The 57,410-nt window shown below is 65.3% G+C and carries 49 protein-coding genes (2 of these 49 running past the window's edge); 14 read left to right on the top strand and 35 right to left on the bottom strand.

What is annotated here, in order from left to right; translation table 11 throughout:
- Together JOE41_RS15565 and JOE41_RS15560 are read right to left on the bottom strand one after the other, a co-directional pair.
- Positions 1-1,575, bottom strand: the 5' portion of a protein-coding gene (locus JOE41_RS15565) for a gamma-glutamyltransferase family protein (RefSeq protein ID WP_209752860.1). 255 nt of this gene lie to the left of the window's left edge; the window shows 1,575 of its 1,830 coding nt (coding positions 1-1,575); its start codon is at positions 1,573-1,575; the stop codon falls past the left edge of the window.
- Between the two features lie 63 nt (positions 1,576-1,638).
- Positions 1,639-4,203, bottom strand: a complete 2,565-nt coding sequence (locus tag JOE41_RS15560) for a Tex-like N-terminal domain-containing protein (RefSeq protein WP_374068723.1) — start codon at positions 4,201-4,203, stop codon at positions 1,639-1,641.
- A 142-nt stretch (positions 4,204-4,345) separates the two neighbouring features.
- Here JOE41_RS15560 and JOE41_RS15555 point away from each other — a divergent pair, with 142 nt between their 5' ends.
- Positions 4,346-4,642, top strand: coding sequence for a hypothetical protein (locus tag JOE41_RS15555; RefSeq protein WP_011690759.1), 297 nt, complete (start codon positions 4,346-4,348; stop codon positions 4,640-4,642).
- Between the two features lie 45 nt (positions 4,643-4,687).
- Here JOE41_RS15555 and JOE41_RS15550 read toward each other — a convergent pair whose 3' ends face one another.
- From JOE41_RS15550 to JOE41_RS15540, 3 genes are read right to left on the bottom strand one after another with little or no spacing between them, the layout of a single operon-like run.
- Positions 4,688-5,077 carry a hypothetical protein gene (locus tag JOE41_RS15550; protein WP_209752859.1) on the bottom strand — a complete coding sequence of 130 codons (390 nt, stop codon included), beginning with the start codon at positions 5,075-5,077 and terminating at the stop codon, positions 4,688-4,690.
- A gap of 32 nt (positions 5,078-5,109) precedes the next feature.
- Positions 5,110-5,640 carry a nucleoside deaminase gene (locus tag JOE41_RS15545; RefSeq protein WP_209752858.1) on the bottom strand — a complete coding sequence of 177 codons (531 nt, stop codon included), beginning with the start codon at positions 5,638-5,640 and terminating at the stop codon, positions 5,110-5,112.
- Positions 5,630-6,235 carry a heme-binding protein gene (locus JOE41_RS15540; RefSeq protein ID WP_209752857.1) on the bottom strand — a complete coding sequence of 202 codons (606 nt, stop codon included), beginning with the start codon at positions 6,233-6,235 and terminating at the stop codon, positions 5,630-5,632. The genes JOE41_RS15545 and JOE41_RS15540 overlap by 11 nt, the downstream gene beginning before the upstream one ends.
- 196 nt (positions 6,236-6,431) lie before the next feature.
- On the opposite strand from JOE41_RS15540, the gene JOE41_RS15535 reads away from it, so the two are divergent.
- Entirely contained in the window at positions 6,432-10,142 is a 3,711-nt protein-coding gene (locus JOE41_RS15535; protein ID WP_209752856.1) for a bifunctional RecB family nuclease/DEAD/DEAH box helicase, read from the top strand.
- 33 nt (positions 10,143-10,175) lie between these two features.
- Here the strand turns inward: JOE41_RS15535 and JOE41_RS15530 are convergent, their stop codons facing one another.
- From JOE41_RS15530 to JOE41_RS15480, 11 genes are all read right to left on the bottom strand, one after another.
- On the bottom strand, positions 10,176-11,015 hold the full coding sequence (locus tag JOE41_RS15530) for a triose-phosphate isomerase family protein (RefSeq protein WP_209752855.1): 840 nt from the start codon (positions 11,013-11,015) through the stop codon (positions 10,176-10,178).
- A 50-nt stretch (positions 11,016-11,065) separates the two neighbouring features.
- Positions 11,066-12,415, bottom strand: coding sequence for an MFS transporter (locus tag JOE41_RS15525; RefSeq protein WP_011690753.1), 1,350 nt, complete (start codon positions 12,413-12,415; stop codon positions 11,066-11,068).
- Positions 12,416-12,600: 185 nt separating this feature from the next.
- A complete protein-coding gene (locus JOE41_RS15520; protein ID WP_209752854.1) occupies positions 12,601-13,368 on the bottom strand; it encodes an SDR family NAD(P)-dependent oxidoreductase in 768 nt (255 codons plus the stop codon).
- Between the two features lie 93 nt (positions 13,369-13,461).
- Positions 13,462-14,463: a 3-hydroxyacyl-CoA dehydrogenase family protein gene (locus tag JOE41_RS15515; RefSeq protein ID WP_209752853.1), complete on the bottom strand. Its 1,002-nt coding sequence runs from the start codon at positions 14,461-14,463 to the stop codon at positions 13,462-13,464.
- A gap of 2 nt (positions 14,464-14,465) precedes the next feature.
- Positions 14,466-14,957, bottom strand: coding sequence for a ribose-5-phosphate isomerase (locus JOE41_RS15510; RefSeq protein ID WP_011690750.1), 492 nt, complete (start codon positions 14,955-14,957; stop codon positions 14,466-14,468).
- Positions 14,954-16,765 carry a dihydroxyacetone kinase subunit DhaL gene (gene dhaL / locus JOE41_RS15505; protein ID WP_245200728.1) on the bottom strand — a complete coding sequence of 604 codons (1,812 nt, stop codon included), beginning with the start codon at positions 16,763-16,765 and terminating at the stop codon, positions 14,954-14,956. Before dhaL ends, JOE41_RS15510 begins: the two co-directional genes overlap by 4 nt.
- Positions 16,766-16,861: 96 nt before the next feature.
- Positions 16,862-17,866, bottom strand: coding sequence for a sugar phosphate isomerase/epimerase (locus JOE41_RS15500; protein ID WP_011690748.1), 1,005 nt, complete (start codon positions 17,864-17,866; stop codon positions 16,862-16,864).
- A 163-nt stretch (positions 17,867-18,029) separates the two neighbouring features.
- Entirely contained in the window at positions 18,030-18,737 is a 708-nt protein-coding gene (locus JOE41_RS15495) for a GntR family transcriptional regulator (protein ID WP_209752851.1), read from the bottom strand.
- Positions 18,738-18,914: 177 nt separating this feature from the next.
- Positions 18,915-19,994, bottom strand: coding sequence for an alkene reductase (locus JOE41_RS15490; protein ID WP_209752850.1), 1,080 nt, complete (start codon positions 19,992-19,994; stop codon positions 18,915-18,917).
- Positions 19,995-20,076: 82 nt separating this feature from the next.
- Complete coding sequence (locus JOE41_RS15485; RefSeq protein WP_209752849.1) at positions 20,077-21,132, bottom strand: 2,3-butanediol dehydrogenase; 1,056 nt, start codon at positions 21,130-21,132, stop codon at positions 20,077-20,079.
- A gap of 133 nt (positions 21,133-21,265) precedes the next feature.
- Entirely contained in the window at positions 21,266-23,056 is a 1,791-nt protein-coding gene (locus JOE41_RS15480; RefSeq protein WP_209752848.1) for an NAD(P)/FAD-dependent oxidoreductase, read from the bottom strand.
- 193 nt (positions 23,057-23,249) lie between these two features.
- Between JOE41_RS15480 and JOE41_RS15475 the strand changes: the two genes are divergently transcribed.
- Positions 23,250-24,536, top strand: coding sequence for a helix-turn-helix domain-containing protein (locus JOE41_RS15475; protein ID WP_209752847.1), 1,287 nt, complete (start codon positions 23,250-23,252; stop codon positions 24,534-24,536).
- Positions 24,537-24,573: 37 nt separating this feature from the next.
- Here the strand turns inward: JOE41_RS15475 and JOE41_RS15470 are convergent, their stop codons facing one another.
- Both JOE41_RS15470 and JOE41_RS15465 read right to left on the bottom strand, forming a co-directional pair.
- Positions 24,574-25,242 carry a PKD domain-containing protein gene (locus JOE41_RS15470; protein ID WP_245200727.1) on the bottom strand — a complete coding sequence of 223 codons (669 nt, stop codon included), beginning with the start codon at positions 25,240-25,242 and terminating at the stop codon, positions 24,574-24,576.
- 275 nt (positions 25,243-25,517) lie between these two features.
- Positions 25,518-26,177: a DUF6318 family protein gene (locus tag JOE41_RS15465; protein ID WP_209752845.1), complete on the bottom strand. Its 660-nt coding sequence runs from the start codon at positions 26,175-26,177 to the stop codon at positions 25,518-25,520.
- A gap of 288 nt (positions 26,178-26,465) precedes the next feature.
- Between JOE41_RS15465 and bioB the strand changes: the two genes are divergently transcribed.
- From bioB to JOE41_RS15450, 3 genes are all read left to right on the top strand, one after another.
- A complete protein-coding gene (gene bioB / locus JOE41_RS15460; protein ID WP_209752844.1) occupies positions 26,466-27,560 on the top strand; it encodes a biotin synthase BioB in 1,095 nt (364 codons plus the stop codon).
- A gap of 276 nt (positions 27,561-27,836) precedes the next feature.
- Entirely contained in the window at positions 27,837-28,271 is a 435-nt protein-coding gene (locus JOE41_RS15455; protein WP_043430355.1) for a pyridoxamine 5'-phosphate oxidase family protein, read from the top strand.
- 61 nt (positions 28,272-28,332) lie between these two features.
- Positions 28,333-28,752, top strand: a complete 420-nt coding sequence (locus JOE41_RS15450; RefSeq protein WP_011690737.1) for a very short patch repair endonuclease — start codon at positions 28,333-28,335, stop codon at positions 28,750-28,752.
- Between the two features lie 12 nt (positions 28,753-28,764).
- Here the strand turns inward: JOE41_RS15450 and JOE41_RS15445 are convergent, their stop codons facing one another.
- Positions 28,765-30,093 carry a glycosyl hydrolase gene (locus JOE41_RS15445; RefSeq protein WP_245201166.1) on the bottom strand — a complete coding sequence of 443 codons (1,329 nt, stop codon included), beginning with the start codon at positions 30,091-30,093 and terminating at the stop codon, positions 28,765-28,767.
- 125 nt (positions 30,094-30,218) lie between these two features.
- On the opposite strand from JOE41_RS15445, the gene JOE41_RS15440 reads away from it, so the two are divergent.
- The gene (locus tag JOE41_RS15440) at positions 30,219-30,620 is read left to right on the top strand and encodes an Hpt domain-containing protein (protein WP_011690735.1); all 402 of its coding nucleotides are present in this window, start codon (positions 30,219-30,221) and stop codon (positions 30,618-30,620) included.
- A 36-nt stretch (positions 30,621-30,656) separates the two neighbouring features.
- On the opposite strand, the gene JOE41_RS15435 is transcribed toward JOE41_RS15440, so the two are convergent.
- Entirely contained in the window at positions 30,657-30,959 is a 303-nt protein-coding gene (locus JOE41_RS15435; protein ID WP_209752843.1) for a helix-turn-helix domain-containing protein, read from the bottom strand.
- Between the two features lie 66 nt (positions 30,960-31,025).
- Here JOE41_RS15435 and map point away from each other — a divergent pair, with 66 nt between their 5' ends.
- Positions 31,026-31,808, top strand: a complete 783-nt coding sequence (gene map / locus JOE41_RS15430; RefSeq protein ID WP_011690733.1) for a type I methionyl aminopeptidase — start codon at positions 31,026-31,028, stop codon at positions 31,806-31,808.
- A gap of 26 nt (positions 31,809-31,834) precedes the next feature.
- Here map and JOE41_RS15425 read toward each other — a convergent pair whose 3' ends face one another.
- Positions 31,835-32,590, bottom strand: a complete 756-nt coding sequence (locus tag JOE41_RS15425; protein ID WP_209752842.1) for a response regulator transcription factor — start codon at positions 32,588-32,590, stop codon at positions 31,835-31,837.
- 101 nt (positions 32,591-32,691) lie between these two features.
- Between JOE41_RS15425 and JOE41_RS15420 the strand changes: the two genes are divergently transcribed.
- On the top strand, positions 32,692-34,359 hold the full coding sequence (locus tag JOE41_RS15420) for an ATP-binding protein (protein ID WP_209752841.1): 1,668 nt from the start codon (positions 32,692-32,694) through the stop codon (positions 34,357-34,359).
- A 12-nt stretch (positions 34,360-34,371) separates the two neighbouring features.
- Here the strand turns inward: JOE41_RS15420 and JOE41_RS15415 are convergent, their stop codons facing one another.
- The 3 genes from JOE41_RS15415 to JOE41_RS15405 all read right to left on the bottom strand — a co-directional run bounded on the left by JOE41_RS15415 (position 34,372) and on the right by JOE41_RS15405 (position 38,941).
- Complete coding sequence (locus JOE41_RS15415) at positions 34,372-35,007, bottom strand: TetR/AcrR family transcriptional regulator (RefSeq protein WP_011690730.1); 636 nt, start codon at positions 35,005-35,007, stop codon at positions 34,372-34,374.
- A gap of 405 nt (positions 35,008-35,412) precedes the next feature.
- Positions 35,413-36,669 (bottom strand): McrC family protein, encoded by a 1,257-nt coding sequence (locus tag JOE41_RS15410; protein WP_209753647.1) that lies wholly within the window; start codon positions 36,667-36,669, stop codon positions 35,413-35,415.
- A gap of 40 nt (positions 36,670-36,709) precedes the next feature.
- Complete coding sequence (locus JOE41_RS15405; RefSeq protein WP_011690727.1) at positions 36,710-38,941, bottom strand: McrB family protein; 2,232 nt, start codon at positions 38,939-38,941, stop codon at positions 36,710-36,712.
- Between the two features lie 146 nt (positions 38,942-39,087).
- On the opposite strand from JOE41_RS15405, the gene JOE41_RS15400 reads away from it, so the two are divergent.
- Entirely contained in the window at positions 39,088-39,348 is a 261-nt protein-coding gene (locus tag JOE41_RS15400) for a PspC domain-containing protein (RefSeq protein WP_011690726.1), read from the top strand.
- Between the two features lie 80 nt (positions 39,349-39,428).
- Here the strand turns inward: JOE41_RS15400 and JOE41_RS15395 are convergent, their stop codons facing one another.
- The 4 genes from JOE41_RS15395 to JOE41_RS15380 form a co-directional block, all read right to left on the bottom strand.
- Positions 39,429-39,671 (bottom strand): membrane protein, encoded by a 243-nt coding sequence (locus JOE41_RS15395; protein WP_011690725.1) that lies wholly within the window; start codon positions 39,669-39,671, stop codon positions 39,429-39,431.
- 134 nt (positions 39,672-39,805) lie between these two features.
- Entirely contained in the window at positions 39,806-40,222 is a 417-nt protein-coding gene (locus JOE41_RS15390; protein WP_209753646.1) for a thioesterase family protein, read from the bottom strand.
- Positions 40,223-40,275: 53 nt separating this feature from the next.
- The gene (locus JOE41_RS15385) at positions 40,276-42,318 is read right to left on the bottom strand and encodes an ABC transporter ATP-binding protein (protein ID WP_011690723.1); all 2,043 of its coding nucleotides are present in this window, start codon (positions 42,316-42,318) and stop codon (positions 40,276-40,278) included.
- Positions 42,315-44,048, bottom strand: coding sequence for an ABC transporter ATP-binding protein (locus JOE41_RS15380; protein WP_209752840.1), 1,734 nt, complete (start codon positions 44,046-44,048; stop codon positions 42,315-42,317). The genes JOE41_RS15385 and JOE41_RS15380 overlap by 4 nt, the downstream gene beginning before the upstream one ends.
- A 425-nt stretch (positions 44,049-44,473) precedes the next feature.
- On the opposite strand from JOE41_RS15380, the gene JOE41_RS15375 reads away from it, so the two are divergent.
- The gene (locus JOE41_RS15375; protein WP_209752839.1) at positions 44,474-45,265 is read left to right on the top strand and encodes a hypothetical protein; all 792 of its coding nucleotides are present in this window, start codon (positions 44,474-44,476) and stop codon (positions 45,263-45,265) included.
- An 80-nt stretch (positions 45,266-45,345) separates the two neighbouring features.
- Entirely contained in the window at positions 45,346-46,245 is a 900-nt protein-coding gene (locus tag JOE41_RS15370) for a class F sortase (RefSeq protein WP_209752838.1), read from the top strand.
- 66 nt (positions 46,246-46,311) lie between these two features.
- On the opposite strand, the gene JOE41_RS15365 is transcribed toward JOE41_RS15370, so the two are convergent.
- From JOE41_RS15365 to JOE41_RS15340, 6 genes are all read right to left on the bottom strand, one after another.
- Positions 46,312-48,348: an MFS transporter gene (locus tag JOE41_RS15365; RefSeq protein WP_209753645.1), complete on the bottom strand. Its 2,037-nt coding sequence runs from the start codon at positions 48,346-48,348 to the stop codon at positions 46,312-46,314.
- 108 nt (positions 48,349-48,456) lie between these two features.
- Positions 48,457-48,936, bottom strand: coding sequence for a MarR family winged helix-turn-helix transcriptional regulator (locus JOE41_RS15360; protein ID WP_209752837.1), 480 nt, complete (start codon positions 48,934-48,936; stop codon positions 48,457-48,459).
- Between the two features lie 200 nt (positions 48,937-49,136).
- The gene (locus JOE41_RS15355) at positions 49,137-50,795 is read right to left on the bottom strand and encodes a thiamine pyrophosphate-binding protein (protein ID WP_011690717.1); all 1,659 of its coding nucleotides are present in this window, start codon (positions 50,793-50,795) and stop codon (positions 49,137-49,139) included.
- Positions 50,792-51,880, bottom strand: coding sequence for an agmatinase (gene speB / locus JOE41_RS15350; protein ID WP_209752836.1), 1,089 nt, complete (start codon positions 51,878-51,880; stop codon positions 50,792-50,794). Before speB ends, JOE41_RS15355 begins: the two co-directional genes overlap by 4 nt.
- A 127-nt stretch (positions 51,881-52,007) precedes the next feature.
- On the bottom strand, positions 52,008-52,349 hold the full coding sequence (locus JOE41_RS15345; protein WP_011690715.1) for a P-II family nitrogen regulator: 342 nt from the start codon (positions 52,347-52,349) through the stop codon (positions 52,008-52,010).
- Positions 52,346-53,770 (bottom strand): ammonium transporter, encoded by a 1,425-nt coding sequence (locus JOE41_RS15340; protein WP_209752835.1) that lies wholly within the window; start codon positions 53,768-53,770, stop codon positions 52,346-52,348. The genes JOE41_RS15345 and JOE41_RS15340 overlap by 4 nt, the downstream gene beginning before the upstream one ends.
- A 354-nt stretch (positions 53,771-54,124) precedes the next feature.
- Between JOE41_RS15340 and JOE41_RS15335 the strand changes: the two genes are divergently transcribed.
- Positions 54,125-56,101 carry an amino acid transporter gene (locus JOE41_RS15335; protein ID WP_011690713.1) on the top strand — a complete coding sequence of 659 codons (1,977 nt, stop codon included), beginning with the start codon at positions 54,125-54,127 and terminating at the stop codon, positions 56,099-56,101.
- 29 nt (positions 56,102-56,130) lie between these two features.
- Here JOE41_RS15335 and JOE41_RS15330 read toward each other — a convergent pair whose 3' ends face one another.
- Positions 56,131-56,706 carry a helix-turn-helix domain-containing protein gene (locus JOE41_RS15330; RefSeq protein WP_011690712.1) on the bottom strand — a complete coding sequence of 192 codons (576 nt, stop codon included), beginning with the start codon at positions 56,704-56,706 and terminating at the stop codon, positions 56,131-56,133.
- 297 nt (positions 56,707-57,003) lie between these two features.
- Here JOE41_RS15330 and JOE41_RS15325 point away from each other — a divergent pair, with 297 nt between their 5' ends.
- Positions 57,004-57,410: the 5' end (the start) of a sodium:solute symporter gene (locus JOE41_RS15325; RefSeq protein ID WP_011690711.1), read on the top strand. 1,117 nt of this gene lie beyond the right edge of the window; the window shows 407 of its 1,524 coding nt (coding positions 1-407); it begins with the start codon at positions 57,004-57,006; its stop codon lies off the right edge, out of view.

Here is a 57,410-nt window from a genome sequence, read left to right as displayed (position 1 = left end):
GATGGCCTGTTGCGGAGTGTAGCCGCCCACTATGGTCCGCAGCAGGTACGGGAGCTGCCACTGGTCCTGCTGGTCGCCGCCGGGCGAGCCCAGCGCTGTTACAGCCGTGCCGTTGCGCAGCACAAGGGTGGGCGTCAGGGTGGTGCGGGGACGCTTCCCGGGGGTCAGCGTGGACGGTGTTCCAGGTTCGAGCCAGGTCATCTGCAGCCGGGTTCCCAGGCAGAAACCCAGCTCGGGGATCGCCGGGGAAGACTGCAGCCAGCCGCCGGAAGGAGTCGCCGAGATCATGTTGCCCCACCGGTCCACCACGTCGATGTGGCACGTGTCGCCGCGCGTCTCGCCGGTTGCCAGTACCGTCGGTTCACCCACGCCGGCGCCAGCAGTCCCGCGAAGGGCCGGCCCGTCGTCGTTCGCGCGCGCCGGCGGCACGTACTCGGTCCGCAACGGCGGGACAAACGGTTCGTATCCCGGAACCCGGCCCGGCCGGAACTCATGCGATGCCCGCTCCATGATCATTTGCCGTCGCTCGGCGGCGTAGCCGGCGGACAGCAGGTGGTCGAGCGGCACGTCAGTGTCGCCGTAGTAGGCCTCCCGGTCGGCGAGCGCCAATTTCTGGGCTTCCAGGATGGTGTGCACGCCCAGTTCGGTGGACGGATCAAGGTACTCGTCCGCGAAACCGTCAAGGATCGCAAGGGTCTGCAGGAGCGCCGGACCCTGGCCCCACGGACCCGTCTTGGCGATGGTGTGTCCCCTGAACTCAACAGTGGCTGCGGCTTCGTAGCCCGCTTCGAATCCCCCGACGTCATCCATTGCCAGCACTCCGCGGTGGTCAGTCCCGGACGAATGGCGGTGCGGCGTCTGCACGGACTGCACCATGGCCTCCGCTACAAAGCCCCCGCGCCATTCCCGGCGTGCAGCGTCGATACGCGCCTCCCGCGTGGACCCCGCGGCTCCCGCCTCCACCAGCCGTTCAAGGGTGCGCGCGTACGCCGGATTCCGGACCAGTTCCCCCTCAGAGGGGATTCTGCCCCCGGGCATCCACAGCTCGGCCGAAGTGGGCCAGTGCTCTGTGAACAGCTCCGAAACTGACGCGATGGTTGCGCCGACCCTTCCCAGCATCGGGTGGCCATCGCGCGCATATCCGACCGCATACTCGAGCACCGCCTGCAACTCCCACGTTCCGTGGTCGCGCAGCAGGAGGAGCCAGGCGTCGACGGCGGCAGGCACTGCCGCCGCCAGGGCTCCTGAACCCGGTACCAGCTCCAGGCCTTCCGAGCGATAATGCCCGGGCGTCGCTCCGGCGGGGGCCGGCCCCTGACCCATCAGGACCACCGGTTTGCCTGGTTCCCCGGCCGTGACAAACACTCCGGTCATGTCCCCGCCCGGACCGTTCAGGTGCGGCTCGACCACGTGGAGGACAAACGCCCCGGCGGTGGCGGCGTCGAACGCGTTTCCGCCTCGTTCCAGCACGGACTGGGCGGTTGCGGTGGCGAGCCAGTGCGTGGAGGCACTCATTCCGAAGGTTCCCCGGAGGGTGGGGCGCGTGGTGAACGGATCGGGCCGGGTGAAAGTCATGGGGACCACTGTAACCACAGCCGGGCGCGGTGTGACGGATTAGCAGCGGCGCCGGGTTGGCGGTTACTTGCCCAGGCCGGCCTTCCGCAGTGCCTCAGCCATGGCGGTGTTGACCGGTGCGGGCTTGGGCGGGGGCGTCCGCTTGGCTTCGGAACGGCCGTTCCGCGGCTGGTTTCCGTCACTCCCCGCCTGGCGGCCCTCACTCCCCTGCCGGGGTGCGGCGGGTGCCTGCCGGGATGCGCCGCTCCCCTGCCGCCCGGAAGCAGCGGGCCGGGCGCCAGAACCAGCGGGCCGGGCGCCGGCGGCAGCCGTGCGGCCACCGACAGGTGCCGGTTCGTCGTCGAGCCTCAGCGTCAGCGAAATTCGCTTCCGCTCCGGGTCGGCCTCAAGAACCTTCACCCGCACCACCTGGCCGGACTTCACCACTTCGCGCGGATCGGAGACGAAGCGGTTAGCCAGCGCGGAAACGTGCACCAGTCCGTCCTGGTGCACCCCGACATCCACGAACGCCCCGAATGCGGCCACGTTGGTGACGGTTCCCTCCAGGATCATCCCGGGACGGAGGTCTGAGATCTTCTCGATCCCTTCCGAGAACTTGGCGGCCGCAAACGCCGGCCGCGGGTCACGGCCGGGCTTTTCCAGCTCGGAAATGATGTCCTGCACCGTGGGAAGTCCGAAGGCGCCCTCCACGAAATCCTGCGGGTTGAGCGACGCGAGGCTGCCCGCACCGGAACCGCTCAGACCTGCCTTCCCGGCAGTTGACTTTCCGCCTGCTGCGGCGAGGATCTTCCGCGCCACCGGGTAGGCCTCCGGGTGCACGCTGGACGCGTCCAGCGGCTCTGCTCCGCCGGTGATCCGCAGGAAGCCCGCGCACTGTTCGAACGCCTTGGCACCCAGCCGGGGCACTTTCTTCAGCTCGCTGCGCTTGGCGAATGGTCCGTGCTCGTTCCGGTACGCCACGATGTTCTCGCTCAGCAGGGGTCCGACGCCGGCCACCCGGCTCAGCAGGGCGGGCGACGCCGTGTTCACGTCCACGCCGACGGCGTTCACGCAGTCCTCCACCACGGCGTCCAGGCTGCGGTCCAGCTTCGCGGCCGTGACGTCGTGCTGGTACTGTCCGACGCCGATCGACTTCGGCTCGATCTTAACCAGCTCGGCGAGCGGATCCTGCAGGCGCCGGGCGATGGACACCGCGCCGCGCAGGGAGACGTCCATGCCGGGTAGCTCGGCCGCGGCAAGCGCCGACGCTGAATACACCGAGGCGCCGGCTTCGGATACCACGAGCTTTTCCGGCGCCCGGTTTCCGGCGCCGGCCTGCGCCGGAGCCGACTCCGCGGACAGCTTCTTAATCAGCTCGAGGGCAAGCTTGTCGGTCTCGCGTGAGGCCGTCCCGTTGCCGATCGCCACCAGTTCGACGGCGTGCTGCCGCGCCAGCCGCACGAGCGTTGCCATGGCCTCATCCCACTTCCGCGCCGGGGCGTGCGGGTACACGGTGTCAGTGGCAACTACCTTGCCCGTCCCGTCCACCACGGCCACCTTCACGCCGGTGCGCAGGCCCGGGTCGAGTCCGAGGGTGGCACGGTTGCCCGCGGGGGCCGCCAGCAGCACGTCGCGGAGGTTGGCGGCGAAAACCCGCACCGCCTCGTCCTCGGCTGCGGCGAACATCCGCCCGCGCAGATCGGCGGTCAGCCGGGCCAGCACCCGCGACCGCCACGCCACCTGCGCGGTCTGCAGCAGCCACTCATCGGCGGGCCGGCCGCGGTCCGCAACCCCGAGGAACCTGGCCACGGCGGATTCGTACCGTCCGCGGGCGGCGGCCAGGGCGTCGTCGTCGTTCGGTTCAGCCTCGGCGAGGTCCAGCTCCAGCACCCCGTCTTTTTCCCCGCGGAGCAGCGCCAGGACGCGGTGCGACGGCATCCCGGACGGCACCTGCGAAAACTCGAAGTAGTCCTTGAACTTCTGTCCTTCGACCTCCTGGCCCTTCTTCACGCGGGACACCATGCGGCCCTGCGTCCAGAGCCGTTCGCGCAGAGTCGCGGCCAGGTCAGGGTCCTGCGCCACGCGCTCCACCAGTATGGACCGGGCGCCGGCGAGTGCTGCCGCGGCGTCGTCGATGGAATGTTCAACGTTCAGGTACTTGGCGGCCTCGCGCTCAGGGTCCAGTTCCGGCCGCTTAAGCAGTATGTCGGCGAGCGGCTCGAGGCCCGCCTCACGGGCGATCTGCGCTTTGGTGCGGCGCTTGGTTTTGAAGGGAAGGTAAATGTCTTCCAGGCGGGATTTGGTATCGGCGCCGACGACGGCGGCCTGCAGTTCCGGTGTCAGCTTGCCTTGCGCGGCTATCGCCTCAAGGACCGTCCGACGGCGGTCCTCCAGTTCGCGGAGGTACCGGAGCCGCTCCTCGAGCTCGCGGAGCTGGGTGTCGTCCAAGGTCCCGGTGGCTTCCTTGCGGTACCGGGCGATGAACGGAACGGTCGAACCGCCGTCGAGGAGGTCCACCGCAGCTTTCACCTGCCACGCCTTGACGCCGAGTTCGTCAGCGATCTGGGCCGCGATGTGGTCTGCCATGGAGTCAGCAGTCTTGGCGGGGGACGGGGAAGGACGCTGCGGGATGTGGTTCACCCAGAACATTTTGCCTTACCGGAACCGACACTGTGCGGCAGCGTCATCCCGGACCTGCTCCGAACCGGCCAAAACTGGGGCTATCCACAAGGGGAAAGAAGTGATGTAGTGGCAGTTGGGGGAGCCCGGCGATCTACGGAGGCGGTCCACGATGCAGGAGTTGCTCATCATCCTTCAGGGCGGCTTTAAGGAGGACAACGTCACGGTTTTCGTCAACGGCAAACAGGCGAGGCGCGACACCGAGCTCTCCACCAATCCGCTGCTTGGCATAGCGGAGGAGGTCGCGATCGAGCTACCGGCGCGCGGGGCCACCATCGGCGTTGACGTCACCAGCCGGGGCCTGTCCGGGGGCGTGAAACTCAGTGGCAAACCCAAGAGCCTCCTGGTGTCCATCGAAAACGGCAAACTGCTGGTGCGTGAAGGCACCGGCCGGGAGGCCTTCCTATAAACGAGGGCTGCCGTGGCTGCAGTCCCTCGACAGCGAAGGTGTCGATCAGCGGGCGGCCCGCCCGGTCAGCAAAACCGCCTGCCCCCGCGCCCTCGCGGCGAGGAAGTTCCGCCGGTGCAGCGCGACCGCCAGGAGAATCAGCGGCACGTGAATGGCCGGGAGGTTCCTCGCGAACCACTTGGGCAAGTAGATATCCGTCACCGAGCCGGTCTCGTCGCCAAGCTTCCTGGCCACGGCGGTCAGCGGGCAGTGGAACCCGTAGGCGGCAAAAATGAGCGTCTCACCGGCCACAACGGACGCAGCCACCCCGGCACGCCTGTCCGTGCGCCCGCGGATTCCCGCGTACAAGAGGTAGACCATGCAGGCTTCGATCAGGAACCAGGCCAGCGTGTGAAACGATTTCACTGCCATCAGGGCCATGCGGTCTCGGTCCATGTCTCCGCCTCTTACCGGAATTCCGTCTCGCCCTATTTCCCCGGAACGCGGGCAGCGTCCGCGGGCGCGTCCTCGGCGATGTCCTCGGCCCACAGTTCCGGGTAGTCGCGTTGGAACGTGAGCATCATGTCCACGCAGCGCTGGTCGTCCAACACCAGCACTTCAACACCCCGCGAGCGCAGGAGCTCGAATTCGCCAGGGAACGTCCTGGCCTCCCCCACCACCACCCGCGGAATCTTGAACTGGATGATCGTCCCGGTGCACATCGCGCACGGCGCCAGGGTGGTGTACAGCGTCGTGTCGCGGTAACTCTTCTGGCGCCCGGCAGCACGGAGCGCGGCCATCTCGCCATGGGCGATGGGATCTCCATGCTGTACCCGCTCGTTGTGGCCGCTGGCGATCAGCTCGTTCCCCCTCGCGAGGGCGGCCCCGATGGGGATGCCGCCTTCACTGAGGCTCTGCTGCGCTGCCCGGACAGCTGCTTCGAAGGCTGCCTCATCGTAGGTGGCACCGGCTGAGGCGGCTGCCCCGGTGGCGGTGTGGTCACCTGGTTTATTGCTCATGCGGCCCTCCCCTGTGGCCGGCAAGTCCCGCCGACTCCTCGATATCCTGGACCACTTCATTTTTCCTGAGGAACCAGGGTTTGAACGGCGGGTCGAAGCGTGCGAACCGCGGCGCTCCGACTGGCTTGAGGCCGGCTTGAGCCAGGGCTTCCTGCAGGACACTGTTCCGCTTCTCGAACGCAGCTTCGGTCCCCCTGCCGGAAAATCCCAGAACGGCGGCCACCGAGCCGGGCACGGCCCGGATTTCCACTTGTGGATTATTCGGAACGGGAGCTGTTGCTGCTGTGATGCTGGCGGGAAGAACGAACGCAACAACGAATTCACTGTCGCCGAGGGCACCGCTCTGGACCACCGGCGTCGTCATTGCCAGTTTCCGCGATGGTGCAGGACTTTGCAGGACCGGGGCGGTCATGGACACGGACTCGCGTGCGGTGTTGTTGCCGCTGATGTATCCGAAAAGAAGCCGAAAAGCGGCGTTACCGGCGCTGTCAAAGGGCGCCTTCACCTTCACTTCGGCGACAGCGTGCGCAGGGTAACGGCGCACTTCAAAATCCGGAAACCGTTGGACGACGTCAAAAGGCTGCTGTTCAGTCATGTTCCTCAGACCTTACGCCGACCGTGCCTGCCCGGGCCAGAGGCTGGCGGCAGCGGCCGAGCCGATCGGGCACAGCCCAAGCCAAATTGTCGGGGCGCTTTGATAGCTTGGCAATAGGACATCAACGGCAAGCCAGCGGCAACACACAACAATCGTCACCAACAACCGGCACCAACATCTACGGCAATGAGGCGCAGTGTTTCTTCTTGAACCGGAAGTACCGGACCTGGCGCAGGACCTCGTCTACTCCGCGAGCGATCTGGTGATCGCTGCAACGTGTGAGTATCAGTTGCTGCGCAAACTGGACGAAAAACTGGGCCGCTCCCCCAAAGCCGAGTTCGAGCCCGACGAGATGCTGGCGCGCACAGCGAAACTCGGGGACGTTCACGAGCACAAAGTCCTGGACAATTTCCTTGACGAATTCGGGCCGTGGGATCCCGTCACCGGCCGCGGCGTGTACGACGTCGCGGCAGCCACCGCCATGGACCGCGCCACCCTGCAGGCCAAGCATGCCGAATCCATCGACGCGCTGCGGGCCGGGGCGGACGTTGTTTTCCAGGCCGCCTTCTTCGACGGCCTCTTCCACGGCCGTTCCGACTTCCTGGTCAAACAGGACGACGGCAGATACGCCGTGTACGACACCAAACTGGCGCGCCATGCCAAAGTGACGGCGCTGCTCCAGCTTGCCGCTTACGGAGACCAGCTGCTTCACGCCGGAATCGAACCTGCCCCCGCCGTCACCCTGATCCTGGGTGCCACAGAAGAAACGGCCGGCGGCGGCTTCGACTATGTCCGGAGCAGCCACAAGCTGGCGGACATCCTCCCCGTCTTCCGCGAGCGGCGGGACAGGTTCCTGGCCCTCACGGCCGGCCATCGGAACCAGCCCGACACCGTCGGCTGGGGCACGCCCGGTGTTGTTGCCTGCGGCCGCTGCGACTACTGCCAGGAACAGGTCAAAGCTACGGACGATCTCCTCCTGGTGGCGCGGATGAACTCGGCGCAGCGAAAAAAACTACACGAGCAGGGGATTTTCACCGTCAAGCAGTTGGCCGACGCAACGTTGCCCGGCGCCAGCGCCTCCCTGTTGCGGATGCAGGACCAGGCCCGGATGCAGAGCAACGCGGGGACGGCAGAGGGGTCCGTCAGCTACGTCAAGGACGGCGAACAGCACAGCATCAGCTACCGGGTCATCCCGGAACACACCCTGGCAGAACTGCCCCCGCCGAGCCCCGGAGACATCTTCTTCGACTTCGAAGGGGATCCGCTGTGGCAGGACAGCGCCACCGGGATATGGGGCCTGGAGTATTTGTTCGGGGTTATTGAAGCCCCCACGGAACCGGGCCGCCGGACCGTGTTTAAACCGTTTTGGGCGCACAACCGCGCTGCTGAAAAGCAGGCCTTCCTCGATTTCCTGGACTACGTGGAGAACAGGCGGCGCCGGTACCCTGACATGCACGTGTACCACTACGCCGCCTACGAAAAGACCGCCCTCCGCAAACTCTCTGTCATGCATGTCGCGGGAGAGGACACCGTGGACACGTGGCTGCGGGACGGGCTCCTCGTGGACCTGTACCAGACCGTGCGGAACAGCATCCGGATCTCCGAGAACTCGTACAGCATCAAGAAACTCGAGCCGCTCTACATGGGCAGCAACCTCCGCTCCGGTGACGTGAAGGACGCGGGGGCCTCGGTGGTGGCGTATGCAGATTACTGCGAGGCGCGTGACGCCGGTCTTGCCGATGACGCAGCGGCCATCCTTGCCGGCATCTCGGACTATAACGAATACGACTGTCTCTCCACGCTGGAGCTCCGCGACTGGCTGCTGCGGTTGGCCGCCGAGCGCGGAATCGGCGCAGCGCCTGAAGCACAGCCGGGCGCCTTCGGCGGGGGCGGACGCGGCAGCACAACGGAAAGCGGGACGGCCGGAAATTTGGGACCTGGAGGAAATTTAGGCAGGGCGGCACCTGATTCCAGCGACGGCGCCGCGCTCCGGCGTTCCGAACTCGCCATCAGGGCTTTCCTGGACCGGGCGGCGGAATTCCGCACCTCCGGTAAGGAGTTCGGCAGCCCGGAGGCCGACGTTCAAGCGGTCGCCATGGTGGAGGCGGCCGTCAGCTACCACCGCCGTGAGCGCAAGGCCTTTTGGTGGGCCCACTTTGACCGCTGCGAGAGCGGACCTGACACCCACCAGCAGGACCGCAATGTCTTCCTCGTCGAGGAGGCCCGCATCCTCGACGACTGGCACAAGGTAGGCACCAGGCTCCCCGAGCGCAGGGTACAGCTGACCGGCACAGTCAGCGCCGGCTCGGACCTCCGGGAAGGCAGCAAATGGTTCCGGATGTATGACCGTCCATTGCCCGCGGGGCTCGAGGGCACCGGCAGCGACGGCTCGGGCCGTAACGGGTGGTTCGGGACCGAGGTCCTGGAGCTCGGCCACGAGGACGGCAGGGATACCGTGGTGATCCGGGACCGGCTGCACCGGAAGATCGAACCGCATAACAGCATGCCCATCGCGCTCACCGAGGACCAGCCTGTTGCCACCAAGAGCCTGGAGGAGGCGCTGGCCCTGCTGGCTGACCAGGTCGCCGCCGGCCTTCCCGACGCTTCCGCGGAGCCTCCGGGAGAGCCTGTCTTCCGGAAGCACCCGGCATTGGACCTGGTGCGCCGGGTTCCGCCGCGGCTGGTGACAAGCGGACCCCTCCCCGAGCCTGCGGGCGGCGCGGACCGCTTCATCGACGCGATCACGGCAGCCGTCGCGGCCCTCGACCACTCGTACCTCGCGGTCCAGGGACCGCCAGGCACCGGCAAGACGCACGTCGGTTCACATGTCATTGCGCGGCTCGTGGCCCGGGGCTGGAAGGTGGGCGTCGTCGCCCAGTCGCACGCGGTGGTGGAGAACCTCCTCTGCACCGCCGTGGAAAAAGCGGGAGTGGACCCACGGAGGGTTGCCAAGGACGTCAAGCACGACGGTTCCCTGCCGTGGGACCACCGGGCTGCCGCCGACGTGGACCGGCTGCTCAGTTCTCCGGGCGGCGCCCTGGTGGGTGGCACGGCCTGGACCATGACAGGCTCCACCGTTCCTGCCGGGTCCCTGGATCTTCTGGTGATCGACGAGGCCGGGCAGTTCTCCCTCGCCAACACACTGGCTGTCGCCCAGGCAAGCCCGCGGCTGCTGTTGCTCGGCGATCCGCAGCAGCTTCCCCAGGTCAGCCAGGGCACCCACCCGGAGCCGGTCAACGAGTCCGCCCTGGGCTGGATCTCTGCGGGGCATGCCACACTTCCGCCGGAGCTCGGCTATTTCCTGGCGGACACGTGGCGCATGGCGTCGCCGCTGTGCGCTGCCGTTTCGGAGCTTTCCTACGAGGGCAGGCTGCAATCCGCCGGCGCCGCCGACCTGCGGTTCCTGGCGGGCGTCCCTGCCGGAATCGAAACCGTGTTGGTTGCGCACAGCGGGAACATCACGTCGTCCCCGGAGGAAGCCGCTGAAGTGGTGCACCAGGTCGGCAGGCACCTGGGCCTGACCTGGCACGATGAAACCGGGGACCGCCCGCTGGGGCCGGAGGACATCCTGGTGGTTGCGGCCTACAACGCGCAGGTGAACCTGATCAGGGACGCCCTCGACGCCGCCGGCCACCTGGCGGTCCGCGTGGGCACCGTGGACAAGTTCCAGGGCCAGGAGGCTGCTGTGGTGATTGTATCCATGGCCTGTTCGGCAGTGGCCGAGGCTCCGCGGGGCATGGAATTCCTGCTCTCCCGGAACCGGATCAACGTGGCGGTGTCCCGCGGCAAATGGCGCGCCGTAGTGGTGCGGGCACCGGAACTGACCAACTACCTGCCCGCACATCCCGAAGGCCTCGAACAGCTGGGCGGATTCATCGGGCTCTGCCAGCGGTCAGTGACAGGGTAGGGACCATCAGCAGTGTCTCCCCCAGCCAGTGCATCACCCAGCCAACGCCTCGTCCAGAACCGCGCCGAAGTTCCCGGCGTCGTGTGCGAAGCGGCCCAGGAACAAACCGGAAACGCCGCCCAATTCGGGCAGCAGACCCGGCTTGGCTGAGCCGCCGTAGATGACCGGAAGCTCCCGCAACCCGTGCCCGGCGAGCAGGCCGCGGAGGTGATTGACGACGTCGGACACATAACCGGGATCCGCCGGTTCGGCGGCGCCGATGGCCCAGACAGGCTCGTAAGCGATGATGAGGCGCGAGGCCAGTTCCCAGTCGCCCCCAACGGCAGCCTCGATCTGCCCTTGTACAAAGGCTGCGGCGTTCCGGGCAGCAATGGCGGCGTCGGCGTCGGACGCGTCCCCCACGGAGGCCTCGCCGACGCACAGCAGGGGCGTCAGCCCGGCGTCGTCCGCGGCCCGGACCTTGAGCGCCACCATGGAATCGGTTTCGCCGAGGTGCGCGCGGCGTTCGGCGTGGCCGATCTCCACCAGACGCACACCGAGCTCGGCGAGCATGGACGGGGCCACCTCGCCGGTCCACGGGCCCTCGGCCCAGCCGCAGTTCTGCGCGCCGAGCAGCATTGGCGAACCCGTAAGAAGAGCGGCGGCCGCCGGCAGCACCGGGAAGGACGGGATCACAAACGGGACAACCCGCCCGGCCGCGAGGGCCGGACGGGAGTCCACTTCGTGCCGCAGGCGCTCCAGCCAGTCCCGGGTGTCCCGGTACCCCAGGTACATCTTGGTGCTGACGCCGACATAGATGACGGAGTCACTGACACAGTCAATAACGCTGTCATTGACGGTGTCCGTGGCGTGGCTGGCTGAAGCGTGCTGCATCTGTGTTGCTTTCTTGCTGGTGTATTTTCTGCTGGCGACAGAATCCGGATTTACTTCTCGAGAAGTTCGTCCGCCTTGTTCTGGAACCTCTTGGTCGCGAACATCATCGCGGCCGCCAGGAAAGGCAGGACGCCGAGGGCGTAGACGCCCATGGTTCCGGTGTCGGACGCCGTGACCTGGTTGACCGTGGTGCGCAGGATCGGGGCCACGAAGCCGCCCAGGTTGCCCAGCGAGTTGATCAGGCCAATGCCCGCCGCGGCGGCCGTTCCGGTGAGGAACGCCGTCGGGTAGGACCACGCGATGGGCCCGATCGACAGGAAGCTGCACACCGCCAGGGTGATGAAGATGATGCCCAATGCCGGGATATGGTTGGCGCCGGCCCACGCCGAGCCGAAGATGCAAAGCCCGGTGGAGATGAACAGCCCCGTGCCCCACACCCGGCGGCGGACGATGGTGTTGGCTGCCTTGCCGATGAAGTAGCAGGCGAAGATGCCGAAGAACCACGGGATGGCCGCCAGCAGGCCCACGGCGAAGCCGACTTTCTGGCCGGTCAGCTGCGCAACCTGCTGCGGCAGGTAGAACGTCACGCCGTATACCGCCACCTGGAGACAGAAGTAGATGACCGTGAAGTACCAGACCTTGCGGTTCTTCATGGCGGCGAGCACACCACGGGGGCCGGTTTCTTCCTTGACGGTGTCCTCCAGCGCCATGACGTCCAGCAGCGCCTTCTTTTCGCCGGGGTTCAGGAACTTAGCGTCCTGCGGGCTGTTGATCAGGAAGAAGTACGCGGCAACGCCGGCCAGGACTGCGAGCATGCCTTCGACGAAGAACATGACCTGCCAGCCGGCCACGCCGGGAACCTGGTCGCCGATGTTGATCAGCCAGCCGGACAGCGGTGCGCCCATCATCTGGGAGAACGGCTGGGCGAGGTAGAAGATGGCGAACATCTTGACGCGGACCTTGTTGGGGAACCACGCGGCGAGGAACATGATGACGCCCGGGAACAGGCCGGCCTCGGTGACACCCAGCAGGAAGCGCAGGATGATGAACGAGGTCTCGCCCTGGACGAAGGCGAAGCACGCGGAGACGATGCCCCAGGTGATGGCGATGCGGGCCAGCCACACCTTGGCGCCGAACTTGGTCAGGAGCAGGTTGCTGGGGATTTCGAACAGTGCGTAGCCGATGAAGAAGATGCCGGCGCCCAGGGCGTAGGCCCCGGCGGTGACTCCGCGGTCCACTCCGAGCGCTGCTTCAGCGAAGCCAACGTTGGTGCGGTCCAGGAAAGCCACCACATACAGGATGACCAGCATCGGCATCAGCCGGAACGAGGCCTTGGAAATCGCGGACTTAAGGACCGGCGAATCCAGGAGCTCCTTGGTTGAAGTTGCTGTTAAGGACATCAAAACTCCTCTTTGAGTAAATCAGTTGCGAACGAAGCTTGGTACTTCGGGTCCTAGCGGGAGAAGGCGATGATCATGATCCCGGCGATGCAGGCCAGGATGCCCACTGCTAGGTAGATCTGTCGTCCGCGGCTCCAGGACCTAAGCCCCGTCGCCGGTTTGTGCTGTGCCATGGGTGGCCTTCCCTAGTGCATGTAAAGTCCGCCATCCACATTCAGCGTCTGGCCGGAGATGTATCCGGCGTCCTCGCTGATGAGGAAGGCGATGGCTGCTGCGATGTCGCGTGTCGATCCGACCCGGTTGACCACAAGGTCCTTGGTGAGTTCGTCCTTGCGTTCCTGGCTGAGCGTGCCGCCCATGATGTCGGTGTCGATGGGGCCCGGGGAGATGGCGTTGACGGTGATGTCGTACTCCCCCAGTTCGCGGGCGGTGGAGCGGGTCAGCCCGATCACGCCGGCCTTTGCCACCGAGTACGGCGTTTTGGAGAACGTGCCGCCGCCCCGCTGTGCGGAAACGGAGGAGATGTTGACGATGCGCCCGATCCGGTTCTTGACCATGGATTCGGCCACGCGGCGGGTGGCGTAATGGACGCCGTTGAGGTTGATGTTCAGCACGCGGTCCCACTCGGCAGCGTCCAGCTCCAGGTACGGCACCGGTGAACTGACGCCGGCCACGTTGGCTAGGGCCACGATCTGCGGCAGCTCTGCTTCGATCTCGTCGATTGCATTGCGGACGGAAGTTTCATCGGCAACGTTGGCTCCAACCCCGAAGGCCCGGACACCATACTGGGCGGCCAGTTCCTTCGCTGCGGCCTTGCACAGGGCGTCGTCCAGGTCGATGATGCCGATGTTCCAGCCCTGCGCGGCGAGGTAGTTGACGGTGGCCCGGCCGATGCCGCGCTCGGAGACGGCTCCGGTGACGATTGCTGTGCGTTCTGCGGGGAAAATGCTCATGCTTGCTCCTGGCTGAAGGGCGGATGGAAAGCTCCTGCCCGGCGATGGTGCCGGCGACAGGGCTCGTTCTTGTTGCTCGGCTTCTGGAACGGCCTAGTGGATCGGGGCGGGGCCGAGGTCTTCGAGAAGCTGCTGCATGGCCACGTAGGCCTTGTTGCGGTAGGCGATCAGCTCGGGGGTGCGTTCCGCCGGAACGTTGAGGAAGCCGGCGCCGGTCTTGGTGCCCAGCTTCCCGGCCTCCACCAGGTCCGTGAGGATCTTGGGGGTGGCGAACCGCTCCGGGAAGTCGGTCTGGAGCGACTTGTAGCAGAAGTTGTAGACGTCCAGCCCGGCCATGTCCGCAATGGCAAACGGGCCGAAGAACGGCAGCCGGAAGCCAAAGGTGGTGCGGACCAGCGTGTCCACGTCGTCCGCAGTCGCGATGCCCTGCTCCACCAGCTGCGCTGCTTCATGGAAGAGCGCGTACTGCAGGCGGTTGAGTACAAAGCCGGTGACGTCCTTGACGACGGCGGTCTGCTTGCCGGCAGCGTGCACCAGGTCGCGGACTGCGCCCACCGTGGTTGCGGAGGTGCCGGCGTGAGGGATGATCTCCACGCCGGGGATGAACGGTGACGGGTTCGAGAAGTGCACGCCGAGGAACCGTTCCGGGTTGGTAACCGGTTCGGACAGATCGGCGATGGAGATGGTGGAGGTGTTGGAACCGATGATGGCGTCCGGCCTGGCCGCTGCGCTGATGCGGGCCAGCGTCTGGTGCTTGATCGCGATGATTTCGGGGACGGCCTCCTCGATGAAGTCCGCGTCAGCCACGGCCTCCTCGATGTCCCTGGCTGCCCAGAGGTTCTGCTTCAGGATCTCTGTGGAACCGGCCGGGAACAGTCCGTCGGCCACAAACTGGTCCGATTCGGCGAGGAGGCGGTCGTAGTTGCTCTGCGCCACTTCGGCGGACACATCCGCCAGTGCCACGCGGGCACCGCCGAGCGCCAGGACCTGGGCGATCCCGCCGCCCATGTAGCCGGAGCCGACGACGGCGATCTTCCGGGCGCTGTTGGCCGTGCCGGCGGCTGCGGTGGTGGGGGTGCTTGCTGTTTCGGTCATGATCAGACTGCCTTCGTGTAGTCGGGCTCGTAGGAGCAGATAGCGTCCACCTTGGCGGCGGAGGATGAGGTCTCGTCGAAACGGTAGTCGAGCCATTCGCCCACCAGTTTCTTGGCCAGTTCCAGGCCGATCACGCGCTGGCCCATGGTGAGGACCTGGGCGTTGTTGCTCAGGACCGAGCGTTCCACGGAGTAGCCGTCGTGGGCGGTGACGGCGCGGATCCCGGGGACCTTGTTGGCCGCGATGGCCACGCCCAGCCCGGTGCCGCAGATCAGCAGGGCGCGGTCTGCCTCGCCTTCGGCCACTTTGCGGGCGGCGTCAACGGCGACGTGCGGGTATGCGGTCGAGTCGTTGGCGCCGACTCCCACATCCACCACGGACGCGACGCGGCTGTCCGCTTCGAGCAGCGCCTTCAGCGCTTCCTTGTATTCGACGCCCGCTTCATCGTTGCCGATGACAATGCGCCATCCTGCAGTGCTCTGGTCTGCGCTCATGATTGTGCTCCATTTCCGGCCGCGGAGGCGGCCAGCGGTGAATCCGTAAGTGGTGAATCTGTCAGTGGTGAACCCGTCAGTGGTGAACCCGTCAGTTCAGAATCGAGATAGTTCGAGATCCGGGCGGCGATCAGTCCAAAGGACACCGCGCCGGGATCGGGATGGCCCAGGCTCTTTTCCGCGAGCGGCCGCGCCCTGCCCTTGAGAGGCCGGAGCGACGCGGTGGCCTCAGCGGCCTCCTGCGCAGCAGCCGCTGCTGAGGCGAGCGCCGCGCGTACCGGGGTGCCGCCGTCGAACGCGGTGAGGAAGGTGTCCCGGAAGGGCAGCAGCGCGTCCACCATCGTCTTGTCCCCCGGTTCCGCCTTGCCAAGTTCGGTGATGGCGTCCACGAAGGCGGTGACGGCAGCCGCCGCGTCCTCCCCGCCATAGGAGTCCTTGTTGCCGAGGGCCAGCCCGGCGGCGATCACGGCGGATCCCCACAGCGCCCCGGAGGTTCCGCCTGCACGTTCGCTCCATGCTTCGCCCGCGGCCGTGAGGACACGTTCCGCTGACGCCCCGGATGCCGAGGTTTCCTCTGCTGCCGCTGCTGCTGCTGCGTCCACGCCACGGCGCATGCCGATACCGTGGTCGCCGTCGCCCGCGATGGCGTCCAGGTTCCCCAGTTCCTCTTCATGCTCGACGACGACGCCCTGCACCTGGGCGAGCACGGCGGCGGCCAGCCGGCCCAACTCAGCTGCTGCCGCCGTCGTGTTCTCCGCTTCACCGGCCACGGCGTCTTCCGGTCCGGCCAGCTCACGTCGGGCCCGCGGAGCCAGGTTGCCCTTGCGGAAGGCGGGGGTATCGGCCGGAGCTGCCCAGAACTGCTCCAGTTCGTCGTCCAGCCACAGCAGCGTCAGGGAGAGCCCGGACATGTCCAGGCTGGTGACCAGCTCGCCGCATTCCGGTTCCACCACCGTCAGGCCGGCGGCGGTGAGGAGCTTTTCGATCTTCCCGAAAAGCAGGAACAGCTCGTCGTACTTGACCGTGCCCAGGCCGTTGACGATGGCCACCACACGGTTCCCGGCGTCGTCGGGCTTGTCCTCCAGGAGCCTGGAGACCAGCAGTTCGGCGAGTTCGGAGGCGGTGGGCATGGGGTGTTCGGAGATGCCCGGCTCGCCGTGGATGCCGAGGCCCAGCGACATCTGCCCGGCGGGCACGTGGAACAGCGGCGCGTCCGCTCCCGGCAGCGTGCAGCCGTCAAATGCCACGCCCAGGGAACGGGTGCGGTAGTTGGTCCGGATGGCCAAACGTTCGACGGCGTCGAGGTCCAGTCCTGCTTCCGCCGCGGCACCGGCAATCTTGAAGACCGTCAGGTCCCCGGCAATGCCGCGGCGCTTCTCGATCTGGTCCAGCGGAGCGCTGGCGATGTCGTCCGTGACCAGGACGGTGCGGGTTTCGATGCCCTCGGCGTTAAGCCGCAGCTGGGCCTGGCCGAAGTGGAGCACGTCGCCGGCGTAGTTGCCGTAGCTCAGCAGCACGCCGCCGCCCGCGTTGGCGGCCTTGGCCACCCGGTAGACCTGGCCGGCTGCCGGGGAAGCGAACATGTTGCCACAGGCGGAGCCCGTGGCGAGGCCCGGTCCCACGAGCCCTGCGAAGGCCGGGTAGTGGCCGGATCCGCCGCCCACCACCAGGGCCACTTGGCCGGCGGGCACCTCGGTGGAGCGGACCACGCCGCCGTCCACCCGGGCGACGTACCCGCGGTTGGCTGCCACAAAGCCGTCCAGTGCCTCATCCGCGAAATCAGCGGGGTTGTCGAAGATCTGGGTCATGGTTTCCTCATCGAATCCGTGTTGGAGAAGTAAAGCCGGGGTCTGAAATGGTGCGGCCGCCCCCGAATGCATGCCGGCCGCACCAAGCGCCGTGGATCAGACGCTGCTGAGTTCCGAGGCGGCGGGCAGCTGCCTCCCCTGCGCCACCTGGCTCTGCCCGAGTGCGTAGCCGTCAGTCTTGGGGAGGACGTGGCGGCGGAGGTAGTCCTGGTTGCTGGCCGTCACGCTGAGGCCGTCGCCGCCGTAGTGCTCGGTGCAGAGAATGCCCTGAAAACCTACGGACAGTGCGAGCTTGAAGGCCTCGCGGTAGTTGATGAGGCCGCTTTCCATCGGTGCCGGCATGGTGACATACATGTCGCGGGCCGTGTCCTCGTCCCGGATGTAGTTCTTCATGTGCCAGTAGTTGGAGTACGGCAGGGTCTTGGCCACCATCTCGCGCCAGTCCTCGATGGGACGGTGCAGCCGGATCAGGTTGCCGAGGTCCGGGTTGAGGCCAACGTTTGAGAGGCCGATGTCCTGGACGAGCTGCACGGAGGAATCCGCGGTGCCCAGGTAGGTGTCCTCGTACATTTCGAGCGAGAGCAGGACGCCGACTTCGGCTGCGTGCCGGCCGAGCTCGCGGAGACGGGCGACGGCGTTGCCCCAGACTTCTTTGTCTCCCGACGGGTCTTTGTAGCCTTCGACCGTCCAGAACCAGAGCTGTTTCTGCTGTTCGGCCGTGATGGCCTGGTGGAGGCCGAAGGAGACGACTTCGCATCCCAGTTCGGCGGCGGCGTCGATGGTGCGGTGGCTGTAGGCCAGGTTGGCTTCCCAGTTGCGTTCTTCGATGACGCTGCGGCGGATCGCGGAGATGACAGGGATGCCGATGCCTACGTTGGCTGCAGTCTGTTTGAATTCGGCGAGGCGCTCTGTGCTGAGGTCGCCGGGGCGGACCCAGCTGTCCGTGAGGTCAGCATGTGCGAAACCGGCTTCCTTGACCTCGGTGAGGACCTCGGCCCAAGCCGCGGCGTCGGCGTCGTTGATGTGGGTTCCCTGGGCGTCGGTGCCCGGGAACTGAAGCAGGGCCGCAGTAATGGGCCAGTTCTCGGCTGTGTAGGCCATGGTGTTCACTCCTTTGTGCGAATCCTGTTTCCTATAGGATCTACTATCCATGGAGAGTTGTCAAGATCACACTCGGGGTGGTGGTAGCCCAACTAGCTAGCGGTAGACGTCGTGAAAAGGCGCCGTCACGACGTTAACTGCCAGTCACTTCGGTGGGGCGGGCTTAGCTTTCCGGTGCGTCGGCGATGGCGCGGCCGCGGACTCTCCTGACGTGCTCGGCCATGGCCGCGGCAGCGGTTTCAGGGTCGCCCGAGGCCATCGCATCCAGGACGGCCTCGTGTTCCGCGATGGCGTTCTCCGCATCCGTGATGCCCACGCCGCCGAACAGCCGGAAGCGCTGAACCTGGCCGCCCAGGGCGGCATAGGCTGCCACCATGAACTGGTTTCCGGTTTGCTCGGCGATGAGCCGGTGGAAACGTTCGTCGGCTTCAAGGTAGTCGCGGTATTCTGCGAATGAGGGTCCCCGCGGCGCGGTCTTCAAGTCGGTCACCGCCTCTTCCAGCTGGGCGAGGCGCTCCGGAGTAAGCCGGCCGCAGGCAAGTCGGGCATTCACCGGCTCTATGGCGAGGCGGGCTTCCATGAGTTCGGCGAAGTCTTCGCGGGTGAACACCGGCGCCACCCGGTAACCCTTGAGCGCCACCCGGCGGACCATGCCCGTGTGTTCCAGCCGGGCAAGAGCTTCGCGGACCGGTGTGGGAGAAACGTCCAGGTCCCGGGCCGTGCCGTCGATGCTGACGGTGGCACCCGGTTCGAGCCGGCCATCCATCAGCGATTCCAGCAGTTCCTCATAGACGTGGTCGGCCAGCACCTGGCGGCTCACAGGCTTGCCCCTGCGGCTGCCGGGACTGTTGATCTGGGACGGACGCTGCATGATCAGATCCTATAGGGTTGGCAGCCAGCGGCGGATTTGCCCGGTCACAATCGTGGTTTGGCCGCCACGGACCGGAGCCCGGAGCACTGCCGGTTAAACGCACAACAGGCGGGCGCAATCGAGTTGCGCCCGCCTGCCTGCGGAGCTCGAGGGGCTCCAAATACAGAAGTGGAAGTGCTAGTTCTGCGACTCCTCGTAGAACGGGTAGTCCGTGTAGCCCTCTGCGCCGTCGGCATAGAACGTTGCCTGGTTCGGTTCGTTGACCGGCAGGTCTTCGCGCCAGCGACGGACGAGGTCCGGGTTGGCGATGGCCGGACGGCCCACCACAACGGCGTCTGCGTGGCCGTCGGCCACCAGCGAGATGGCTTCCTCACGGGTGGTGATGACGCCAAACCCGGTGTTGACGAGGAAGGTGCCGTTGAAACGCGCACGCAGCTCCTGGACCAGCTCGCTGGTGGGTTCATTGTGCAGGATGCTCAAATAGGCCAGGTTCAGCGGCGCGATCGCATCCACGAGCAGGCCATAAGTTTCGCGGACATCTGCGGCGTCCGTTTCGAGAGCGCCCTGGACGTTGTGTGCGGGTGAGATCCGGATGCCCACGCGGTCCGCGCCGACGGCCTCAACCACAGCCTTCACAACCTCGATGACGAAGCGCGCCCGGTTCTCCGGTGAGCCGCCGTACATGTCCTCGCGCTGGTTCGACGACGGCGCGAGGAATTCGTGCAGCAGGTACCCGTTGGCGGAGTGCAGCTCCACGCCGTCGAACCCTGCCTCGATCGCGTTCAGCGATCCCTGGACAATTTCCTGGCGGACGCCGGGCAGTTCGTCGGTGGTCAGGGCATGCGGGACGGGGTGCGCCTGCTTGCCCTTGTAGGTGCGGGTCTCGGCCTCCACGGCGATGGCGCTGGGCGCGACCACCGGGCGGCCGCCGTTAATGTCCTCGTGCGAAACCCGGCCGCCGTGCATGATCTGGGCAAAGATCCGGCCCCCTTCGGCATGAACGGCGTCCGTCACCTTCTTCCAGCCGGCAACCTGTTCCGGGGTGACAATGCCGGGCTGCCCGGGGTACGAGCGTCCGGCAGGGCTGGGGTATGTGCCCTCGCTGACGATCAAGCCAAGCGACGCGCGCTGGCGGTAGTGCTCCACAACGACAGGCGCAGGTACCCCCGCCTCGCCTGAGCGCAGACGGGTCAGCGGGGCCATGATCAGGCGGTTGGGCAGTTCAAGCTCACCGAGGGTCAACGGGGAAAACAGCATGCGCGATTCCTTTCACAGCGGATGGGGTCCACTGGTGCCAACTGCGAGGCGCATGCAACTATTCCGGTTGAGACCCGGATCACTACGGATGCACGATGATCTTCACCGCCGTGTCGTTGTGGTGGATCAGGGTGTCGAATCCCTTGTCCACAAGGTCATCCAGGGCGATCCGTCCCGTGATGAATGGTTTGAGGTCCACTTTGCCTTCCTGGACAAGCTTGATGGCGGCCGCGTGGTCCCTGCGGTAGGCGATCGTTCCGCGAAGGTCGATTTCCTTGAGGACGATCTTCTGCATGTCCACGGTGGCCGGGCGTCCCCAGATGGACACGTTGACCACTACTCCGGCGGGCTTGACGACGTCGAGCATCGTGTCCAGGACGGCGTTCACTCCGGCACATTCGAACGCGGCGTCCGCACCTGCTCCCCCGGTCAGTTCCAGCACCCGCGCCTTGACGTCGACTGCGCTGGGGTCGAGGACATGGTCCGCGACGCCGGAAGACGTGGCTTTCTCCTTGCGCGCGGCGGACAGTTCAGTCACCACGGTGGTGACGCCCAGCCCTTTCAGGACTGCGGCCGTGAGCAGTCCTATGGGACCCGCACCGCCGACGACGGCGACGTCCCCGGCTTTCACGTCGCTCCGGCCGACGGCGTGATAGGCCACAGCGAGCGGTTCGATGAGCGCGGCTTCGTCGAGTGGAATGTCACCAACGGGATGGACCCAGCGTGAGTCGACCACGATCTTTTCGCTGAGCCCTCCTCCGCCGCCGGCCAGCCCGACGAAACCCAGCTTGGTGCACAGGTTGTAGTTGCCGGCCTGGCACGGACCGCATTCGTCACAGACAAAGTAGGGCTCTACCACCACGCTGTCGCCGACGGAGAGCCCGGTAACGCCCTCGCCCACTTCCTCAACAGTGCCAGAGAACTCGTGTCCCAGGGTGACCGGGGCCTCCTCATGTGACAGCGTGTGGGGCTGTCCGGGCGGCGGGGTAAAGATGGGCCCTTCCAGGAATTCGTGGAGGTCCGTGCCGCAGATCCCGCACCAGGCGATTGCAATCTTCACGGCACCCGGGCGCAGCTCCGGCTCCGGAATGTCTTCGATCCGAAGATCCTCGCGGGCGTGGAATCGTGCTGCTTTCATGGTTTTTTTCCTTCGCTTACGGGCCGTGGATGCACCCGGTCGGGCGCATCCACGGCATGTCGTTGGAGTGTCACAGCAGGTGGCCGTCACCCCAGTGTGGTGCGCGGGAGTGTGATTGTCACGGCCATCCTGGTCAGCGCTTGTGGTGGGTGGGCTGGAGCTCGTAGACCGGCGTGGGCAGTCCCTCCATGCGGGCCTTGAGCTGCAGGGCAAGGTAGTTGGAGTAGTGACGGCTCTGGTGCAGGTTGCCGCCGTGAATCCAGAGGTTCTCCACGTTCGTGGGCTTCCACATGTTCCGCAGCTCCCCCTCCCACGGTCCCGGATCCTTGGGCGTGTCCGAGCCGAAGCCCCAGCATTTGCCGACGGCGTCCGCCACCTCAGGCGAGACCAGGTCGGCCAGCCAGCCGTTCATGGACCCGTAGCCGGTGGCATAGATGATGACATCGGCCTCCAGCTCGGCTCCGCTGTCCATGACCACCGCGTTGCCGGTGATCTTTGCGACCTGGCCGTTGGCGAGCTTGACCCGTCCGTCAATGATCAGCTGGGAGGCACCGACGTCGATGTAGTAGCCGGAACCGCGCCTCAGGTACTTGAGGAACAGGCCTGAACCGTCCACCCCGAAGTCCAGTTCAAATCCTGCGGCCTCAAGCTGGGAGTAGAACCCGGCATCGCGCCTGGCCATTTCTTCGTAGACGGGGATTTGAGCCTCCGGCAGGATCCGGTACGGCAGGGAGGCGAACAAGAGGTCGGCCTTCTCGGTGGTGACACCGTTGGCCAGGGCCTTCTCGGAGTAGAGATCCCCGAGCGCCAGGTCCATGAGCGACTCGCTCCGGGCTATGTGCGTGGAAGACCGCTGGACCATGGTGACTTCCGCTCCGTGTTCCCAAAGATCGGCGCAGATATCGTGGGCCGAGTTGTTGGACCCGATCACCACAGCCTTCTTACCTGTCCAGTCACCGCCGCCCGGGTGCTTGGACGAGTGGTACTGCTCCCCCAAAAAGGACTCGGCGCCGTCGAACGCTGGAACGCTTGGGTAGCCTGAGACGCCCAGTGCGAAAACGAGCTGCTTGGGCCGCAAGGTGACAGGTTCGCCGTCGCGCATTACCTGCACGATCCACTCCTGGGACGCTTCATCGAAGCGGGCGTTGGTGCACTCTGTCTTGGACCAGTAATTGAGCTCCATAATCCGCGTGTAGTGTTCCAGCCAGTCACCGATCTTGTCCTTGGCGGCGAAGACGGGCCAGTCGTCGGGGAACTTCATGTATGGCAGGTGGTCGTACCAGACGGGATCGTGAAGGTGGAGTGACTTGTAGCGGTTCCGCCACGAGTCACCGGGCTTCTCGTTCTTCTCGATGATGATCGTGGGGACCCCGAGCCGCCGCAGCCGCGCACCCAGTCCGATTCCGCCCTGCCCGCCGCCGATAATCACTGTGTAGGGCTGGTCCTGGTATCCCAGGCGGGCTTCCTGTTCCTCCTTGAGTTCCAGCCACGACTTGCGGCCCTTACTAATCTCGTGGGCTACGCCCTTCTCCCGGTTGGGGCCCTTTTTCTCTTCGAATCCCTTGAGTTCCTTCATGGTGGTGAGCAGCGTCCAGCATTTGCCGTTGCGGAGGCGCAGGTGGGCATAGCCTCGGGCTTGGGCGGTTTCGAAGTCCACCCAGGCCTCGGTGTTCGCAGCGTCGCCGGTGGCATCCTCGGCGAGGGTCCAGTTGTCGGGTTGAACATCGCTGAGCGTCGCGTCCAGCATGCGCTTGATGGCGTCCTTGCCCTCGAGCGTCTTGAGGTTCCAGGTGAAGGATACGAAGTCGCGCCAGTAGGGTTCGTCTTCGAATAGCTGCAGTGCGGCATTGGTGTCCTTGCTGCGCAGCGCCTCTTCGAACTGCGCCAGCCAGGCCTCCACGATGCCGTTTGGTGTCTCAGGCATGATTCCTCTTCTCGTTGCTACGGTGGGCCGCTCCCGGTTCGCCTCGCGATGACCGTCCGTGACCCGCATCACAAGTAAAAGACGCCGGGGGTTACAATCGAGTGACACGGCGCCCTCCTGGGGAGAAGCTTCCGGCGACAAGCCGTCAGCGCGCGGCCCGGGAACGATTCGATGACGAGTTGGGAGATGGCGGATGCGGACCGGCACCGGTGCTTTCACGCATCTTCGCGACTTGAGATTTTCCGCACCGGCGGAGTACGCGCGCACGCTGCGCAAAGCCCACGAAGCCACGATTTCAGGCAGCCCCGACCCCTCGATTTCACCGGCCATCATAAGGTCCTGGCAGCGGTCGCTAGCGCTGGGCATCGACCCTGATCAGCACAGGCCGGTCCACCGGCACGAAGTGTCCGAGGCGCGGTCGCTCAGCGCCGGGCACCGCCTGGCCACAGTGATCCCGGCCTTGTCCCAGTTGCTGGCCGACGAGTCCGCCGCTGGCCGCCACCTGCTGATCGTCACTGACCAACAGGGTGAAGTGCTGTGGCGGGTGGGCAGCCGGCAAGCGCTGCGGCTGGCCGATTCCTTGGAGTTTGTGGAGGGCGCCGACTGGTCTGAATCCGGAGTTGGGACCAACGCCATCAGCGAGGCCCTCGTGACCGGCGCACCTGCTCAGCTGTTCTCTGCCGAACACCTGGTGCGCACGCATCACGACTGGGCCTGCACCGCGGCCCCCATCCGCGATCCGTTCACGGGAGAAGTCGTCGGGGTGCTCGATGTTTCCGGCCCCTTCGAATCGGTAACACCGGACAGCCTGCGCATGGTGCGCTGCGGCGTGCGGCTGGCGGAGGAGCTGTTGAAGTCTGCCGGTGCGCCTCGAAGGACCGATGCGCTTCGTTCCACGCTGACGCTGAAGTTATTGGGTGACAAACCGAGCGCCGAGGTCGACGGCGGTGCTCGTCTTCCGCTGACGCTGCGCCGTGCAGAGATCCTGGCGCTGCTGGCATCCAGGACCCAGGGATGGAGCGCCGATGAATTGGCGTACAGGCTGCACGGCGAGGACGGCGCCGCGACGGCGATCAGGACCGAGATGCATCGCATCCGCGGTGTCCTGGGCAACGTGGTGGAACCCAACCCCTACCGTTTCTCGTCGGCCGTCCGGGTGGTCACCGACGTGGCCGTGGTCGCCGACCATCTGCGGGGCGGACGGGTGGCGGACGCGCTGGCCGCTTATCCCGCGAAGCTGCTCAACCGTTCGGCGAACTTATCCGTGGAGCTGATGCGGGACGAACTCAATGAAGCCATGGGGGCCTCGGTCCGCTCCAGCGGGGACGCCCAACTCATCATGCGGTGGTGTGCGAGCGACATGGGTGCGTCAGATGTCGAAGCGGCCGCTGCGATGGCGAGCCTGATCGGACCGGGCGATCCGCGCTTTCAACTGGTCCGGGCGCGGATGGAACGGGTCGACCGGGAATTGCAGTCCTGACGGGGCTGGGGGTGTGGGGTGTGGCTCTGGTGTTGGCTTACGGGGCTGGCGGTGCCGCGCCCGGGCAGCCTTGGCCTTGCGGGTTCTTGATGCAGTCGTCAGCGTAGTTGCGGGTGATAGAGCGCCAGACACTGATGGTCTGCGGTGGTGAACTGAACTGACCTTGGCCCGGGATAGGCAACGGCGGTCCATTGTTGACGGAGTACGTTCCTTGGAAGTGGGTGGTGAGCACCACCTGGAAGTCGCCGGTCTGCGTGTAGACATGGCTGGTGCGGGTCTTTTCACCCCACCGGTCCTGCGGCAGCGGCCCGCCTGCCGAGGGCTGTGGTCCGAACGTTGTTCCGTCGCCGTAGTTCCAGGTGTATTGGACCGGAGTCGCTACAACGTGGACCTTCTGGGCCAGGATGGTGACGTCGAACTGCTGTTCCGCCGAGTCAGCGAAGAAGTTAGTTTCAGCTCCGCGGAGGGTGTGCGGACTCGGCTGGGCTGTAATGGTCCCTGCAGCCACGGGCAGTTTCTGGAACTCGCTCTGGATCATGGCCGCAATGCGGGGAAGCAGGTCCTCCGGCTTTGGATCGAACAGGCACGTCGGTCCGGAGTGGAACGTCCACACCGGGTTCGAAATCCCCTTAGGCGCCTTCAGCCACACCACCGGGATTCCGTCTTTGCCATCGGGGCCGTTCTTGCACTCCAACTGCCTCGCCAAACACGGCGTATCGAAATCGGCACCGCCCAGATGACATTGGAGTTCGTATTTGTACTGATTGGGGTCCGAATCGGGGGCACCGGGCTCCCGAGGACCAACTTTTCCCGTGGATGGATCCACAGTCCACGCATCGACTTCCACGCCGTGATTCCCGAAGCCCGAGTCAACTCCACTATCACCCTCGGTCGCAGCCGCAGGGACATAAGATCCCGTAACCAGGGCGCAGAGGATGGCAACTACTAATACCGACTGGCTTCTCCGAAGGATGTGACTCTTCATCGAATCGGATGTAGTCCGTTGAGATACCAACCGCCGTTCTTGAATTCCACCAACAACACATTCCCCGTGTCGGAGGGAGGCGTGGGCGATCTGAATTCGCTACCCCCCGGGGCGAAGTAGGAAATAGCTGCCTGCTGAACTTGGACTAATACTTGGTACGAACCGTCCGGCTCGGGTTCAAAAGTGGTTGTGACCGATGGCGTTATCAGCTTTCCACCCGCGAGCCACCTGTCGCCTGCGTAGTTCTTTGTAAGTGAACCGGTGATATTCGAGCAAAGCTCACATGTTGGGGACGTCAACATTTCCACGCCAGAAACATCCCCGGTTTCGTAGGCATAGTTCAGCAGTTCGAACCAGTGGCCCGAAAAGGCTAGGAGCCCCTCCTTCGTCTCCGCTTTCGCGGCCTCAGGCAACACCGGGACAGGAACGTTTTGCGCTTTGCCCTTCGCATCTGCCGGCTTGTACGCGGCGCTTGGGGTCGGCGTGGGACTCGGCGTGGCAGTAGCCGACTCTGATGCAGACGCCGACGCTGAAGTGCTGTCATTTCCCGGCGGAGTGGCGTCCCCATTGCACGCGGTGAGCATCAGAGCAGAGGCGGCGACAACAGCAGCGGCCGAATAGCGCAACCGTGCGAAAGGCGAAGTACGAGATGTCATGGGCAGCTATTCCCCCGATAGTTTCAAGACGTCCGGGCCGCCCGCAACAACTCCGGGCGGTGGTTAAAGGGTAACTGAGGTCACACTTTGATGCTCAAAGTTATCCACAGGTGCTTTCTCCGGTCTACCACTCAGGACGCCAACCAGAAAAGTCACACCGACTCCGTCACAAGGCAATTTGGCGTCCCAAGCACCACGCCCGCTGTTTGTTGACTCCCCACAAAAACACCAGTCGAAAGCCAAACTAGCGTCGTTAAAGACCAGACGATCCCGCGAAAAGGACCATCAATGACGATCCAGGCAAATGTCCCCGCCGGTGGCGGAACAAGCGACGAAACACGCGATCAAACAAGCAACGAAACCAGCCGTGAAACATCAAAAGAGGCCAGCTCCGAAATCCTTGAAACCGCCCGCCAACAGGTCCTCGAAAACGGCGTCGGCCTGACGCAGGCGCAGCTCGAGGAATTCCTCCGCCTCCCGGACGAAGCACTTCCCGCCGCCCTGCAGCTGGCCCACGAGGTACGCCTGAAGCACTGCGGCGAGGACGTCGAAGTGGAAGGCATCATCTCCATCAAGACCGGCGGCTGCCCCGAGGACTGCCACTTCTGCAGCCAGTCCGGCCTCTTTGACAGCCCGGTAAGAGGCGTCTGGCTCGACATCCCGGAACTGGTCAGGGCCGCGAAGGAAACCGCCGCCACCGGGGCCACCGAGTTCTGCATCGTCGCCGCCGTCCGCGGCCCCGACATCAAGCTCATGAACCAGATCAAGTTCGCGATCGACCGCATCAACGAAGCCGTGGACATCAACATCGCCTGCTCCCTGGGCATGCTCACCCAGCGCCAGGTGGACCAGCTCGCCGAATGGGGCGTGCACCGCTACAACCACAACCTCGAAACCGCCCGCAGCTACTTCCCCGAAGTCGTCACCACCCACAGCTACGAAGAACGCCTCGAGACCTGCAACATGGTCAAAGCCGCTGGCATGGAACTCTGCTGCGGCGCCCTCATCGGCATGGGCGAAACCCTGGAACAGCGCGCCGAACTCGCCGCCCAGCTCGCAGCCCTCGAACCCCACGAAGTCCCACTGAACTTCCTCAACCCCCGGCCCGGGACCCCGCTCGAAAACCAAGGAATCATGGACGGCAAAGACGCCCTCCGCGCCATCGCCGCGTTCCGCCTCGCCATGCCCCGCACCGTCCTGCGCTATGCCGGCGGAAGGGAACTGACCCTCGGGGACCTCGGCACCCGCGAAGGCCTCCTCGGCGGGATCAACGCCGTCATCGTCGGCAACTACCTCACCACCCTTGGCCGCCCCGCCACCGCAGACCTCAGCCTCCTCGTCGAACTGAACATGCCCATCAAAGAACTCCAGAAGACACTATGAACGGGGTTCCGACCACCTCAACCACCGGTGACTTTTGTGGTCACTGCGGGGAGCCCGACGACGGCAGTGACGCCCCGACGTCGGGCGTTCACGGCCGTTGCGGCGAGCGTCTCGCGCTGGAACCGCCCCGCTACTGCGCCGCCTGCCGGCGCCGCATGAAAGTCCAGGTGACTCCGCTCGGGTGGACAGCTGAATGTTCCCGTCACGGCACCACCGAAATGAGAATGCGTCCTTAAGGCACTGGCCATTGCCTGCCTCTGCCTGAACAATATGCTCATGATGTTCACACACGCAGACGGCAACCCCATTCTCAACCTTGACGATGACCAGTCGTGGAAGCTCATTGAGGGCACCAAGCACGGCCGGCTGGTAGTGACCGTGGCCGGCGAACCGGATATCTTCCCGGTCAACTACGCCGTGAGCGCACGGAAGCTCTACCTCCGGACAGCTCCGGGCAACAAGCTTGCTGAGCTGACCATCAACGCCAAAGTCCTCTTTGAGACGGACGGCATCATGTCTGACGAGGCTTGGTCCGTGGTGCTTCGCGGCACGGCGCGGGTCCTCGACCAGTCCGCTGATATCGCGGCCGCGGAATCACTCGGCCTCAAGCCCTGGGTACCCACGTTGAAGGACTTTTACGTTGAGATTGAGCCGGTTTCGGTCAGCGGACGGCACTTCCAGTTCGGCGAACATCCGGAACGCGAAATCTAGGGAATGCGTCCAGGCCCGGCGGCGGGGCGCCGCCGGGTTTACGGCCGCCTAGACTTAAACCATGGCTGACCAGCTGACTCCCGAACGGCGAAGCTGGAACATGTCCAGGATCCGGGGCAAGAACACCAAGCCGGAACTGCTGGTGCGGAGCCTGTTGCACTCAAAGGGCTACCGCTACCGCCTGCACGGCAGCGCGCGCGGCGGCAAACTCCCCGGCAACCCGGATCTGGTGTTCGCAGGACGGCACAAGGTCATCTTCGTCAATGGCTGCTTTTGGCATTTCCATGACTGCAAAGCGGGGCAGCACGCTCCCAAAGCGAACGCGGAGTTCTGGGATACAAAACGGACACGGACCAGGAACCGCGACGCCGAACAGCGCCGCCTCCTGGAAGCGACAGGATGGCAGGTGCTCACCGTCTGGGAATGCGAACTCAAGGACGTCTCCGCCTTGGAGGAACAGCTGGAGCGATTCCTCGCCTGAACACGGGCCTGACTACGATGCCCGGCGGGCAGCCAGCGCAGCGCTGAACGCCGTAGCCGACGCCTCACTGCTGTTGATTCGCCAGTCCGTTTCCTTCTGCAGGTGGAACCAGACGAAGCCCACGACGTCCGGCTGCGCTGCCAGGTAGCTCACCAGATCGGTATTCCACTGTGCCTTGGAGCCGCCTGCCTCAGCGGACGCAGTTTCGGCGATCAGGATGGGGAGCCCGGGCGCGAGTGTCCGGAGCTGGGCTATACCCGGCGCAAAGAGGTCCTGCGGCGACGTCCAACTGCTCCACGAGGCCGAGGTGCCCCAGTTGTATCCGTCGAGGGCCACACTGTCCACGTAGCCGGGGCCCGGGAACAGCCCGGCGAGATCGGTGGATCCAAAGTAGGGAACATTCGGGCTCCACACCCAGGACACGTTGCTGGCACCCGTGGCTGCTACGACGTCGTGCACATGCCGCCAGGCCTGCACGTAGTCGCCGGACTGGTTGCCGTTCACGCCCTCGGCCCACGGGTACCAGTTGCCGTTCATCTCATGCGCAAACCTCAACTGGACGGGCTGGGCCCACGACGCCAGCGCCTGCCCCCACTGCGTAATGTAGGCATCGAAGTCGCCGGCCGCGATCCGGTCCAGGGCATAGGCCGGCTGCGTGAGCCCGCCACCCCATGCCCACGGCTCCCAGGTCACCAGCGGAACTGCACCGCGCGCCCGGACGGCGTTCATCTCGGCGATCGGCGGCGCCTGCAGGAAGTCCTTGTAGAAAAGCACACTCGACGGGCTCTCCCCCGCAAGCCGTGCGACTTCATCCAATTCGTCACTGGCCAAGGGGCCGCCCGCCGTCGCCACCCCGAAGCGGAGCGCCGCCGTGCTGACGGGAGGGATGGCGGGAGCAGAAGAAGTAACCGTGAAAACGGATGAAGCCTTGATGGAGGAAGTCTTGGCCGTGATGGTCAGCGGTCCCGGGGCTGCCGCAGGAATGGTGATCGAGGTACTGAAGGCACCGGACGCCGCAGTCTTGAAAGAGAAGGTGGAGGACCCGATTATCACGGTTCCCGTGGTGGAAACCTTGAACCCTGTTCCGCTGACTGTCACGGCCGAACCTTCCGGTCCGGTGGTCGGGTCGAGGTACACCTGGGCTGCCGTTGCGGGCGCTGCCTGGACTGGCTGGACGGCAGCCAGGGTGACACCCAGCCCCACGATCAGACCAGTAACAACGTTTCTCACGATCCTGAACACAGCGGTCCCCGCAATCGGCTGGTGGCCTCGCTGGCCACGGGTCACTTCGGTGCCGGCAGGCACTTGTCCCGATCCTAAACGCAGTTTGCGGAGTCCCATCAAGATTGGCACAAATTTTTTCGGAAACCGCGTTCCACGCCCGCCGGAGCCCTACTGTAAAAGAGGCAAGGTTGTGGCCGCACCCGTTTATCCCGGAAGTGCAGCGCCAAGGGAAGGGGTGTCCAATGGATGGACAGGATGGCGTTAGCCAGCTGTACGTTGACCCCTCCGTGCTTGAAACACTCCGCTGTGAGCTTGAGCCCGATGCCGAGTACTGCGCCGTTTTCGTCAACAGCTATATCCAGCAATTGCCGCGGCGGCTGGACCGGCTCCGACATGCTGTGGAAGCCATGGACTTGGACGCGGCCATGGACGCCGTCCTCAGCGTAAAGACTTCCAGCATGATGGTGGGTGCCGCCTACCTGGGCAGGCTCGCGGATGAGCTCGAAACCATCCTGAAGCACTTGGAGTCCCACCCGGAAACTGTGGCGGAGCAACCGCCCCGGCTTCAACTGGCGCTCCTGGAAAGTATGGATGCGTGCACGGATCAGACCGTCGCCGGCCTTTCGGCGGCGGCAGCGGCCTAATTCCGGCCGCTCCCAACGCAACTGTGGGATTGAACCCTACGAGGCCAACCGTTCACGCGCCTTCTGACCGGAGCCGGCCGGAGCAACACCATCTTCGGCCCTGCTGATCTCGGCCCAGACCGTATCAAGGGAGAGCCCGAGGACATCGGCGATCGCGGCGATGGTGGAGAAGGCAGGGGTGGCCACCCGGCCAGATTCGATCTTCCGGAGGGTTTCCGGTGAGACACGCGCATCGAGCGCGGTCTCGAGCATCGAGCGTTCTCCCCTGGCGCGACGCAACAGCGCACCGAGGCGCTGTCCGCGTTCGACTTCAGCGGATGTGAGCGGCAACCTGACCATGGCTCCAATTCTAATACCGGGATAATATGGCCGGGATAGTTATTGGTTGCGTAGGAAAGGCGCCGCATGATTGAGATCCTGAACCGCACCGAACTGGCCCGCGCAAAAGTGACAGGTGCGCTGGTCGCTGACATCTTGCACACACTGAAGCGCCGGAGCACCGTCGGCACAAACCTGCTGGACATCGACCGATGGGCAGCGGCCATGATCGTTGAGGCCGGAGCACTGTCCTGTTACATCGACTACGAGCCGTCCTTCGGACGAGGGCCGTTCGGCCACTACATCTGCACGGCCGTCAACGACGCCGTCCTCCACGGACTGCCCCACGACTACAGGCTCGCCGACGGGGACCTGCTGACACTCGACCTCGCCGTCTCCAAAGACGGAATCGCTGCAGACTCTGCGATCAGCTTCATCGTGGGCGATTCCAGGCCACCGGAAAGCGTCGCGATGATCGACGCGACCGAGCGCGCCCTCAGCGCAGGAATAGCAGCTGCCGGACCCGGGGCTCGCATCGGCGACATCTCCCATGCCATCGGATCGGTCCTCAGCGAGGCGGGGTACCCGATCAACACCGAGTTCGGAGGTCATGGCATCGGATCAACCATGCATCAGGACCCGCACATTGCGAACACCGGACAGCCCGGCCGCGGGTACAAACTGCGCCCAGGGCTGCTGCTAGCGCTCGAGCCATGGGTCATGGCCGACACCGCCAGGCTCATCACTGACGCCGACGGGTGGACGCTCCGAAGTGCCACAGGCTGCCGGACAGCACACAGCGAGCACACGATCGCAATCACCGACGACGGAGCAGAGATCCTCACCGTGCCGACGCAGGCCCGGCCCTGAGGCCGAAGCCGGCCCGCAGCCGCGGATCAGCGCTCGGCAGGGGCCAACCGGTAGCCCACTCCGCGGACGGTCTGCAGCCAGCGCGGGTTCTGCGGGCTGTCGCCCAGCTTCTTGCGGAGGTTTCCCATATGGACCTCGACGGACCGTTCGTCCGCTTCTGAGATGTAACCCCCGACGTCGTACGGTTCGTCCCGCAGCCGCCTCACCAGTTCGGATTTGGTCCGCACCATCCGCCCTGCTTCCAGGAGTGCGTGCAGCAGATCAAATTCGGTGCGCGTCAGGTGCAGTTCGCGCCCGTCGACACTCACGGTCCGCGCCTCGTAGCTGAACTCAAGCCCGTTGTGCGTGAGTGTCCGGCCGGTGTCGGCGGCTACGGCGGGTGCCTTGCCGGCAGCGGAAGAGTCCGACGTCGAACGCGGACGCCGCATCATGGCGGCGACACGCGCACGCAGCTCCCGGGGACGGAAGGGCTTCGTCAGGTAGTCGTCCGCGCCGGATTCCAGTCCGATGAGGGTATCCAGTTCCTCGGCGCGCGCCGTCAGCATCACGATGTATGCGTCGGAGAACTCCCTGATCTGGCGCGCCACTTCAAAGCCGTCGATGTCCGGAAGGCCCAAGTCCAGGGTGATGACTGCCGGGTTGAGTTCCTTGGCCGCAACGACGCCGGCCGCCCCGCTGCTCGCGACTTGGACGTCGAAGCCGGCCTGGACCAGCACCACGCGCACCAGCTCACGGATGTCGTGGTCATCCTCGATTACCAGACCCACACGTGATTCACTCATCGCAGCCCCCTCAGTCCGCTCGATACCGTCAGAAGTATAGCGCCCGCCGGATATCGTGGGGGTATGCGTCCATTAAACCGCACCTCAACAACCACCCGGCCATGAGCGGCAACGTCGCCTGGGACATCAAGTCCGGCCGGATTCTCTTCTTCCGACGGCCGTTCCACGAGTATTCGCTCCGGGGACGGGTCACCCTGAGTCAGATGCCGTTGTCCATCACGGTGGCGCTCACGGCCGTCCTCATGCTGTTGTTCTTCCCGGGGACATTGGGGAATCCCCTGTTCATCGCGTTCCTGGCCACGCAGGTCCTGATCCTGGCGCTGTGTTTCTTCATTCCCTGGCATCGGCTGCCGTTCGCCAGCTTCCTTGTGATTCCCCTCCTTGACTTCGTCTCGATCGCGCTCGGCAGGGAGGGCGGGCAGGAGGGCCTGACCGGCATCAGCCTGTTGGCGGTTTTTCCCGTCATCTGGCTGTGTGCTTCGGGGCTGTACCCCCGCGCCGCCCTGCTGGTCTCCTTCCTCGCTCCCCTCTCCATCATCTGGGTGCCGTTGTTCCTTCACGGCAACGTCACCGGACAGGACCTGGCGCGCTCCCTGCTGCTGCCGGTGATGATGCTGGGGATCGGCGTTTCCGTGAGCGTGCTGACGCTCAGCATGGTTCGGCAACAGCGGGACCTTGAGGAGAAGGATGCCCAGCTGCGGGTCACCCTCAAAGAGAGCAAGCGGCAGGAGGAACTGCTCAATTCGGTGCTGGAAACGGTGCACATGGGCGTCCTGGCCGTGGACGCGGACGGGCACGACATCCTCATGAACCGGAAGCAACGGGAAAACCACCGGCTTGCCACACCTGCGGGAAACGACGACCCCAACGAATCCCAGCTCCTGGTGTTCCAAGCCGACCGGACCACAACCGTCCCGGTCGAGCAACGGCCTGTCCGTCGCGCCGTGATGGGCGAGAGCTTCACGGACAACCTGGTGTGGCTGGGCAGCGGCAGCGAACAGCGCGCCATCACCACCAGCGCCCGCGCCATGCAGGACCAGGACGGCGCCTTCGCCGGCTCGGTGATCGTCTTCAGCGATGTCACGGACCTGGTTAATGCCCTGGCGGCCAAAGACGACTTCGTGGCGAACGTTTCCCACGAGTTCCGCACGCCGCTGACCTCAATCCTCGGCTACGTGGAACTGCTGCTGGACGACCATGACGGCCTGCGCGCTCCCCACCGCGAAGCGCTCATGATCATCCGGCGAAACGCTGAGCGCCTGCTCGGCCTGGTGTCGGACCTGCTGGCAAGCCGAAGCGGTCAGCTTATCGTCAGCCCGCAGGCTGTGAACGTGGCTGAACTTGTCCGGGCCAGCATCAGCGCCGCGCTCCCCCGTGCCGCCGCCGCAAAGGTGCGGCTCCGTGCGGACGCTCCTGAACGGCTGGAGGCCCACGTGGATTCCGGCCGCATGTCGCAGGTACTGGATAACCTCGTGTCCAACGCCATCAAGTACTCGCCGAACGGCGGTGACGTTGTGGTGTCGCTGGACTCGGACGGGTCCCACCTGGTCTGCCGGGTGAGCGATACCGGCATGGGCATGAGCGACAAGGACCAAGCGGAGGTCTTTACCAAGTTCTTCCGTACCGGCAATGTGCGGAACACTGCCATCCCGGGCGTAGGGCTGGGCCTATCCATCAGCAAGGCCATTGTCGAAGCACACGGCGGAAGCATCCAGCTTCGGAGCGCACTCGGAGAGGGCACCACATTCACCGTCAGGGTGCCTGTCTAAGCCACGGACCGCCTAGGGCACGAACTGCGCAATCAATGTCCGTGCCATCGCCTGCGCGCGCTTGGCGGCATCGGCGTCGCCTTCGGTCGCGGAGATGATGGACCCCTTCATGAGGATGTGCCATGAACGGGAGAAATCCTCGGTGTCCCGGAGCCCCGCCTCCTCGGCCAGTTGCTGGACGTGGCCCCGGATCCGGGCGAGGTAGTCGATGCTTGCCCGCCCCAGCGGATGTTTGGCACCCATTTCCAGGAGGATGTTGATGAAGGAGCATGCCTCAAAATCATCGCGCCGGAACCAGTCGCCAAAGACGTCGAAGATCGCGAGGAGTTGCTCCGTGGGCGTTCCGCCGCGGCGGCGCGCATCAGCGACAATCGTGTCCACGGTCCACAGCCGGTCCCGCTGCTCCAGGAAGGCGAGTACCAGTTCATCCTTGGAGGCAAAGTGCCGGTAGAAGGTTGCCTTGGCCACACCGGCGCGGCTGATCAGCTCATTGACGCCCACATCGCGGACCCCGCGGCGGGCGAAGAGTTCGTAGGCTGTATCGACGATCCGCTGCCGCGCGTCGGCACCATTAACTGCAGCCCCACCCTCCAGGGCGGGCTGGACCGGCGCAGGCTGAATCACTGCAGGGTCTGGCATGGGGTTCATTGCAAATAGTCTAACGCAAAGGGGAGACAGACTTGTCTGTCTGAGATAAAATTCTCTACATTCCGGTCGGTCGAATTCCCAGGCGTTTGAGCCAGAGCGCTTGTGCCACAGGAGGGTAGGAGATGCCGAAGAAATTGTTGTCAGCCGCAGAATCCCATCAGGGCAACTCGCGGCAGACGCGGTCCGGGATCCATGCCGTTGGGGGGCCCGTCCGCGGGCGCGTGAATCTTGAGCCGATTCGTCACCAGTCGTGGGAAATCATCAACGCAATCCTGACGGACACCGATCCGGAAGGGTCCGAAATCCGCAACCAGCTGCGTCGTTGCCTCAACAAGAACCGAGGCAACCCTGAGAGGGCCTTGCTCATGCACCTCATGTCAATGCCGGGCCGCACCGCGCCCGTCGTCATTGATTAAGTCCTGCCTGCCGCACCACTTCGCCCCAGGACTGCTGTGCCAGGTCGGCAACCGCTGCCAGGATGTCCGACGGCGGCAGGGAAAGATCAAGCGGGTACTCCACCACGTCGATATCCGTATTAAGGATGCGGCGGAGCTTCATTTCCCCCGCGCCTGCGTACACCAGCCAGGCGGTCGGTACGCGTAGGGCCGTGCAGTAGGCCAGCATCTGGAAATGGTCCGCCGACAGGGATGCGCCCTGGTCAGTCGCCGCCCGGTACTTCGTGTCGTAGACCACCACGGGACGGCCGCCAAGCAGGTGCACTGCGTCCGGATTCACCGTGAGCCGGTCGGAATCACGCACGGCCTCGTTCAGCAGGGCGTTGTACTGCAGCCGCATCTCGCCGGGATAGGCCGTCATGGCTTCGCGGAGGGCCGTGCCCACAAAGTCCTCGAAGACCTGCCCCATGTCCACCACGAACGACGCCGTCTGCTGCTTGCCGTCTCCCGCCTCGGCTGAGGCGTTGCGCAGGATCACTTCGGACAGGCGGAGCACCGCGTGGTACCGGGCGTTCATCCTGGTGGCCTGCCACGGCGGAAGTGGCGCTCCGGGCCGAAGGCGCGTGACGGCGTCGAGCTTTCCCAAGAGCAGCCGCAGGCGGCTCTGGACGTCCGGCCGAACGCGCGGGACCCGGGCCATGCGCTCCAGCGCGGCCCGCAGGATGCGGTTCTCGGCAATGTCTTCAGTGAATTCGTCATAGGAAACTTCCAGCGGCACAAGCATTCCGGGCCGGCGCGAAATCTGGTCCGAGATCCGGATCCTGCCCTTCACCGTCCGCAGTGATTCGTCCACGGTGAGGTAGCCCTGGAGGACTCCGCGGCTCAGGGCACGGTCTGCCAGCTGCACCAGCGACACGGCGAGCGCGCTCCACAGATCCGGGTCCTCGACGGCGGCCACCGGGTCTTCACGGAAGCCCTGGTTTCCCGCATAGCTGAGGAGGAACAGCAGCCGGCTGAGGCCCAGGCGGTCCTTGGGCCGCACTTCCAGCTGCACGGTCGGCGTCCGCACAGACCCGACCATGCCCACCGGTTCGATCCTGAAAAGGCCCATCCCCATGGGAGACGCCTTGGCCAGGCCGCTGGCGTTCACGAACGCGGCGCTGGCGGGGTCCAGCTTGTCCACCACGCCGCCGGACAGCTCATCCAGCACGATGTGGCGGACGGCCTTGCCGGCACTGGAGGGCTGGCGCGCCGGCCGGGGCGGCATGGCGACAGGCGCCACTCCGTTGTTGGCGGGCAACAATCCGTTAGCGGGACGCAAGGCGGCCCAGCAGCTGCTCGAGTCCGAAGCGCTCCTGCAGCTGGGCCCGGTTCAGCTGACCGTGGTAATGCTCTTCCAGGAGCGGCATGAGCTCGTATTTCCAGATCCGGCGCAGGCCCGCGGGAGTCTGGGCTGCCTTCTTCATGAAGTAGGACGGGCCGATCATGAGGTCGCGGTCCCATTCGTCAATCGCGTCGTTGAGGGCGTCCAGGAGGAGGGCCGGGGTGGTATCCAGGTTCCGGGCCTGCAGGAAGCGGAGCAGGGAGCCCTTCACCGGTTCGGTTTTGGGGTGCAGCTCAATGAAGGAGAAACGCCGGCGGATGGCGGCGTCCATCATGGCGATCGACCGGTCCGCGGTGTTCATGGTGCCGATGATGTACAGGTTGTCCGGGAGCGTGAACGGTTCGTTGGGGCTGTACTGCAGGTAGATGCGGTCGTCGCGGTACTCCAGCAGGAAGTACAGCTCACCGAACACCTTGGCCAGGTTGGCGCGGTTCATCTCATCGATGATCAGGAAGTAGGGCTTGTTTTCGTTGCCGGGCTTGGCCGCTTCTTCGGCAAGGCGGCGCAGCGGGCCGGCGACGAGCTTGAAGGACACCTGCCCTTCGTCGGTCTTGTCCGGCCGGAAGCCCTCGAAGAAGTCCTCGTAGGCGTAAGAGGGGTGGAACTGCACCAGCTTGACGCGTTCATCGGTGCTGTCCCCGGCAAGTTGGGCGGCCAGGTGCTTGGCCAGGTAGGTCTTGCCCGTTCCGGGCGGGCCGTAGAGAACCAGCTGCCGGTTCTCCTCCAGGAGTTCCGCGATTTCCTGCAGCGGTTCCAGCTCCATGTGCAGGGACGCCGCGAACTCCTCCGTCAGCGGGCGGAATCCCTCCGGAACCGTTTCGACGACGGCGGCCGGCTCGGCGGCGTCGTCGGCCTCCGCTTCCGCTTCGGCGGGCAGCAGCGCCTGCAGCGCCTGCACTACCCGCGTTACGTCCACGATGACCCCCGGAGTAGTCAGCTGGCGCTGCACGTGGCGGGGCAGGTCGGCCATGCTGTGGGCGTCGTCGAACCAGCGGACCTTGCGGCGCATCCGGCGGTTGTCCTCGTTGTGCTCCGGCTCCCCCAGGACCCCGCCCAGACGGACAACGCCGGCGTGCTGGTACAGGACCAGGTCCCCCGGCTTCATCACTGTGAGGAAGGCAAAAACCGCAGTCTTGTTGTCCTCGCGCTCCACGTAGCCCAGGTGCTTGTAGTCCTCGTCGACTGCGTGCTGCACGACGCCTGCGGTGACGCCCGCGTCCAGGAGGCGCAGATGCTCGACGTCGAGCGTCACCTTCTCCTCCCCGTGCCATGCCGCCAGGAGGTCCTTGACGTCATGGTGCGTGCGCAGGAGCCACGCGCGGCGGCCCGGATCGCCCACCTTGCGCCACTGGCTCACGAGCTGGCGGGCATACCAGTCGATCCGCTGGCCGGCCTGCTTGTCCAGGTAGAGGCGGATGCGGTGGATATCGGCGGTGATTTCCGCTTCGCTGTCACCCTTCGCGCCGCCCACGAGGGACGCGAAGGCATCCCTGATTTCCTGCCGCTCCACGTCCGCAACAACCGGTTCGAAGTAGCTCGGCCAGGCAAGGTATTCGATGCTGCGGCGGATCGCCGGCTGGTCATCCGGTGTCCCGGACGCAAGCTGATGGAACACGAGCGGATCCCTCAGGGCCTTGGCCATGGCATTCGTGGACTGCTGGTCAACGTGCTGCACGAAACGGCACAGCCACTTCAGGTGGTCCCAGATGGTCCAGTTGAATTCGGCGGTGCGGTCACGGATGACACCGTGATCCGTCATGCCTTCGTACAGCTCATCCGGCAGTTCCAACGGCGGTTCCAGCCAGGAGGCAGCCTCGGCCACCCGGGCACGCTTGACCTTCAGCGATTTGACCTCATGGGCCAGCGGCAGCGACTGCAGGAAGAGCAGCTCAACCGCCAGCTGCTTGGCCGGGCGGGAGGCATCGGCAAGGTTTTGCCGGAGGTTCGTCATCATCGGCGCCTTGGAGTCCGCCACGCCCCGCTCCAGCCGCTCCAGCAGCTCCGAGGCGGCTGCAGTGGTCCACGTCTGGGTCCGTCCGTCCAGCGCTGACGGCTTTCCCTGCAGGCCGGCCCCCAGGACAAACCACGCCGCATCCTCGATCTCCTTGGAGATTCCGGGGGCGCGGGTCATGGCAGGCTTCGCGTTGGGGGTCATGTCTTCAAATTTACAGGGTTAACCTGAACGGCAGCACCACGGGATTCGTCAGGTTACTGTCCGGTAGCACGCGCGTGCCTCATGGCTTTCGGCCCTACCTCCGGGGAGGGAACGGCCATAGGCTGGCGCCACATAAGGAGCGTGCCATGACTTTTCAAGACCTCACCCGGAAGATGTTCACGGCCATCCGGGGAACAGGGCTCAGCCGCGGACCGGACAGGTGGCTCGGCGGGGTGTGCGGCGGAATAGCCGCCAAATTGGGCGTGGACCCCAATGCAGCCAGGATGGTCTTCCTAGTCCTGTCCCTGGTGCCTGGCCCGGCCGTCACGTTCTACATTTGGGCCTGGATCCTGCTGCCGGACAGCACCACTAACCGCATCTACCTGGAGTCCTGGCTCAACAGTTGATCCGGGGGCGGTGAATTGCGGGGACTTTACCGGCGCCGGTACGCCAAGAGCGCTTTCCGGCGCCGGTCCAGCCAGCGGCGCTAGCCGGCGGCGGGCAGGTTCTTTCGCCCGAAAGCGAAATAGCTCCCCGGACCGACGAAGTTGATCAGTGTGATGGCGCGCCACATCGCCTTGCTGCCACGGATCTGCTCCGCGGGCCGGCGGGAAATGTCGCGCTGGGCTGCGATCAGGAGGGAGAGCTGCACGGCAGCTGCCACCAGGGTCCCGACCCGTGCGAGCGGCGGCATTTCCTTCCAGGACTTCTTCTTTTTCTTCGTGGCCATGGCTGATGCTCCCTGATTCCGTTGGTGCGGCTGGACTGGTTCGGTTGATGACTGCCGTTTGGTGCTTCTCGTACGGGCGGTCATGTAGTGACGATACTAGGGAAGCAGCCCCGCCCTAGGTAGGGGCTTTGGGCTCAGGCCCTGAACGGCTCCAGCCGCTCCTTCTGCTCGGGAGTCAGACGAAGCACCCTGCCGGTGGCCTCGTCCACGAAGGCCAGGTGGGTGGTGGCCTTCACGCAGTCCTCCCGGGTCACGGGGTCCTGCAACAGGTAGTGGATGTCGAAGCTGGCGCCTTTGACGGCGCCGATCCACAATTGGACCACTGCCGGCACGTTCCGGTATTCGAGAGTCTTCACGTAGCGGATCTTGTGCTCCACCACCAAGGCCATGGTGCCCTCTTCAACATCGTTGAAGAGGGACACCTGCGGCGCCACGCCTGGCAGGCCGGCGCCGCGGGGCGGTCCGAAGGCAGCAATGCGGGCTTCTTCAAGGATCCGCACGATCTGGACATTATTGATGTGGCCGTAAGCGTCCATGTCTCCCCAGCGCATGGGCACCTGGACTTCGATGCGCCGGCCGCTTGGCACGGTCCGGCCGGCGGCGTTCAGCTGCGCACCGCCGTCGAGTCTTCCGCCGAGTCAGCCAGGGCCGCCTCCGCGTCTTCGCCCGCGAACTGGGACATGTAGAGCCGGTAGTAGGCGCCCTTGTGGTCCAGGAGGTCGTGGTGGCTGCCCTGTTCCACGATCCGCCCGGCTTCCATCACCAGGATGGTGTCGGCGTCGCGGATGGTGGACAGCCGGTGCGCAATCACAAAGCTGGTGCGGTCCGTGCGCAGGGCCGCCATGGCCTTCTGGACCAGGACTTCCGTGCGCGTGTCCACCGAGCTGGTTGCCTCGTCCAGGATTAGCAGGGACGGGTTGGCCACAAATGCCCGGGCGATGGTGATGAGCTGCTTCTCGCCTGCGCTGACGTTGTTGCCTTCCTCATCGATGACCGTGTTGTAGCCGTCCGGCAGTGCCCGGACGAACCGGTCCACGAATGTTGCCCGGGCGGCCTCCATGACCTGGTCCTCGGTGGCGTTGAGGTTCCCGTACCTGATGTTGTCGTAGATGCTGCCACCGAACAGCCAGGCGTCCTGCAGGACCATGCCCACCTTTGCCCGCAGTTCGGAACGGCTCAGGTGGGTGATGTCCACGCCATCGAGCGTGATGCTCCCCGAATTGAGCTCGTAGAACCGCATCACGAGGTTGACCAGCGTCGTCTTGCCGGCGCCGGTGGGGCCGACGATTGCGACGGTATGCCCGGGCTGGGCTGTGAAGGAAAGGTCCTCGATCAGCGGCTTGTCCGGCGAATAGCTGAAGGTCACATGCTTGAACTCCACGTGGCCGTCGGTCTTGGCGGGCAGGTGCTCGGTGGCGGTCTCGGCATCCTGCTCCTCCGCATCCAGGAATTCGAAGACACGCTCCGCGGAGGCCACGCCGGACTGCAGCATATTGGCCATGCCCGCCATCTGTCCCAGCGGCTGGGTGAACTCCCGGGAGTACTGGATGAACGCGGTGGCGTCGCCCAGGCTCATGCCGCCGGAAGCCACCCGCAAGCCGCCCACCACTGCGATGCCAACGTAGCTGAGGTAGGAGAGGAACTGCATGACCGGCATGATCATGCCGGAGACGAACTGGGCTCCGAAACTGGCCTTGTAGAGGGCTTCATTCCGTTCGTCGAAGCGTTCCAGCATGTCCGCGTCACGGCCGAACACGCGCACCAGGTCGTGGCCGGAGAACGATTCCTCGATCTGGCCGTTGAGCTGGCCGGTGTTCTTCCATTGCGCGGCGAACAGCTTCTGGCTTCGCGAGCCGATGATGCCGGCTGCCACGCCGGACAGCGGCAGGGCCACCAGGGCGATGAGGGCCAGTTGCCACGACACGATGAACATCATGATCACAATGCCGATCACAGTCAGCGCGGAACTGAGCAGCTGCGCGAAGGCCTGCTGCAGCGCCTGCTGGATGTTGTCGACGTCATTGGTGACACGGGAAAGCGTGTCACCGCGTTGGCGGGTGTCGAAGTAGTTCAACGGCAGCCGGTTGAGCTTTTTCTCGGTATCGTCACGCAGTTTGCGGACCACACGCATCACCAGCACGTTCAGGACGTAGCCCTGCAGCCAGGTGAAAATGTTCGCCACGAAGTACATCACCAGCACCACGCTGATGAGGAACGACAACTTCTGGAAGTCGATCCCCACCCCTGGAATGAGTTCCATCTTGGAGATCATGTCCGCGAAGTTGTTTTCGCCTTGGGCGCGCAGCCCGTCGACGAACTGGTCCTTGCTGACTCCGGAGGGCAGTTGTTTTCCCACCACTCCCCCGAAGATGACGTCCATGGCCTGCCCCAGGATCTTGGGGGCAATGACGTTGAGGACGACGGCGACCGTCACCATGGCCAGCACGACGGCGATACCGGCGGACTCGGGTTTCAGCAAACCCATCAGGCGCTTGGCGGAGGGCCAGAAGTGCTCTGCCTTCTTCGCGGGCGCCCCGCCGAACATGTCGCCGTCGGCCTCGGTGGGCTTGTATTCCTCTTCGTAGAAGTCTTCGTCTTCCGCGGGAACCGGTTCCTGGCCGGCGGCGAGTTTTTCGTTGGTGCTCATGCCACTTCCTCCGCGGTCAGCTGCGACTCGACAATTTCCTGGTAAGTGGTGGAACTCAGCAGCAGTTCCTCGTGTGTTCCGCGGTCCACGATCCGGCCGTTGTCCAGCACCAGGATCTGGTCGGCGTCGGCAATGGTGGACACCCGCTGTCCCACAATGATGACCGTGGCATCCGCCGTCTTGGCTTTGAGTGCGCGGCGAAGCCGGGCGTCCGTGGCGACGTCGAGCGCCGAGAACGAATCATCGAAGAGGTACACCTTGGGCCGGGTCACCAGCGCCCTGGCGATGCACAGGCGCTGGCGCTGGCCTCCCGAGACGTTGGTGCCGCCCTGGGCGATCCGGGAACCAAGACCGTTCTTCTTTTCCCGGACGAAGTCGGCAGCCTGGGCCACGGTGAGCGCGTCCCACAGCTCCTCGTCCGTGGCCTCGGTCTTGCCGAAGCGCAGGTTGTGCTCGATGGTCCCGGAGAAGAGGTAGGGCCGCTGCGGCACCATGGCCACACGGCCGGTGATTTCGGAGCGATCGAGGTTGGTGATGGAAACGCCGTCGAGCAGTACCTCGCCGGACGCGACATCGTACAGCCGCGGCAGCAGTGACAGCAGGCTGGTCTTGCCGGCGCCGGTCGACCCGACGATGGCCACGGTCTGGCCGGGCTCGGCAGTGAAGCTGATGTCGCTCAGGACGGGTTCTTCAGCCCCGGGGTAGGCGAACGAGACGTTGCGGTATTCCACGCGTCCGGTCCGCTGGCCCGGCGCCACCGGTGCCGTCGGTTCGTGGATGGAGGGTTCGACGTCGAGTACCTCACCAATGCGGTCCGCGCAGACCGAGGCGCGCGGAATCATCATGGCCATGAACGTTCCCATCATGACCGCCATGAGGATCTGCAGCAGGTACTGCAGGAAGGCTGTCAGGGAGCCCACCTGCATTTCGCCGGCGTCCACTCGCTGGCCGCCGAACCACAGCACGGCGGCTGTGGAGACGTGGAGGATCATGCCGATGGCGGGGAACATCAGGACGAACAGCGCGCCGATCTTCAGGGAGACGTCGGTGAGTTCGCGGTTCGCCTCGCCAAAACGCTGCGTCTCGTGCGGTTCGCGGACGAAGGCCCGGACCACTCGGATGCCGATGATCTGCTCGCGGAGAATGCCGTTGATGCGGTCGATCTTCGTCTGCATGGAACGGAACAGCGGCATGAGGCGGACAACGAGGTATCCCACCACGGCAACCAGCACCGGCACGGAAACCCACACGAGCCAGGACAGGCTCAGGTCCTCACGCAGCGCCATGAAGATGCCGCCGATGCACATGATGGGTGTGGCCACCATGAAGTTCAGCCCCATCAGCATGAGCATCTGCACCTGCTGGACATCGTTGGTGCCACGCGTGATCAAGGTTGGCGCACCGAAGACGTTGACGTCCTTGGCCGAAAAGCTGGTCACCTTGCGGAAAACGCCGCGCCGCAGGTCACGGCCGAACGCCATCGCCGCCTTGGAGCCGAAGTACACGCCGGTGATGGCGGTGGCCACCTGGACCAGCGCCACACCGAGCATGAGCCCGCCCGTTCGCCAGATGTAGTCGGTGTCCCCACGGGAGACTCCCTCGTCGATGATCTGTGCGTTCAGGCTGGGAAGGTAGAGGGCCGCGATAGTGGATGCCAGCTGGAAAAGAATTACTGCCGCGATATACGGCAAATACGGCTTGGAGTAGCGCCGTATGAGGGTGACAAGCATGCCCGGGAGTCCTTTGGGAGGTGCGCGAAGTGAGTGCAGGAAGTATTACCAGCGGGGGCTGACATTCTCAGCCTTCCCACTCTACGAAATCCGTTGCCTATGCGAAACAACGCCCGCTAAATATCATCCGAAGGGCGTATCGATGTTGTAGAAACCAAAGCTTCCCACGTGTCCGTTGTTACGGGTGAAACGGGTGTCATCCCTCGGTTCCAAGGGGTCCGGCTGTGAAAAACGGGTACCCGGTCAAGTACCGGCTACTCGCGACTACTCCAGTGCCTGGGGCCTAGCGTGAAGGGGTCAGTTAGTTGACAACTCTGCAGGAGAGTCGCAGGTGATCTGGGCATCTACGAACAACGGACGGCTCTTCCATGTGCCTCCCGTTCCCGCAGTCTGGTCAGTCCCCAATGATCCAGATGGAGAATCCCATGAAGAGAATCCTCGCAACTGCCGGAATCGCAGGCATTGCATTAATCGGCGTCACGGCTCCGGCAAATGCCGGCGACAAGGGCGATGACGACAGCAAGAAAGTCAGCATTTGCCACGCCACCGGCTCGGAATCGAACCCCTACGTTCACATCACGGTCAGCGAAAACGCGGTGAACGGAAATGGCGGGCATGCTTCGCATGAAGGCGACCTGATTCCGGCACCGGCATACGGCTGCCCGGGCGGCAAGGATGATGATGATGACGACCACGACTCGGGCCACGGCCCGGACAAGGTCACCATTTGCCACGCCACGGGATCCGAAAAGAACCCGTACGTCATTATCACGATTCCGGAAAAAGCCTGGTGGAACGGCCACAAGGACGGACACAACGGCCGCGCCGACATCTACCCGGTCCCCGCCGGTGGTTGCGTCGCAGAGGAAGAAGAGGAAGAAAAGCCGCCTGTCGTTGTACCGCCTGTTGTTGTCCCGCCGGTTGTGACACCGCCGGTTGTGACACCGCCGGAAGTGACGCCTCCGGAGGTGGTTCCGCCAGCAGTGACACCGCCAGCTGTTACGCCGCCGACGGGAGCCGCAGCGGCACCGGTCGGGGCAGCGGCAGCAGTAGTACCAGTGGTCAACCGCGGGTTCAACGCCCAGACAGCTGCCGGAAGCCAGCCGGACAGCGGAATGCCGGCTTGGTTCGGCGGCCTGGCGGCCCTTCTTGGGGCAACGGGGCTGATTGCCCTGAGGCAGCGGGGACGCCTGCAGGACGCGTCCGGATCCAAGTAAGGCCGGTCCTGCGGTGAGGACGGGCATCGGCCACCACGGTGCGATGCCCGTCCAACACCACTCTCCCTGGAGGAGTTCCGATGTTCGTCCCCGGCCACAAGCCCGCAGACAGCCCGCCCCCTGGCAGCCGGACCGCTGCCCAGAAGACGGGCGGGAACCGCACCCCTGACCATGAGGCCGGCGAGCGCCGGCACCCAGGTGGCTGGCGGCTCCAACGCCTGCGGGAGAAATTCCCGTCGCTCGGGCGCCGTTCGCTCAACCGTGGCGACCGTCTGTTGCTGCTCGCCGGCGTCGTGGCTTTCTTCGTCCTGACATTCCTGCCGGGAATCGTGTCAGCCGGAAACACCTCCGGCGGCGCCGGACTCCATTTGGAAGCTGCGCCGTATTCACGGGCAGCCACCCCGGCTTCACCCGGCCATGCCGTACCGCCTGATACCTTCGCCTGGAGCGGCAAGGGCTCGGCGGCGGCGGGCGGCAAGCGCGCCCCCGCCGCTGCGGCACAGCCACCGCCGCAGGCCATTCCCAGCTACCCGCCGGCTGCGGCTCCCACCAGGATCGTGTACCCGGCGGCCGGGTTGGACGTCACCATCCATCCGCTCACTCCGACGCCGGAGGAGCTGGACTCCCAGGCGATTGTTCCGCCGATCACCGTGGACGGCTATTGGGTGACAAACTTCGGCATGCCCGGCGCCGGGTCCACCAACACCACGTACATCCTGGGCCACAGCTGGGAGGGCCGCGACGCTCCGTTCAACCGGCTCAGCGCCGCGAGCGTCCCGGGGGACATTTTCGAAGCCAGCACAGCCACCGGAACCATGCGGTACAGGGTGGAGTCCGTGGACACCTACGTGAAGTCGAGCCTGAAGGACAGCCCGATCTGGACCGGCGTTCCCAACCGGCTTGTCCTGATCAGCTGCTACACCGAGGATCCCTGGGGCAAGAACGTGGTGGTCGTCGCCTCCCCTGTCCCGGAGCCATGACGACGGCGACGGCGGCACCCAGCCGCAGTCGCCGTCGTACCTTGTGTGTTTGAACGGTGCCCGTGCTTACTCGCTGCGGTGCCGTCCGTGCGTTGCGATGTAGTCCGCCGCCGCCCGCTGCAGCTTCCGTTCCTTGGCCACCCGGCGCCGGAGGGTGGTGAGCTGCCCGCTGATGCGTGACTGCTCGGCAGCGATCTCCCGCTGTTCCGCCGACTGCTCCTGGACGGCGCGAAACGCCTCGGCCAACTGGAGCTGCTGCTCAGCGAGCAGCTGCTGGGTCTGGAGCAGGAGGGGCACGACGTCGGCGGGTTCGGGCCGCGGCTGAGCCACCATGGTCCGGGCACGCGACCGGTAGCCTTCCCTCGCCCCGGCCGGGGCGTCGCCGCCGAGGCTGCCATTTCCCTCTCCGGATATCTCCCGGCCCTGCCTTGCCGCGTCCGGGAAGCGTGACTCGTGGGCGCGCTGCCTACTGAGGACTTCGATGAACTCCCGGTCAAGGTCCACAACGCCGGTGCTGCCGGCATTCCCGGTTGCAGCGCCGTCCACGGCAGCGGTATTCGCGGCAGCGCCGTTCGCGGGCCCGGCACCGTTGGCGGATGCAGCCGGCACGATGTCCACAGTCCGGCGCAGCGGCTGTTCTTTGATGAAGAGGATCGCCACAAGCGCGATGATGCCGATCACCGCGGAGATCAGGAAGATCTCGGCCGTCGCGTCGCCGTAGGCCGCCCGCATGATGTCCCGGATCGGGGCGGGCATGTCCTGGAGGTCCATGCTGGCTCCGGCCGATCCGCCGGTGGCCGGAATTCCAGCCGCGGCGAGCCCTTCAGTGGCAAGTTCCTTGACACGGTTGGCCAGCACGGCGCCGAGTACGGATACTCCGATCGCGCCGCCCACCGAACGGAAGAAGGCCACGGAGGCGCTGGCGGTCCCGATGTCGGTGGCGCGGACGGTGTTCTGTACCGCCAGTACGAGGTTCTGCATCAGCAGGCCGAGCCCGAGGCCCAGAACGGCCGTGTAGAGGCCGGTGAGCCAGAGTTCGGTGGTGTGGTCGATGGTTCCGGCCAGTCCCAGTCCGCCGATCAACAGGATGGAGCCGGCAATAAGGTAGCGCTTCCACTTTCCGGTGCGGCTGATCAGCTGGCCTGACAGGACGGAGCCGATGAGGTTGCCGGCGATCATGGGCAGCGTCAGCAGGCCCGCTTCGGTGGGGGTGGCCCCGCGGGCCACCTGGAAGTACTGGCCCAGGAAGGCGGATGACCCGAACATGCCGACACCTACTGCGACGGAAGCCAGGATGGCCAGGGCGGTGGTGCGTTCGCTGATGATTTTGAGCGGGATGATGGGCTGCTCAACCCTGGACTCCACCACGACTAGAAGGGCCAGGAGCAGCACGCCGCCGCCCACCATGGCGGCAGTCTGCCAGGACCACCAGTCGTAGTACTCCGGGTTGCCGGCGAAGGAGACCCAGATCAGCAGCAGGCTGACGCCGGAAGTGAGCAAGATGGAACCCAGCCAGTCGATCTTCGCGTGGCGCTTGACGTGGGGAAGCTTCAGGGTGATCTGCAGCAGGATGAGTGCGATGACTGCCAGCGGGACACAGACAAAGAAGGTCCAGCGCCAGCCGAGCGGGCTGTCCACAATGAAGCCGCCCAGCAGCGGGCCGCCGGCGGTGCCCACGGCCATCACGCCGCCCATGTACCCGGAGTACTTGCCGCGGTCCCGGGGCGGGATGATGGAACCGATGATGGCCTGAGCAAGCGCCGTGAGTCCGCCCATGGCGACACCCTGGATAACGCGGGCCGTCAGCAGCAGCGGGATCGTTTCGGACAGGCCCGCCATGACGGAGCCGGCCACGAAGATCACAATGCTCAGCTGGACGAGCACCTTCTTATCGAAGAGGTCGGCGAGCTTGCCCCAGATCGGCGTGGTGGCGGCGTTGGCCAGCAACGCTGCGGTGATCACCCAGGCGAAGTCCGTCTGGGTGCCTTTGAGCTCCGACATGATCGTCGGCAGCGCGTTGGCCACGATGGTGCTGCTGATGATCGCAGTGAAGAAGGCGGCCAGCAGGCCGGTGAGGGCCTCCATGATCTGGCGGTGGCTCATCGCGGCTTGGGGTGCCGGTGCCTGCGGCTGCGGGGATGACTGCGGCGGTGTAGTAGACGGGGCCCGGGACGGACCGGTGGCTGTAGCGTGGCTTGCCATGTGCAGCTCCTAAACGAGTGGAATGATTTCGGTGGATCCGGCCGTCTTTGCCCGGGCTGAGTCCCTAAGGGATTCAGCAAGTTTTTTCAGGGTTTTCGCGGTTTCTTCGGCGTCGGTCTCGCTCCAGTCCTGCAGGTAGCCCTGGAGTGTTGCCGTGCGCTGCTGCTCGATTTCGTGCAGTTTGGCCGCACCAGCCTCCGACAACGCCACCAGCTGCGCACGCCCGTCCTCCGGATCGGGCCGGCGGACAACGAGGCCATGCTCTTCAAGATCGGCTATGTGCCGGCTCAGGACGGGAGCGCTGACACCGAGCCGTGCGGCGAGGTGCGTGGCCCTGGATTCCCCCTCCCCCACGAAGCGGAGGACGCCCTGGAGCGCCACCCCGGTTTCCTGCCCGCGCATGTTCGAGACTGCAACGCAGCGGACCGCTCGTTGGAGGTCGAAGATCTGGTAGACGAGATCGGCCGCGGTTTCTGGTGCAACTGCCATGCTAAATAAACCCCTTTGCTTGCCTTAGGCAACCATATCGCAAAATGGTTGCTTTGGGAAACTAAGGAAGAATCGGGCCGGGTGCGGCTGGGGGCGATTGGCACCTTAAACGCCAAGCGCGAACTGGCAGCTAATACCCTCAAATTTGCTTTGAGAGGGCACTGGCTGCCAGTTCGCGCTCGGTTGTCGTGGGAGTTGGGTCAGACGCCCAGGTGGGTGGGGCCGAACATCTTCAGCAGGGTTTCGACCACGACGACGTTCGGTCCGTCCGCCGCGAAGCCCGCCTTCAGTGCGTCCCCCACATTCTCCGGGGCCACCCGGACGGCCGGGACACCGAAGGCTTCGGCGAGTTTGACGAAGTCGGGCCGGGCCAGTTCGGTGGCGGTGGCCTTGCCGAAGGCGCCCACCATGTACTCGCGGAGGATGCCATAGCCGCCGTCGTCCACGATCAGCCAGGTGACCGGGACGTTGTGCTGCTTGGCGGTGGCCAGTTCGGAGATGGAATACATGGCCGAACCGTCACCGGACACTGCGAGCACACGCCCGGGCATGCCCGTTGTCTCCAGCCCCACGGCCCCCCCGATGGCTGCGGGGAAGCCGAAGCCCAGTCCGCCGGCGCCCTGGGCGGAATGGAACTGGCCCTCGCGTGCGTCCCAGCAGCTCCAGCCCCAGTACGCGGAAATGGTCATGTCCCAGAAGGTCTGCATGTCCGCCGGCACCGCCTCGCGGATGTCCGCCATGAACTTCAGTTCCTTGCCGAGGTCCTGGGACTCCAGCCGGGCTTTGACCTTGGCCAGGGATTCCCTGACCAGCGCTTCGGGTGATGCACCGTGCCAGTCGGGCCTGGTTTCGTCAGGCTCGACAACCAGGGCGGCATCCAGCGCGGCGAGGGCCTGGCCGGCGTCGGCGCGGATGCCCAGGCCGGGCCGGTTGGACTCCAGGACCCGCGGTTCGGCGTCGATCTGGATGATCCGGCCGCGCGGCTCGAACGTGAAGTAGTTGGACGTGACCTCGCCGAGGGAGGAACCGATGACGATCAGCACGTCCGCATCCTCGAGCAGGTCCGTCATGTATCGGTCCTCGATCCAGGACTGTAGCGAGAGCTCATGGTTCCACGGGAACGCGCCGTTGCCGCCGGGGGTGCAGATCACCGGCGCCCGGAGCTTTTCGGCAATGGAGAGCAGCGATTTCTCGGCCCGGCCGCGGCGCGTGCCGCCGCCCGCGATGATGGCCGGACGTTGCGCCGTCGACAGCCATTTCACGGCCTCGCGGACAAGCTCCACCCGCGGCGGGTTGTCCGCCGCTTCGGCGAGGGCGTCCTCAACCGGCGGGACCATGATGGGATCCAGCAGCACGTTCTGCGGGATCTCCAGCCAGACGGGGCCCTGCGGCGAGGAAATCGCCTCTGTCCAGGCATCCTGTATGGCCGAGGGGATCCCGGAAGCGTGCTGGATCAACCGCTGGCTCTTGGTGACATTCGCGGCCGAGGCCTTCTGGTCATCGAGCTGGTGCAGCATGCCCTTGCGGCGGGCACCGAGTCCGTCCAGCGGAATCTGGCTGGCCACCACCACCATGGGCACACCCGTGGCGTAGGCTTCCTGCAGCCCCGCCAGGGACGTCAGCGCGCCCGGACCGGTGGACAGGAACAACACGCCCACCTCGCCCGTGGCACGGGAGTAGCCATCCGCGGCGAAAGCCGAGTTGTTTTCCACCCGCGAGGACACGAAGTGCAGGTTTCCCCGGCCCATCGCATCGAAAAGGCCCAGCGCGTGCTGGCCCGGGATGCCGAAGACTGTCTTCGCCCCCAGTGCTTCAAGGGTTTCGACGACGAGGTCCCCGCCGTTGCGGACGCCGGTCACGGGGAGACGCCGGTTTCGACGCGCTGGGCAGCCGCCGCGGCGAAACCTGCCTGGCGCCGTTCTTCCTGCCCGAGGGCCTGCGCGGCGTAGCCGTTGGCGGCGCCGAACCTGTTGCCCTCGACGGCGGAGTCCGCCATCAGGGTGACGAGTTCGTAGGCCACATGGCTGGCCGCGACTCCGGTGATTTCGGCGTGGTCATAGGCCGGAGCCACCTCCACGATGTCCGCACCCACAAGGTTCATGCCGCGGAAGCCCCGGATGATCTCCAGCAGTTCACGGCTGGTCATGCCGCCGGCTTCCGGCGTGCCGGTGCCCGGCGCATGCGCGGGGTCCAGGACGTCGATGTCAACGGAGATGTACAGCGGCCTGTTGCCGATGCGGTCGCGGACCTTGGCCACGGTTTCCAGGACGCCCTGGTAGTAGACATCCGCGGAAGTGACGATGCCGAAGCCGAAGCGGTGGTCGTCGTCGAGGTCTTTCTTGCCGTACAGCGGGCCGCGGGTGCCGATGTGGCTGATGGCCTCGGTATCCAGGATGCCTTCCTCGACAGCGCGGCGGAACGGCGTGCCATGGGTATATTCGGCTCCGAAGTAGGTGTCCCAGGTGTCCAAGTGGGCATCGAAGTGCAGCATGGCCACCGATTCACCGGCGCGCTCGGCGGCGGCCCGCAGCAGCGGCAGCGCAATGGTGTGGTCCCCGCCGAGGGTGACCAGCTTGCTGCCGCCTGCGGTCAGGTCGAGGGCATTCTGCTGGATGGTTTCGATGGCCTCATTGATGTTGAACGGGTTGACGGCCATGTCTCCGGCGTCCGCGACCTGGACGTTTTCGAAGGGGCTGACGTCCCACGCGGGGTTGTAGGGGCGCAGCAGCCGGCTGGCCTCACGGACATGGTTGGCGCCGAAGCGGGCACCCGGGCGGTAGGAGACGCCGGAATCGAAGGGCACTCCCACCACCGTGATGTCCGCCTTGGCCACCTGGTCCAGCCGGGGCAGGCGGGCGTAGGTTGCGGCCCCTGCATAACGGGGAATACGGGATGAATCGATGGGGCCAAGGTTGCCGTTGGCCTCGATGCGCAGCTCTTCCAAAGGAACGCCTCTCCTTCGAGGATGGATCGGTAGTGTGACACCCATCATACACGGTGGTTTCCCGATGTGCATCAAGTGTTTACCAAACCTACCCGCTGCCGAGCCGCTGCTGCTGACCCCGCGCCACTTAGTCGATGGCCGAGGGGCCTCGCTCCCCCGTCCGCACCCGGACGGCGTCGGAAACGGAAACGGTCCAGATCTTTCCGTCACCGAAACGGCCGGTGCTGGCCCCGGCTTCGATGGCCGCCATCACGCCGTCCATGGCCTCCTCCGTCACCAGCACCTCCACCCGGACCTTCGGCAGGAGGTCCGAGTTGTATTCGGTTCCCCGGTAGACCTCCACATGGCCTCGCTGCTGGCCGTAGCCGCTTGCCGGGCTCACCGTCATGCCGTTGACCCCGAACCCCTCAAGGGCGGCCCGGACCGTCTCAATCTTTTCCGGCCGGACGATGGCCGTGACGAGTTTCATGTCCGCACCCTGCCCCGCTCATGCTGGCTCTGCTCCGTGCCGGCCGCGACAGTTTCCGCGCCAGGATCGGCCGCGTCTGCCGCAACGGACTTGCCGTGCTGTTCGCCGGGGTGGAAGGTCCCGCCCACCATGAGCAGCTCGTAGGCAGTTTCGGCATGCTCGGTGACGTCGATGCCGGAGCGTTCGTTGGCTTCGGACACCCGCATGCCCATCGTCTTGTGGATGGCGTATCCGATCAGCGTGGTCATGATGGCGCTCCAGGCTGTGACGATCAGCGCCGTGAGGACCTGCGGCCAGAACTGCGTCAGGCCCCCGCCGTAGAAAAGCCCGCCCTCGGTCTTCGCGGACGGCACGGCGAAGAATCCCAGCGAGAGCGTGCCCCACAGCCCGCCAACGAAGTGCACTGCCACCACGTCAAGGGAGTCGTCGAGGCCGATCCGGAACTTGAGGCCCACCGCGAGCGCGCAGACTGCGCCCGCCACGGCCCCGATCAGGATGGCGCCGACAGGATCGACGAAGCCGCAGGCCGGGGTGACTGCGACCAAGCCCGCCACAGCCCCTGATGCGGCACCGAGGGAAGTGGCGTGGCCGTCCCGGAGCCGCTCGACAAGCAGCCAGCCCAGCAGCGCCGCGCTGGTGGCCAGCAGGGTGTTGGTCCAGGCCAGCCCGGCGATGGCATCGGCGGCTAGTTCAGAGCCTGCATTGAAGCCGAACCAGCCGAACCACAGAAGCCCGGCTCCGAGCATCACGAACGGCAGGTTGTGCGGGCGGATGTTGGGGTCCTTCATGAATCCAAGGCGCTTCCCGAGCACAACGGCGAGCATCAGCCCCGCGATGCCCGCGTTCATGTGCACGACGGTTCCGCCGGCGAAGTCGAGCGCCGAGATTTTGCTGCCCACGATGCCCGTGGCGCCGAAAAGCCCGCCGCCCCACACCCAGTGCGCGATCGGAGCGTAGACGAGGGTCACCCATAAGGCGGCGAAAAGCAGCCACGGTCCGAACCTGACCCGCTCGGCCACGGCGCCACTGATCAGCGCGACAGTGATGATGGCGAACGTAGCTTGGAACCCGATGAAGACCATGTCCGGGAGTCCGGGTGCCTTGCCGCCGATGCTGCTGGCCAGTCCGCTCAGCCCGGGGTTGGTGAATGGATCCCCGACGAGCCCGGCCATGGTGTCGGGCCCGAATGCCAGCCCGTAGCCCCACAGCGCCCAGACGACGGCAACAACGCCCATGGCGCCGAAGCTCATCATCATGATGTTCAGGACGGATTTCATCCGTACCAGGCCCCCGTAGAAGAAGGCCAGGCCGGGCGTCATCAGCAGAACCAGGGCGGAAGCCGCCAGCATCCATGCCGTGGCGCCGGGATCGAGTGCCGTGGGATCCACTGCCATTCCCACATTGAGTAGAGAGATGTTCATTTTGGGAGCCTTCCTCAAGAAGAAGTGGCGCTCCTGGGCGCCGACTAAGGCGAGACCATTCAAAACACTGGGACACGCGGATCGTTCCCCGAGTCCGACGCTACAACGGCGGTGTTTCCGCCATGGCCAAGATGTTTTTCGGGGAGGTTAAACAGCAGCTCCGGGCATGAATCCTGCGTTTCCGGCAGGTTTCCGATATGTGACGTACATCTCACCATGGCGTGACTGCCATCACAGGAGCCGTAAAGGTTTCGTTAAAGCCGGCATCCCCCGCGCTTTCCCGGGCCTACGCTCCAATCAGGAGCAGCACCCCTGACCGCCGACGGCCGAAGGCGCGCTGCGTGAAAGGATACCGTGACCACGCTCACCAGGCCGCCGGCCGACCCCTCGGACAGGTTCACCCGCAAGCCCCACCGCCTGCGGAGCTGGCTGCTGGAGGGCATGCCCGAAGGATCCGGCAAACGCCAGGGGCCGCACGGCCAGCCGCAGGCGAACCACACCCCCCAGCCCTGGTGGAAAGTCATGTGCCTCACCGGCGTCGACTACTTCTCCACTCTTGGCTACCAGCCGGCCATTGCCGCACTCGCCGCTGGAATGGTCTCCCCGCTTGCCACCGTGGTCTTGGTGGCGGTGACGCTCCTCGGCGCGCTTCCGGTGTATCGCCGGGTGGCCTCGGAGAGTCCCCGCGGCGAAGGCTCCATCGCCATGCTGGAACGGCTCCTGCCACGATGGGGCGGCAAGCTGTTCGTCCTGGCGCTCCTGGGATTCGCCGCCACGGACTTCATGATCACCATCACCCTCTCGGCAGCGGATGCCAGCGCCCACGCCATCGAAAACCCGTTCGCCCCGGACTTCCTGCACGGCCAGGAAGTGGCCATCACGCTGGCACTGATTGCCGGCCTGGGCATAGTATTCCTCCGCGGTTTCAAGGAAGCCATCAACGTGGCCGTCATCCTGGTGGCAGTATTCCTGCTGCTTAACGCGGTAGTGGTGCTGGTGGGCATCGCGCATGTATTCAGCGAAGCCCACGTTGTCACCGACTGGTGGGCCGCCCTCAACCAGCAGCACGGCAACCCGCTGGTGATGATCGGCATCGCGCTGCTGGTCTTCCCCAAACTCGCCCTTGGCCTGTCCGGCTTCGAAACGGGAGTTGCCGTCATGCCCCAGATCCAGGGCAGCCCGGACGACACTGAAGCAAAGCCCGACGGCCGGATCCGCGGCGCGCACAAGCTCCTGACCACTGCCGCCCTGATCATGAGCGGGTTCCTCATTGCGTCCAGCTTCATCACCACGTTCCTGATCCCGGCCGCTGAGTTTCAACCGGGGGGCAAGGCCAACGGCCGCGCCCTGGCCTTCCTGGCCCACCAGTACATGGGCGACGGTTTCGGGACGGTGTACGACATCAGCACCATCGCCATCCTCTGGTTCGCCGGGGCGTCCGCGATGGCGGGGCTCCTCAACCTGGTGCCGCGCTACCTTCCGCGCTTTGGCATGGCGCCGGCCTGGACCCGCGCCGTGCGGCCGCTGGTACTCGTGTTCACCGCCGTCGCCTTCCTCATCACGGTGGTGTTCGAGGCCAACGTCGAAGCACAGGGCGGCGCATACGCCACCGGCGTGCTGGTGCTGATGACCTCCGCATCCATCGCCGTCACCTTGTCCGCCCGGCGCCGACACCAACGCGGCCGGACGTTCGCCTTCGGTGCGATCGCCGTCGTCTTCCTCTACACAACGGTGGCGAACGTAGTGGAGCGCCCCGACGGCCTGAAGATCGCGGCGTTGTTCATCCTCGGCATTGTGGTGGTCAGCTTCGCTTCCCGCGTCCGGCGGTCGTTCGAACTTCGCGCCACCCACATCCGGCTTGACGAACGGGCCCTGGAGTTCATGGCAGCCAACGAAGAGGGGCCCATCCGGCTTATTGCGCACGAACCCAAACACCTCAGCGCAGCGAGGTACCGGGCCAAGCTGGAACATGCCCAGCTGGCCAACCACCTGCCCGTGGACAGCGATGCCATTTTCATCGAGATCCTGGTGGACGACAGTTCAGACTTCGAACAGGAGCTCATGGTCACCGGGAAAATCCGGCACGGCTTCCGCATCCTTGAGATCCATAGCAACAACGTGCCCAACACCCTGGCGGCCGTCCTGCTCCACCTCCGTGACGTCACGGGCCTGATGCCGCATATCTACTTCCGCTGGACCGAGGGCAACCCGCTGACCAACCTGACCCGGTTCCTGTTGTTTGGCGAGGGTGAGATCGCCCCTGTGACCCGGGAAGTGCTGCGCGAGGCCGAGCCGGACGTCACGCGCCGGCCCTGGGTCCACGTCGGCTAGCCGGCCGGGGCGGATCAGCCCCGCCGCGTTTAGCGGCTGGCGGCGGGGACCAGCACCCAGAGGACCTCGACGGCGTCGTCCGTGGGGTTGACCCAGGTGTGGGGCTCCCGGCCGGGAAACGTCACAGTGTCGCCGGTGCTGAGCTCGTATTCCTCGTTGGTCAGGATCAGCCGGATGCGGCCCCTGATCACATGCAGGACGTCGACATCGCAGTCAACTGCGTAGAGTTCGGATTCCCCGCGGCCGCGCGGTTCGATCACGGCCTGGATGATCTGGACGCGCCGTTCGGAGCGGGCGGTGAGGAGGCGCTCGATGATGCCTTCGCCGCCCAGCGAAATCCGGGGTCCCTCGTCTTTCTTGGTGAGGTGCGTTTCCGGTGCCGCAAAAAGGTCGCCGATGGAGATCGAGAGCACCTGGCAGAGGGTCACGAGGGAAGCCACCGACGGCGAGGTCAGGTCGCGTTCCACCCGGCTGAGGAATCCCTTGGTGAGGCCCGTGGCGTCTGCGACTTGCTCGATAGTGAGCCGCTGTGACTGGCGGGCAGCGCGGATGCGCGAACCGATGGCAACTGGAATGTTGCTCGGTTCAACTGGTAGAGCCTTCATTTACGAACCTTTCGCAGCCGGCCGCACGGCCCCATCGCTGGAGCCATACTAGCGGGATACCTACCTTGTGACGCCGGAACGGGACACGGTGTCAATCCGCCTTGACTGTTACGCGGATCACAACATACCCTTTGGGGCAACAAGAGTTGTCTATTAGGCAATCACCTCGAAACCACGGCATTACCCACAGGGATCTCCCCTGTATCCCCGTCTCTCCAGCAGGCAGATTCCGGCATCGCCAAGGCGCCGCCCGCGGATTCCTGCCCTGCTGCCACTACGCTCCAAGGAGCCATCAACATGGACGCAAACTTCGTCAACATCGCCATCGTGGTGGTGTACCTGATCGCCATGCTGGCCTTCGGCTGGTGGGGCAAATCCCGCACCAAGAACAACAGCGACTTCCTGGTGGCCGGCCGCAGGCTTGGCCCCTTCCTCTATACCGGGACCATGGCGGCCGTTGTCCTCGGCGGCGCCTCAACGGTGGGCGGTGTGGGCCTCGGCTACAAGTTCGGCATCTCCGGCATGTGGCTCGTGGTGGCCATCGGGTCCGGAGTGCTCCTGCTGAGCCTGCTCTTCGCCGGCACCATCCAGAAGCTGAAGATCTACACGGTGTCCCAAATGCTGACGCTCCGATACGGCAGCCGCGCCACCCAGACCTCAGGAATCGTGATGCTGGCCTACACGCTGATGCTCTGCGCCACCTC

It is taken from the genome of Arthrobacter sp. PvP103 (assembly GCF_017833075.1).
Lineage (GTDB): Bacteria > Actinomycetota > Actinomycetes > Actinomycetales > Micrococcaceae > Arthrobacter.
Note: the sequence above shows the minus strand (reverse complement) of the source record. Positions and strands in the feature narration are given on the sequence as shown.

Coding starts and splice junctions, on each gene's coding strand:
- JOE41_RS15510 (WP_011690750.1), bottom strand. CDS start 14,957: ATGAGCGCAGACCAGAGCACTGCAGGATGGCGCATTGTCATCGGCAAC.
- JOE41_RS15390 (WP_209753646.1), bottom strand. CDS start 40,222: ATGCGCTGGGGAGACATGGACGCTTACGGCCACATCAATAATGTCCAG.
- JOE41_RS15540 (WP_209752857.1), bottom strand. CDS start 6,235: ATGACTGAACAGCAGCCTTTTGACGTCGTCCAACGGTTTCCGGATTTT.
- JOE41_RS15360 (WP_209752837.1), bottom strand. CDS start 48,936: ATGGCAGTTGCACCAGAAACCGCGGCCGATCTCGTCTACCAGATCTTC.
- JOE41_RS15445 (WP_245201166.1), bottom strand. CDS start 30,093: ATGGGACTCCGCAAACTGCGTTTAGGATCGGGACAAGTGCCTGCCGGC.
- JOE41_RS15500 (WP_011690748.1), bottom strand. CDS start 17,866: ATGGCCTACACAGCCGAGAACTGGCCCATTACTGCGGCCCTGCTTCAG.
- JOE41_RS15435 (WP_209752843.1), bottom strand. CDS start 30,959: ATGGTCAGGTTGCCGCTCACATCCGCTGAAGTCGAACGCGGACAGCGC.
- JOE41_RS15530 (WP_209752855.1), bottom strand. CDS start 11,015: ATGCAGCACGCTTCAGCCAGCCACGCCACGGACACCGTCAATGACAGC.
- JOE41_RS15410 (WP_209753647.1), bottom strand. CDS start 36,669: ATGCCGCCCCGGCCGGCGCGCCAGCCCTCCAGTGCCGGCAAGGCCGTC.
- JOE41_RS15375 (WP_209752839.1), top strand. CDS start 44,474: ATGAAGAGAATCCTCGCAACTGCCGGAATCGCAGGCATTGCATTAATC.
- JOE41_RS15490 (WP_209752850.1), bottom strand. CDS start 19,994: ATGCTGTTTTCCCCGTTGACCCTCGGTGAGCTTGAACTGCCCAACCGC.
- JOE41_RS15370 (WP_209752838.1), top strand. CDS start 45,346: ATGTTCGTCCCCGGCCACAAGCCCGCAGACAGCCCGCCCCCTGGCAGC.
- JOE41_RS15440 (WP_011690735.1), top strand. CDS start 30,219: ATGGATGGACAGGATGGCGTTAGCCAGCTGTACGTTGACCCCTCCGTG.
- JOE41_RS15475 (WP_209752847.1), top strand. CDS start 23,250: ATGCGGACCGGCACCGGTGCTTTCACGCATCTTCGCGACTTGAGATTT.
- JOE41_RS15480 (WP_209752848.1), bottom strand. CDS start 23,056: ATGCCTGAGACACCAAACGGCATCGTGGAGGCCTGGCTGGCGCAGTTC.
- JOE41_RS15465 (WP_209752845.1), bottom strand. CDS start 26,177: ATGACATCTCGTACTTCGCCTTTCGCACGGTTGCGCTATTCGGCCGCT.
- JOE41_RS15485 (WP_209752849.1), bottom strand. CDS start 21,132: ATGAAAGCAGCACGATTCCACGCCCGCGAGGATCTTCGGATCGAAGAC.
- JOE41_RS15405 (WP_011690727.1), bottom strand. CDS start 38,941: ATGACCCCCAACGCGAAGCCTGCCATGACCCGCGCCCCCGGAATCTCC.
- bioB (WP_209752844.1), top strand. CDS start 26,466: ATGACGATCCAGGCAAATGTCCCCGCCGGTGGCGGAACAAGCGACGAA.
- JOE41_RS15450 (WP_011690737.1), top strand. CDS start 28,333: ATGGCTGACCAGCTGACTCCCGAACGGCGAAGCTGGAACATGTCCAGG.
- JOE41_RS15560 (WP_374068723.1), bottom strand. CDS start 4,203: ATGTTCTGGGTGAACCACATCCCGCAGCGTCCTTCCCCGTCCCCCGCC.
- JOE41_RS15550 (WP_209752859.1), bottom strand. CDS start 5,077: ATGGACCGAGACCGCATGGCCCTGATGGCAGTGAAATCGTTTCACACG.
- JOE41_RS15365 (WP_209753645.1), bottom strand. CDS start 48,348: ATGAGCCACCGCCAGATCATGGAGGCCCTCACCGGCCTGCTGGCCGCC.
- JOE41_RS15330 (WP_011690712.1), bottom strand. CDS start 56,706: ATGAAGGCTCTACCAGTTGAACCGAGCAACATTCCAGTTGCCATCGGT.
- JOE41_RS15395 (WP_011690725.1), bottom strand. CDS start 39,671: ATGGCCACGAAGAAAAAGAAGAAGTCCTGGAAGGAAATGCCGCCGCTC.
- JOE41_RS15555 (WP_011690759.1), top strand. CDS start 4,346: ATGCAGGAGTTGCTCATCATCCTTCAGGGCGGCTTTAAGGAGGACAAC.
- JOE41_RS15400 (WP_011690726.1), top strand. CDS start 39,088: ATGACTTTTCAAGACCTCACCCGGAAGATGTTCACGGCCATCCGGGGA.
- JOE41_RS15525 (WP_011690753.1), bottom strand. CDS start 12,415: ATGTCCTTAACAGCAACTTCAACCAAGGAGCTCCTGGATTCGCCGGTC.
- JOE41_RS15380 (WP_209752840.1), bottom strand. CDS start 44,048: ATGCTTGTCACCCTCATACGGCGCTACTCCAAGCCGTATTTGCCGTAT.
- JOE41_RS15415 (WP_011690730.1), bottom strand. CDS start 35,007: ATGAACCCCATGCCAGACCCTGCAGTGATTCAGCCTGCGCCGGTCCAG.
- JOE41_RS15455 (WP_043430355.1), top strand. CDS start 27,837: ATGATGTTCACACACGCAGACGGCAACCCCATTCTCAACCTTGACGAT.
- JOE41_RS15545 (WP_209752858.1), bottom strand. CDS start 5,640: ATGAGCAATAAACCAGGTGACCACACCGCCACCGGGGCAGCCGCCTCA.
- JOE41_RS15385 (WP_011690723.1), bottom strand. CDS start 42,318: ATGAGCACCAACGAAAAACTCGCCGCCGGCCAGGAACCGGTTCCCGCG.
- map (WP_011690733.1), top strand. CDS start 31,026: ATGATTGAGATCCTGAACCGCACCGAACTGGCCCGCGCAAAAGTGACA.
- JOE41_RS15515 (WP_209752853.1), bottom strand. CDS start 14,463: ATGACCGAAACAGCAAGCACCCCCACCACCGCAGCCGCCGGCACGGCC.
- JOE41_RS15340 (WP_209752835.1), bottom strand. CDS start 53,770: ATGAACATCTCTCTACTCAATGTGGGAATGGCAGTGGATCCCACGGCA.
- JOE41_RS15420 (WP_209752841.1), top strand. CDS start 32,692: ATGAGCGGCAACGTCGCCTGGGACATCAAGTCCGGCCGGATTCTCTTC.
- JOE41_RS15520 (WP_209752854.1), bottom strand. CDS start 13,368: ATGAGCATTTTCCCCGCAGAACGCACAGCAATCGTCACCGGAGCCGTC.
- dhaL (WP_245200728.1), bottom strand. CDS start 16,765: ATGACCCAGATCTTCGACAACCCCGCTGATTTCGCGGATGAGGCACTG.
- JOE41_RS15345 (WP_011690715.1), bottom strand. CDS start 52,349: ATGAAACTCGTCACGGCCATCGTCCGGCCGGAAAAGATTGAGACGGTC.
- JOE41_RS15425 (WP_209752842.1), bottom strand. CDS start 32,590: ATGAGTGAATCACGTGTGGGTCTGGTAATCGAGGATGACCACGACATC.
- JOE41_RS15495 (WP_209752851.1), bottom strand. CDS start 18,737: ATGCAGCGTCCGTCCCAGATCAACAGTCCCGGCAGCCGCAGGGGCAAG.